The following is a 57,025-nucleotide window of genomic DNA, read 5'->3' on the forward strand; positions in this document are numbered from 1 at the left end:
CCGAGGACAAGCAAATGCGGCCAGCCGGTGCGCAGCGCGCGCAACTCGCCGCGTGCGGCCAGCATCGGTACGAGGAAGCACGAAGCGATGGCGACACGCAACGCGATCAGCGCGACCGGCCCGAACGGCGGCACGGCCACGCGCAAGAGTAGATACGAGCCGCCCCACAGGGCAGCGAGCGTCAGGAGTTCCAAGACATCGGAGCGGCGCATGGGGCGTCTCGTGATCGTCGTTGTCGTCAGGCTTGAGCCGCCTCGCGGGCGGGCATGCGCACGCTATCCCCGATCTCGTAGAAGAGCTTGTGAACGGTCTCGTTGAACGGCGCCTCCTTCAGCCGCGACTGGATCATCGCATGCAGCGCATCGCCGCCCGCATCGTTGCTGACCGCCGCTTTCAGTAACGCGCGCACATAGGCTTCGAGTTCGCTTGCCCGGTTGTACGGGAGCGGGCTGCGTGGATCCTGAAGGAAGGCCACGAGATCGCGAACACCGACGTCGAGTAGCCGGTCCATCTCCCAGCCCGTCTTGTTCTGCTCGCTCAGCACCGAGAACGGATTGCCCTCGTACGGCGCGGAGCGCAGGCCCAGTTCCGCAGCGATCATCGCGGCGACGAGCGGTGCCATCAGCACGCCGTTGCGATACGTGCCGGTCGCAATGTAAAGGTTCGCGACGCGCGTCTTGCCCACGAGCGGCCGTTTGAACGTGGCGATGGGACGAAACCCGACGCGGATCTGCTCGATACGGCTCGTGCGAATTTCGGTGTTGATCTGATGGATCGCCTCGTCGAAAAGGCCATGCAACTCGCCGGGCTGTACCTTCTGTTCCGCGTCCTCATCGATACCGGTGAAATTGGTGGCACCGACGTAAAGCAAGCCGCTCGCGGTTCGAGGTACGACATGGATGCCACAGGCGAACGTGCGGTTCGGCGTGCGGATCGTATGAGCCACTGCGGGGGCACCGCTGACCAGACACGACACGCCCTTGCCGAAGCTGACCGCGGGCAGCGCGGCGTCGTCGATGAGCGATGGGTCGAGACAATCGAGCGAGCGGGACCCGTTCGCGAGGATGACGGCATCGGCCGTGACCGTCCTGCCATCGGCGAGCTTCGCAGCCCACGACTGCCCGTCCGGCTTTACCGCGATGACGGTGGTATCGAGGTGCTGGTAGTTGTCGCGCTTCGCGAGCGCGGCGATCATCGCGTCGAGCAGTTCACCGGAGTCAACGGAGTGCTCGTTCTTCAGATAAAGGCATAGTGACGGCGCGTGGACCGGAGCGGGCTTCAGTCCGGGTACGTCGGAGGGTTCGATCCACTCGGCAGGCTCGCCGCGCAACATGGCTTCTTCATGCATGCGGCGTATTCCGTCTCGATCGCGCGCGCCGGTGTTGTTCGCGATGATGACGGTGCCCTTGACTTGCGACACGCGCGTGCCGGACAGCTCGCGAAGCCGCGCAAGCCATGCCGGGTAGTAGCGCTGCGCGGCAAGACGGAAATCGAACTCCGCCATTTCCTCGGGGCCGTCGTCGGCAGACAGTTCGCCAAATGCGCCGAGCATGGCGCCGGCGGCGCGCGAAGCCGAGAGCGCATCGCCGGCACGCGGAAACGCGTTGATCACCTGTACGCCGCTCTCGCTCAATTCCAGCGCGATCGCCAGACCGACCACTCCACCGCCGATGACTATGATGTTTTTCATTGGCTTCACTCCTGATATGCGGCCGTTTCGGCCTGAGAGGGTTGCTTGCGGTATTCGAAGACGCCGTCAAAACTCTGCACGAGATGGGCACCCATCGTCGTGGGCAGGTAGCGCGCCGGATGCTGAGCCGTCACGAACCGCGGCAGTGGCTCGACCACACAATCGAAGTCGGGATCGAAGAAGAAGTTGAGCGAGTGGCGCGTGCGGCCGGATACGTTCAGGACGCGGTGCGGCGTGGCTCGCCAATGGTCGTTCGTCCACATGCCGGTCACGTTGCCAAGCAGGCACGTGAACGTGCCTGGGATGCGCGGCGCACGAATCCATTGCCCGGACGGATCGCAGACTTCGAGCCCTTCCTCGTCGATCTGCCAGATTACGGTAACAATCCCGTAGTCGGTATGGGCGCCGCAGCCGATCGCCCCGCCCATATCGCCCGGCGGTTGCTGCGGATAGCGCGCGGCCCGCAGTTGCGCGAGCGGTTTGAGCGTGCGCTCGGCAAAGTAAGTATTCGGCAGCCCGAGCCCGAGCGCGAACAACTCGCTGACATTGCCACACATCGTCAGCCATTCGCGGTAGAGCCACGATAGCGTCGGCCGCAACAACGGCAGTGCCGCGGGCCAGGCGTTGGGGCCATGGAAAAACTTGCCGTCGCGGACGTCCGGATCGTCGAGGTCCAGCTCGAGCGCCATGTCGAACGCTTCTTTGATGTCCTTGATCGGACTGCCGTAAGCGGTCTCTTCGCCTGCCGGTACATACCCGCGATGAAAAGGCGAGTTGGCGATGTTGATCGCCATCTTTTCTGCGAGCGGCAGGTCGAAGAATGCGCGCACGGCCGACTCGGCCTGCTCCAGCAGATGCGCGGGAATCCCATGATGCTCTACGTAAAAATAGCCGTGTTCCCGGCAGACCCTGCCGAGCACCTGCGCAAGTTCTTGCTTGCGTTGTTCGTCTCTCGTGAGAAACGCGGCCAAGCTGACGATCGGTATGTGTTTATCGCCGGCATGATATCTGAGATAAATATTTTGATCCGAGGAGTTAGTCATAACGTTCCCATTTCTTGTTTCTTGTTCGCTGCGCACGATCCAGGAGATGCTTGATCAGTAGCAATCAATTGAAAATTCAGATCTCGAAGTTGGATTCGAGTGGCGATGCTGATGCGGGAAAACGCCGCTGCTTCGCGCGGTCAGTTTGATGATCCAGGCGCATCCGGAGCTCGCTTTTTCAAAGCAAGCGGTAACGGCATGGGGCAGCGATAAATCTCGTTCGTGACGTCAAACCTGATGTGGCGGGCCTCCATGGGGTTTAAATGTCAACGAGAGACTACTCCAGTGATTCAGGCTGATCAAGATCGCCCCATTTTAGTGCGTGTAAATCTTTGTAACGACAATTCGCCCAAGAGGCATATTATGTTTTTGTAATGGGAAAATCTCACGCAAGATTAAGGATAATCTTACGCCGGCGTCGGTGGATATTTTATTGAAAAACTGATATTCGAAGCGACGCTGTCGCCGTTATTCGGGCGCCATACTCGTAAAGGTTCTGGCCTGGAAACGTTTTCGGCGTGTTGGCGAGTACTCGCCATTCATTCGGCAAAATGCGCTTTTGTCCGGCGCCTGCAAAAAAAGCGTGCAAGCGACTCAGCGCTGGAGGAGGCGTGCCGCGGCCGACATGTTGCCGGGCCGGCAGCAAGCACGGAAACGGTGAGGTCGTCGAATCGAATCATCCTGCGGTGCATAAAGCGGGCTAGGCGAATAGGTCGCGATAGCCGCCGTAGATCGACATCAACATCAGCGGCGTCAATGCGAACGACGTCAGCAGAAGCGGAATGCGGCCCGCAAGCAGCACCGCATCGGCCGCAGCCACGACGTAGATCAGCGTCGTGCGCCAATTGCGGACGGCGCCGTGCAGGCTGGCCGCCATCGCGTCGAGCGGTCCCACCTCCCGCAGGATGACGAGCGCGGGAGCGAACCAGGCGGCGGCCAGTGCAACGGTGAAGATCGGCAGGGCGACGAGTGTCGCAATCGTCCCATGCAGGCCTGGGCCGCCATACGTGATCGACAGATGATGGACGCCGCTCGTGACGAACGATTTGAGCACGGAGGCATCGACGGCGATCGCGCAGAGTACATATCCGACGGTGATCAGCGCGGCACTGGCCAGCCCGATTGCCAGCAGAGCGTAGTGGTGGTGGGCAACGGTGGCGACGATGTCGCTCAGCCGCGCGGGCCGGGCGATCCGAACGCGCTCTTGCGCAACCATCAACGCGCCGACGAGCAAAGGGGCAATCAGGACGATAAAAGGGCGCAGCAAGGGAACGTGTTTGCAGGCTACGGCGAACGCGGCGCACGCCAGCATGGCACCCAACCACAGCAGCGGTTGCGTGCGCACGGCACGCCAACCCGTTTCGAGCCAATCGAGGATGAACATGGCGTCGAGCTGGAAGCCGTCGAGATGCGCCGGCGTAGGGGCGGGCCGGCGCCCAGCGGAACGGGAAACATCGGCTAGATGCAGGCTCATGGCGATTCCTCTCTTTCGATGCCGCTTGATGGGTGAGAATAAATATAAGGACTACTAACTAATTGATGAGCAGGCGATGAACGGCCACAGTAACGCTAACGGCTAACGGCTAACGGCTAACGGCTAACGGCTAACGGCTAACGGCTAACGGCTAACGGCTAACGGCTAACGGCTAACGGCTAACGGCTAATGCATGAATGTACGAATGCCTGACTGACTGCGTGACTGTGTCAGTACGCGTTACGACGTCTGTCCACGTGCTCCGAGCCGCGCGGAGAGCGCGTCGGCTTGGCGATGGACGTAGCGCGCCAGGGCGAGCCACGTCTTGCGAGTCAGCCAGATGCAGACGATGAGGCCGAGCACCCCGCCGATCAGCATGGCCAGCGCGTAGCGAAACGTCATCGCACCGAACGACCATCCCATCGGGGCGACGATCTTGACGCGATCGTCGGCGCTTTGGATCGTGATACCTTGCTGCGGATCGATGACGACCGAATCGGAGCCGCTCTTGACCGCGAAGTGGTTCATATCGCCCTGTGCGTCTTGCTCGAACCGGACGTGATCGGATCCGTTGTCGTCATGCAGATCCCAGATGAACGTCGTTTTGTCGTTGTGGGCATGGCTGATCGACACCGCTTTGCCTTCGTCGTCCTTGACGACCATCGAGGTGACGTCGTTCGTCGCAATGCGATACGTATGGCCGCCCGCCGGGGTCAGCAGCTTTTCGGCTCCGCTGACGACGGCGGCGATCTTCATCTCGCCATCTTCGTTTTTGAGGACGACCAGACCATCGCGCGTGACGATCGAAGCTTTACTGCCCTCATCGAGGTTCAGGACGAAGTGATCGCCGTCCACCTTGACGTCCCCGAGATCCGGCGCTTGGCCGCTTGCCTCTTTATCGCCGTCGCTGCGGGAAGCCTCGGACGCCGCATGGGCCACATTCGTGCTGATGTGAATCGACGGTTTATCGGCGGGCGGCCAGCCGAATACCTGATGGCTTCCGACATAGACAACGGCAATGAGCCCGCCGAGCGCGAATGCGCCTGAAATCATGTAGCCCGCCGTCAACAGCCCGAGATAAATGATGAACGGCACGAGCAGCACGAGGTTGAGCAGCCCGAGCCCGGCAATCGACACGACAACCCGCGCGAGATTGCCGAACGAGCGGCGCGCTTCCCATTGACGGTAGGTGGCCTGCGCCTTGATTTCCCGCGCCAGCTTGCCGGGATCGCCGAGCGCGGCGAGTACCTCCTCTTCATCGCGGCCGGCGGCAATCGCGTCGCCGATGTACTCGCGGTAATCGGCGACGATTTCCTCGATTTCCTGTTTGGGCAGGCTGGCCAGACTTTGCCGCAACCGCTGAATGAATTCGTCCTGTTTCATTGAGCTTCTCCCTAGTGTCCTGTCCCGTAAGTTCTTTGATAAATGAAATTGTCGATTTGGTGTCGGCCGGTGTTAGCGCTTTAGCGCTTACTCCGGCCCCATGCAAAGCCTGTCAGGCAAGGAGCGAGGAGGCGCCATAGCCGTAGCTATGGCAACGACGAGCGACGCCGCCTGGCGGCCAAATGGGCGATTTCATATCAAAGGAACTTGCGGGACAGGGCACTAGCCTCGTTTCATGCCGGGCCTGCCGAGCACGCTATTCACTTCGTCGACAAAACTTCGCCACTCGTCTTGCATCGCATTCAGGCTCATTCGCCCTTGATCCGTCAGCGTGTAGTACTTGCGCGGCGGGCCGGAGCTCGATTCGACCAGATAGGTCGATACCCACGCCTCGGCTTGCAGCCGGCGCATGAGCGGATAGATCGTGCCTTCGCTGATCTCCATCGTTTCCGATAACGTCGAGACAAGCTCATACGCGTAGCTGTCACCGCGTGCGAGCACGGCCAGAACGCACATGTCGAGCGTGCCTTTTTTCAGTTGGGTCTTCATGCGCGGCTTCGGCTTCCTGACTGCTGAGTGCTATGCATCGCAAGGTACTTGGTTTGGCATGGTGCGAACTGTAGCAGGCAGTATTGTTTTATGCAAGGTACTGGGTGAAGTAGAGGAGCGGGGGCCGACTATCGGCGCCACACGATGAAAATTCGATGGGAGCAAAAGACGCGAAGAGATGCTCCGCGCTAAGGGGAAGTGAGCGTTCGCGGCGGGTTTCCCGTCGTTTTCCCAGACTGCAGGACTGCGTCCCGTGCGCGATCCGTTCGCGCTACCGCCGCGGTGGCGGGTGACCTAACGTTAGCGAGGCACGCGTTCCGGATCGAGTCGATCGTCCGTATCCGGTCTATTACTTTGACTCATTGAATGGGAATGACTATGTCCAGCCTGCCTGAATTTCGTCCAAAGATCATCGATGTGGCCGTCATCGTCGATGCGCCGCGTATTCTTTACCATTACGGGCCGAATAAGGCGCGCGACCACAAAGGCTTTAGCGACTACATCCCGCTCGGAGCGAACAGCGAGGGCGTGGGCTACGTCTATATGCTTTCCACGTGGTGGGATTCGAGGAGCGAGGGCGGCTCGGAGTTGGACATCTTTGGGAAGCGAGGCAACATCATTCGTTGGCGCATCCAGACGCTCTCATTGGGGGGTGTCGCCGACGGCGTACCGGCCGATTCAACCATGGCCCCGGCCTATCTGCAAGGCGAAGCGGATGTCGAGAGCGTGGCGTATCGCGCCTTCATCCGGGGGTTCGTCTTCAATCAGGGCGCCGAGAATCTTACCCCTCCAAAGCAAGTCGTCGAAACCGTGAACAGCTGGGAAATCGATGTGACGACGAAGAACATCGTGCGCAAGGAGATCACGGACGTCTACTGGGAGTCCACGGTGCTGAACGAAGGGGAAGTCGTCTATCACATGCCGTTCAACCTTTTCTGCAACTGCGAGGATTGCAACGACAATAGTGACGGCGGCGATGACGGTGGCGGAGGCGGCGGTGGCGGTGGAGGGGACGGCTGCGGGGGATATCAGCACGACCCGTTCATCAACAAGCCCGCCTGATGCAGGCGACCGTCTGATTCAGTCTCACTTTGGCGGCAGCGATTGCTGCCGTTCGACTTGAGCGGAAACAGCGGATGTTCAATCCCGGCAATGGTTGAAAGTGAATCGGCCAAAGGGAACGCCGTCCATCGCCACGCAATGGCTCAATCAATGGCTCAATCCTTCAAAAACAACTCGTGCGTCGGCGCGAAATGCGCGTAGAGCGGCAAAATCGCACCGCCCATGGCCCGCGCATCGGCGCCGATCGTCCCTTCAATCAACTGCGGCCGGACCATCCCTTCCCACTCGATGCGATCGAGCGCGGCCTGCGTGCGCCGAATGAGTTCGCGGACGAGTTGCCGATCGACCTCGCCATCGATGACGATCGCTTCCAAGTCAAGCAGCGCCGTGGAACCGGCAATCGTCATCGCGATGGCGGGACATGCCTCGTCGAGCCATCGTTCCGTGATGGCCCAGACGTCGGCGCCGAGCGCGCGATGATCATGCGCCGCAGCCGCCGGTACACCTGCCGCCACGAAGCGCTGTTCGAGCACGAAACCCGACGCCGTATGCAGTAATTGTCGCGGCGCCCCCCCGTTGCCGATGGTCAGCGGCATCGAGCCGACCGCGCCGGCATTGCCGTGCGGGCCACCATGCAAGCGCCCATCGATCACGAGCCCGCCGCCGATGAACGTGCCGACGAACAAGTACAGAAACGAACGAATGCCACGCCCTTGTCCCATGACGAGCTCGGCCGCGCACGCCGCCGTCGTATCTTTGGCGAATTCCACCGGCAGTCCCGTCATCGCGGCGATGCGCGCCCGAATATCGATCGCGTTCCACGCTTCGAGCGCGGCCGGCGGCGCACCGAGAAAATCGCGCCACCCGCCAAGCCACAACGGTGCAGCCACGCCGATCCCCACGACCTTGTCGGCCCGGGTGCCGAGCGAATCGGTTACGCGCGCGACTTTGCTCTCCAACGCGGGAAACAGGATGTCGGGATCGGGATACGCGTATTCGAGAACATCGCGCGTGCAAACATGCCCCATGAAATCCATGGCGAGGACATCGAGACTGCGGCGGCCCACTTTGATCCCGATCGTATAGGCCCCTTCGGGCCGCAGCGCAATCGGCACCGACGGCTGGCCGATCCGCCCACGCACGCGGGCTTGTTTGGCGAGCAGGCCGTCATCGATGAGCCGATCGACGATCGTTGACACGCTTTGCATGCTGAGCCGGGTGAGCCGTGCGACGTCGGCTTTCGGCAGCGGCCCATGCAAGCGGATCGTTTGCAAGACGATGCGCTCGTTGAATTGCCGCATGCCGACCTGGTTCGAGCCGACCGTTCTCGTCGCGTGCGGGGGCGTGCGCACATTCATGCTGATGGATCATCATGCGGGGGGATCCGCTTCCGCGCAAACGGATGAGCCGCGGCGCCGGTCGAGCGTGCCCTCATGCGATGGCTCGGACATCCGCCTGCTTGGCGCCCGTCATGATCGCGACCGCGTCGGACATATGAATGTCCTTCGTACGCACAAGCGCCGCGCGCCGTCCCAGCCGCTGGATATGGATCCGATCGGCGATCTCGAACACGTGCGGCATGTTGTGGCTGATGAGGATGACGGGCAGGCCGCGGTCGCGCACGCGCCGAATCAATTCCAGCACCATATTGCCTTCCTTCACGCCGAGCGCGGCGGTGGGTTCGTCGAGGATGACGACGTGCCGGGCGAACGCGGCGCTGCGAGCGACGGCCACGCCCTGGCGCTGCCCGCCCGACAGCGTTTCGACTGCTTGCCGCATGGAACGAATCCCGATCTGCAAGTCCTTCATGGCCGAGGTGGCTTCCTCCAGCATCCGGCGTTTGTCGATCATTTTGAGCAGAGAACCGCGCCAGCCGGGCAAGCGGCGCTCGCGGCCGAGAAACAGGTTCTCGGCGATCGTCATCGCCGGCGCGACGGCCAACTCCTGATAAACGGTTTCGATGCCTTTCTCCCGCGCATCGAGCGGGCTGCGGAATCTCACGGGTGCGCCATCGAGCAGAATCTCCCCTTCATCGGGGACGGTCGCGCCCGAGAGCGCTTTGATCAGCGAGGATTTGCCGGCGCCGTTGTCGCCGATGACGGCCATAATCTCGCCGGGCATGACTTCGAAATCACAGCCGTCCAGCGCGGTCACATGTCCGTAGCGCTTCACGAGGCCACGCGCCTCGAGCACGGGCTGGGTGGAGTGAGAGCTTGAGGTCGACATGGCGTTTCCTTGGCGAATGCGAACGAATACGAATACGAAACGAATATGAAGACGGATATGAGTGCGAATGCGAGGGTGGACGAGCCCGGATCGCCGATCCCTCAGCCGCGCCGGTGCGAGAGCTTGTCCGCCGCCACTGCCAGGATCACGAGAATCCCGGTGATCAGCACTTGATAGACGGACGAGACGCCGATCAACGTCAGCCCGTTGCGGAACACGCCGACGATCAACGCCCCGAGCAGGGTGCCGACGATCGATCCTCGCCCGCCGAAGAGGCTTGTGCCGCCGAGCACCACGGCCGTGATACTGTCCAGGTTGTCCGTTTGCCCCGCCTGCGGATCGCCCACGCCGGTGCGCGAGATCAGCAGCAGGGCCGCGACGCCGTAGATGAACCCCGCGAGCGTGTAGACAGTCAGCAAGATTCGCTGCGACGACAAGCCCATCAGACGCGCCGCTTCGGGGTTGTTGCCGAGGGCATACAAATGCCGGCCCGGCACAGTATTTCGGAGTACAAACCAAGTGGCCAGATACATCAACAGCGCGAGCACGGTGCCGTACGTGACTTCGGCGGGCCCGAGCTTGAACGTGTTGCCGAGAAACATCATCGCATCGGGCAGACTCGACACCGTTTCCGCGTTTGAATAGATCTGGGTCAGCGCAAAGGCGATGTTCAGCGTGCCGAGCGTGACGATGAACGAAGGCAGCTTCACGCGTGTGACGAGTACACCGTTCAGCAGTCCGAACAACGCGCTTGCGCCGATGCCGCACAGGATGGCGAGGATCGGCGGCACCCCTAGATTGACGGCGAATTTCGTCATGATGATGGAGCCGAATGCCATCACCATGCCGCATGAAAGATCGATGCCGGCTGTCAGCACGATCAGCGTTTGGCCGATCGCAATCACGGCGACAACCATCGTTTGCTGAAGAATCAACGAAAGATTCTGAAACGACAGAAACCGATGACTTTGCGACATGAAGAAGGCGCACGCGGCCACGAGAGCGATCAACGGGCCGGCCTCGGCGATGGTCGGCAGGCGATGGCCGCGCGCTTGTGGGGCGGGGGCCGGGGTGAGCGGTCCGGCGGATTGAGTCGTCATGATGCGTCTTCTCCTGCGATCGAAATGGAGCACGGAGCCGGCGCGGCAGATTGGCGCCGTACCGGAGCCGTTACCAACGTACCGTCACTTGCCCCAGCAGTTTTCGAGGCCGAACTTCGTGTCCTTGCTATCGACGCCGGACATCGGCTTATCGGTGATCAGCGTCACGCCGGTATCCGTGTAGCCGCTCACTTTCTTGCCTGTCTTCGCGTAGTTGATTCCGGCATCCACGCCCATCGAGGCCATCTTGAGCGGGTATTGCTGGGCCGTGGCGGCGATCTGCCCGGCCTTGACGTTGCGCACGCCTTCGCAGCCGCCGTCGATCGACACGATCAGCACGTCCTTTTCCTTGCCCGCCGTTTTCAGTGCGCGATAGGCGCCGGCTGCTGCCGGCTCGTTGATCGTGTAGACGACGTTGATGCCGGGCGCCTTCTGCAAGCAGTTTTCCATGGCTGCTTGGCCCTTCGATTGATCGCCGCGCGTGTCCTGGCTGCAAACGATGCTCGGGTCGCCTTGCTTGATGCCGAAGCCCTGGAGGAAGCCGTTATGCCGCAAGATCCCCACCGAGATGCCTGGGGCGAGATCGAGCGTGGCGATCTTGGCGGGCTTGCCACCCAGCGCCTTTTTCGCATATTCGCCGATCAGGACGCCGGCCTTGAAGTTATCGGTGGCGAAGAGCCCGTCGGTTGCATCCTGCGGGTCCGTGGGCGTATCGAGCGCAATCACCATGACGCCCGCCGCGCGCGCCTTCTTGATCGACGGCACGATGGCCTTCGTATCGCTGGGCGTGATCAAGATCGCTTTGGCGCCCGCCGTGGTCATGTTTTCGAGTGCCGTCACCTGCGCGCTGTTGTCGCCGTCGTATCTGCCGGCCGCCGTCAGCAGCTTGGCGCCGTCTTTTTGTGCGGCAGCTTCGGCGCCTTCCTTCATCTTCACGAAGAAGGGGTTCGTGTCGGTCTTGGTAATGAGGCCAATGACAGGCTGATCGGCGAACGCAACACCGGCGCATAGCGCCGAGGCAGCTGCTGCGCCGAACATCAGGTACTTGGCCGCAGCCAGGCAGGGACGGGTCTTCATCGAACGCTCCTCCTCCGGGTGGTGGACAACGAACTGGCAGCGCGTGGCATCGGCTGCTCGATTAAATCAATTTTGTGGATTTACTTCAGCAGCCAGGAGGGGAGGAGTCAAGCGCGGGGAATGAATGCAATGCAATAGGAAAGCATTCCAACGAAGGGCTTAAAAGCAGCGTCAATCGCGACCACGCGGGCATGGCGCAACGCAGCAACAGGGCCTGGGCGCTCAGGGAATATCCCGAGTCCAATTTGCACGAAGCGTTTAATTGGCTGCTTTAGCGAACTTGACCGTGGCGGCGTGGGAAGGGCGGATCGCAAGGTCGATCGCCGTAGAAAAGCCTCGGCAAGACGGACGACGAAACAGCACGCGTGATGAACCGGGAATTCGTCACGCGGCAGGTGGAGCGAAACAAGAAAAGAGGAGGAGGCGGGCGGGGATGTTAGGCCGCGTGCGCGGCGGCTTGGGCCGGTTGCGTGCTTTCCGCGTTGTGCTTCGCGGCGCTGGCGCGCTTGGTCTTGCCCGCGCGCGACGGCGGCTGACATGCGCCGCACACGACGTTGTTCTGGAGATCGTGCCGATGAGCGACGAACTTGCCGCTGCAGCGGCAGCACGGCGTCAGCTGCAAGATGTCCGCATCGAAAAAGCGCACGAGTGTCCAGGCGCGCGTCAGATCGAGTACGGGCTCGGCATCGCTATGCTTGCAGTGCTCCAGATAGAGGCGGTAGCCCTTCGTGAGCGCATCGAGGTGCGAACACCCGGCTTCATGCTTCAGGAAGACGTAGGTGTTATAGAAGAGCGACGCGTGGATGTTCGCGAGCCATGTCATGTACCAATCGGCCGAGAACGGCAGCATGCCTTTCGGCGGCGACACGCCCTTGATCTCGCGGTACAAACGGATCATGCGATCGCGCGAGAGCGTCAGTTCGCTCTCGAGCACCTGCATGCGCGCCCCGAGTTCGATCAGGGCGATGGCACGGAACACTTCCTGGGCGTCTTCCGTCAGGCTCTTCTTCTGGACCATGGCGCGTTTCCCTCCGTTCACGCGAACTGCTCAGCGGGCTGGCTGGCGAGCAGAATCGCAGTGTGCGTGGCGGCCACCTCGGTATTCTTCGCGGTTTGCGTCAAAGCCGAGAGCATCGCGTGATCGTTGAAGCGGAAAAAGCACAAGAGCTGATCGGAAGCAGCCAGCTTCACGCATTGCGCGAGCGACAGCCCGGCCAGCAGATCGGCCAGTTCCGACGACAGGCCAAGGCGGAACATGCCGATGGCCTTATCCTCGCGCAGCATCCGTTGCGCGAGCATGATGTACGACAAATTAATTTCGCGGATAGAGTCCAGCGTTTCGCTGCTGCGGTCCATTTCTCACGTTTCCGAAGCCCCGTTGACCCGGTCCGGTATTTTATACCGTGTAATTTTGTCGCTCGCGGGGGCGACATCGTTTGCGCGTCCCCGGTGCATCGTTTGATACAGCTCGTTACAACTTGTAACACCATGGGGCCATTCTAAGAAGCACTTTTACCGAAAGCAATCCCTTCCTAATAAATTGTAGGAAAAAAACACGTATGCGACTTTCGGCAATTTTTTCACGTTTTTGTAACAAGAAAAATTGACCGCATTCAATCAGGGGTTTGCCCTAGGAAAATGGGTGCTGAAGCGTCTTTTTCATCGAAATGAAGGGTGTTTGTAATTTTTGTGCTGTCAGTTCGTAATGTTTCAGCAGGACCGTGCGGTTGTGCCGCCCGAGCGAGCCGCGCCTTTGGCCGGGCATCGGCACAGGATGCCGCCTCCGCGACGCGCCCAATTCGATATTCACGATAAGCAAGTGCCGATTTGCTGGTAGGCCGCAGCGGCGAGTGCTGGTCCAATTGAGGCTTGGACCCGTTCATGCGACAGGCGAGATTCTATGGACCGCACCGTGGTGCGAACCGACGCAGACGCAGGACGGGCATCGCCATTCGCCCGATCCGGACACTCATGCCGACTACCGAAACACTCGCCGCCGGCGGCCGCTTGCCGCGGCTCCCGAGCCCTTCCCGCGTGCAGCGTATCGCCGATGACGCCGCCGCGCTTGCTGCGGCCCGTACGCTAGCCGCTCAGTTCGCCGGCACGGCGTCTCAACGCGACCGCGAGCGCTTGTTGCCGTGGGACGAACTCGATCAATGGTCTGAAAGCGGGCTCGGTGCCATTACCGTTCCGCGCGAATACGGGGGCGCCGACGTTTCTTTCGCGACGCTCGCTGAAGTTTTCGTGATTCTTTGCGAGGCAGATCCGGCGCTCGGCCAGATTCCGCAGAACCATTTCGGTGTGCTTGGCTTGTTGAAAGAAGCGGGTACGCCTGAACAGAAGGCCCGCTTCTATGCAGAAGTGTTGGCAGGTTGGCGGCTAGGCAACGCGGGACCCGAACGCCGTTCGGCCGATGCGCCGACCATCTTGCACGGCACGACCCGCCTCTCGTCGACGCCGGGCGGCCTGCGCCTGTCCGGCCGGCGCTTCTATTCGACGGGCGCGCTGTTCGCCCATCGGGTGCCGGCCCGTGCGATCGATGACGAAGGGCGTGCTGTGCAGGTCTGGGTGCCGCGCGACGCGCCGGGGCTCACCGTCATCGATGATTGGAATTCGTTCGGACAACGAACGACCGCCAGCGGCACGGTCGTGTTCGACGATGTCCTGGTCCATCCCGAGGATGTCGTCGCCGTGTGGCCCCTCGCCGGCCGCCCCGGTCTTTACGGTCCGACTTCGCAACTGATTCAGGCCGCGATCGATCAGGGCATCGCCCAGGCGGCTGTCGCCGATGCGCTGACTTTCGTGCGCGAACGTGCCCGGCCGTGGCTCGATTCCGGTGTCGAGCGTGCGAGCGATGACCCCTACATCATCGCCGACGTCGGCCGATTGCAAGTCGAATTGCATGCGGCGCACGAGGTGTTGCTCGAAACCGGCCGGACGCTCGATGCGCTCGCCGCGCGGCATGTCGATCACGAGGCCAGCGCGCGTGCATCGGTGGCCGTCGCCGAAGCGAAGGTGCTCACGACGCGCATCGCACTCGAGGCCAGCGAGAAGCTGTTCGAGCTGGCCGGTTCCTCGGCCACCCGTGCCGCGCACAACCTCGATCGTCATTGGCGCAACGCGCGCACTCACACGCTGCACGATCCCGTGCGCTGGAAGCTGCATTTGATCGGCAACTATCACCTCAATCACGTGCTGCCCGCACGGCACTCGTGGAATTGAAGCGCGTGTTGAAGGTGGAATCGAATACTCGAACCGAAACCGGGGTTGAACCATGACGCTCGAATTTCCGGTGGCGCCCGACGAAAGCGCCACGCATGCCGTCTCCGCGCCATCGCCCGCGCAAGGGGATCGGCCTTATACGCCGGCGCGAATCGAAGGCGATGCGCATGCTGTCGAAGTCGCCAAAAAACTGGCTGCCGAGTTCGCTCCCGAAGCCGCACTGCGCGACCGCGAACGCCGCTTGCCATGGGCCGAACTGGACGCGTACGTCGCGAGCGGCCTGTGGACGATCACGGTGCCGCGTGCTTACGGCGGCCCAGGCGTGACGGCGGGAACGCTCGCGGAAGTGGTGGCCACGATCTCCGCAGCCGACGGCTCGCTCGGCCAGATTCCGCAGAACCATTTCTATGCGCTGGAGGTGCTGCGCGTGGGCGGCACGCCTGCCCAGCAGCGCTTCTTTTATGACCGCGTGCTGGCCGGGGAGCGCTTCGGCAATGCATTGGCGGAAATCGGGCAAAAGGATTTCAAGCGTCGTACACGGCTCACGCGGACGTTCGAGCGCTGGCAGATCGACGGCCAAAAATTCTATTGCACCGGTGCGCTGTACGCCGATTGGATCCCGACGCTCGTCGTTGCCGAAGAGGACGGCCGCGATGTGACCTACCTTTCGTTCGTGCCGCGGCACACGCCGGGCGTGACGATCGTCGACGACTGGGACGGCTTCGGGCAACGCGTGACAGGCAGTGGCTCCGTGCGGTTCGAGCAAGTCGCGGTGCAGCCCGAATGGGTCGTGCCGTTCGGCGCGTCGTTCGAGCGTGCCACGACCATCGGCCCGTTCGCGCAGATTCTTCATGCCGCGATCGACCTCGGGCAAGCGCGCGGCGCATTCGCTGCCGCACTCGATTTCGTGCGCGAGCGCGCGCGCCCATGGGTCGACGCAAAGGTTGCGCGTGCCGCGGAGGACCCACTCGCCATCGTCCAGTTCGGCGACCTTGCGGCGCGTCTGCGTGGGGCCGAGGCGCTGCTCAGGCGTGCGGGACGCTTCGTCGACGCCGCGCAGGCCAACCCTGGCGAGCAGTCCGTGGCGGAAGCATCGATTGCCGTTGCGCAAGCGCGCGCGGCAACGACGGCGATCTCGCTCGACGCAGGCTCGCGTCTTTTCGAATTGGCGGGCACGGCAGCCACGCTCGACGATCTCGGGCTCGATCGATTTTGGCGCAATGCGCGCACGCACACGCTGCACGATCCGGTGCGCTGGAAGTATCACGCCATCGGCAACTTCTATCTGAACGGCAAGCTGCCGCCGCGGCATGGAGCACTGTGATGGCGAGTATGGGCAACGGTAAGCGCGTCCTGCTCAACGCGTTTCATATGAACTGCGTCGGCCATATCAATCACGGCCTGTGGGCGCACCCGCGCGACCGCTCGTCGGACTATCGGTTGCTGTCGTACTGGACCGAACTTGCGCGTACGCTCGAGCGCGGGCTGTTCGACGGCTTGTTCCTGGCCGATATCGTCGGTGTCTACGACGTCTATCAGCGCAACGTCGACGTGACGCTGCGCGAGTCGATCCAATTGCCCGTCAACGATCCGGCGCTGCTGGTGCCCGCCATGGCCGCCGCCACCCAGCATCTTGGCTTCGGCGTGACCGTGAACCTGAGTTACGAGGAGCCGTATCTGCTTGCGCGGCGCTTTTCGACGCTTGACCATCTCACGCAGGGGCGCATCGGATGGAACATCGTGACGGGGTATCTCGACAGTGCGGCGCGTGCGATGGGACGCGCCGCGCAACTGCCGCACGACGAACGGTATGACCGCGCCGACGAATACCTCGACGTGCTGTACAAACTGTGGGAAGGCAGCTGGGAGGACGATGCGGTGAGGCGGGACAAACGCGCCCGTGTCTATGCGGACCCGGCGAAAGTGCATCGTGTCGAGCACGGGGGCCGGTACTACCGGGTGGATGGCTATCACCTTTCCGAGCCGTCGCCGCAACGCACGCCGGTGCTGTTCCAAGCAGGCAGTTCGGGACGCGGACAGCGTTTCGCGGCCCGCCATGCCGAGTGCGTGTTCATCTCGCCGCCGAATCGGGAGGTGGGGCGTGAAACCGTGCGTGCGCTGAGAGCGGAACTTGTGAGAGCGGGGCGCCGCCCGAACGACGTCAAGATATTCGTCGGCGTGGCGGTCGTGCCGGGTGCGACGGAGGCCGAAGCGCGCGAGAAGCATGCGGATTATCTGCGCTACGCGAGCCGTGAGGCGGGTCTTGCGCACTTCGCCGCCAGCACGGGCATCGACTACGCGCAGTACGATCTCGATGCGCCGGTCGACTACACGCCCGGCAACGCGATCGAATCGGCGACGCGCACGGCGCAGGCGCACGGCTGGACGCGCCGAAAGCTGTTGCACATGTTCGAGCTCGGTGGGCGCTATCCCGCCATCGTGGGCAGCGCGGGGCAGGTGGCCGACGAGCTCAGCAAGTGGGTGGACGAAGCGGATGTGGATGGCTTCAATTTGAGCCGCACCGTTGTACCGGAGAGCTACGAGGATTTCGTCGATCTCGTGGTGCCGGAGCTGCAGGACCGTGGGCGCTATAAAACGGCGTACGACGCGGGCACATTCAGGCACCGGCTGTTCGGCGAGGGAGACCGGCTGGCTGCGCGCCATGCGGGGGCTTCGTTCCGCTCGCGCGCAACTGCGCCCGCGGCATCGCCCGAGCCGTTTATCTAGTCGCCATGCCGCCTCCCGTTCTGCGCGCCGCCGGCATCGTCAAGTGCTTCGGTCAGAACACCGCGCTCGATCGCGTCGACCTATCGATCGAGGCGGGGGAGGTCGTCGCGTTGATGGGGGCAAACGGCGCGGGCAAGTCCACGCTCGTCAAGATACTGAGCGGCGTGTATCGCGCCGATCGCGGTGCGATGACGCTGGGGGACGAGCCTTATCTGCCCACGTCGCCGCACAACGCGGTTTGGCATGGCGTGGTGACCGTGCATCAGGCCATTGCCGATGCGGTCGTGCCCTCGCTGTCGGTCGCCGACAATCTGCTGCTCGATGTACTGTGCGACGCAAATGCGCCCTGGTTTCACCCAGGTAAGGTGCGGCGCGCCGCTGCCGCTCAGCGCGCGACGCGCGTGGGCCTGCACGTCGATCTCGACGCGCCGCTCGCCAGCCTGCCGCTGGCCGCGCAACAGCGCGTGACGATCGCGCGGGCCCTGGCGGCGCAGCCCAAGCTGCTGATTCTCGATGAGCCGACCGCGAGCCTGTCTGCGCTCGACGCCGAACATCTATTCGATTTGATCGAGCAATTGCGCGCCGAAGGTGTCGCGATCCTGCTTGTATCGCATCGGCAGGGCGACTTACGGCGGATGGCGGATCGTGTTGTCGTCATGAGAGATGGCCGTATCGTCGGGGCGCTGAAACGGCCGATCGATTTCGACGCGGCACTCGAGACGATGCTCGGGCGGCCATTGCAAACCGCTCGAGCCGCTCAGGTCCAATGTGAAGCGCCCGCCGAGGCGGATACGGCCATCGGTACCCGCCGCCGCGGCGCCCCCGCGCTCGCTATTCGAGGGTTGCGTCTGCGCGCCGATAGCGCACCGTTCGATCTCGACGTTCATCGCGGCGAAATCGTCGCCATCACCGGCCCGCTCGGCAGCGGAAAATCGCGCTTCGCACGTACGCTCTTCGGGCTGTCGCGTCCCCTCGAAGGGAGCGTCACGCTCGACGGTGCCCGTTGGCAGCCGCGCTCGCCTTCCGAGGCCATTCGTTCGGGCGTGTTCATGCTCGGCGAGGATCGGCGCCGGACATCGCTGTTTCCCGACAGCGTGCCGTTTGCGACCATCGCGGGCACCATCGGCTTTCCGTTTCTGCGGCGATGGTTCAAGAGCGGCATCGTGCACTCGCGACTCGAGCATCAGGCAGCGCTCGAGGCGATCGAACGCTTCGGCATCCGCTGTCGTGGCCCTGCGGACCGGCCTGGCCGGCTCTCCGGCGGCAATCAGCAGAAAGTCGCACTGGCACGCTGGCATGCGGAGCCCGCGCGCGTCCTTTTGCTCGACGAGCCGTTTCAAGGAGTCGATGCCGGCGCCCGCGCCGATATCGTCGAACTGCTGCGCCGTCACGCGCATTCGCGGGCCACCCTCGTGTTCGTCAGCGATCTCGAAGAAGCACTCGAAGTGGCCGACCGAATCGTGCATTTCGACCGTGGCGCGCCGGACGCTTCGGTCGCGCCGAGCCTATCAGCCGTTTCAGTTTCCGTTTCGCATCCCGTTCCTGCGCCGATATCCCAATGAACACCCGTCCATCCTCGAATCAGCGATCGCCCAGTGAGGCGATCGTGCCGGCGTCCGTGTACCGCAATCCATCCGAGCCACGCTCATGGTTCGGCCTCGCTGCGTTACGCAACGCACTGGAGCGCACGGGCATGCTGCTCGCGCTGGCCGCGCTCGTTATCGTTTTCTCGGTGGCGCAGCCGGCATTTCTCAACGTCGACAATCTCTTCAGCATCCTGCAAGGCGTGTCGATCACGGCGCTACTCGGCATTGGGGTCACACTCACGTTGGCCGTTGGCGGCTTCGACCTGTCGGTAGGCAGCGTGGCCGCCACCGCGCAGATGGCGGCGAGCTATGTCCTCATCGTCTGGCACGGCAGTACGGTCGAAGCCCTCGCGGCCTGTCTAGCGCTCGGCGCGCTCGCGGGGCTCTTCAATGCACTACTGATCACGCGGCTGCGCGTGCCCGACCAACTCTCGACGCTTGGCACGCTGTTTCTGCTCGCCGGCCTGCAGCTTATTCCTACCGGCGGCCGATCGCTGGCGACCGGTACGATTCTGCCGGACGGGACCGAGGCGTCCGGCGTTTTCCCGGACGCTTTTCTAGCGCTAGGCCGCCTGCGAGTGTTCGATATCGTGCCGTTGCCGGTTATCGTGCTGCTGTTGCTGACGGTGCTGGGCGTCATCGTGATGGAGACGACGCGTTGGGGCCGCGTGCTCTATGCAATCGGCGGGAACGAAACGGCTGCGCGTCTTGCGGGGGCCCCGACACGCGGCTACCGCGCGGCGGCGTATGTGGCGGCGGGCGCCATCGCGGCACTCGGCGGCGTGCTGATCGCCGCGCGTGTGGGCCGCGGCGATGTGAGCGCCGGCCATTCGCTTCTCCTCGATGCGGTGGCCGCATCGCTCGTCGGCTATGCAGTCGGGGGCCTCAAACGCCCGAATGTTCTCGGCACTGTGATCGGAGCGGTATTCGTCGGCGTGCTGCTCAACGGGTTGACGATGCTCAACGCGCCGTACTACATGCAGGACTTCATCAAGGGCACCCTGCTCGTGGCCGCGCTGGCGTTGACGTTCAGCGTCGGCAAACGCGATGAGGGGCACGCGTAACGGATAGACATAGCGCGTGAAATGCGATGCGCCGGTCATGACGAATGATCGTGCCCGGCATCGTGGCCGCATTCAAGCGTGACCCATGACGATTTTACTGACCAACCGGCGTCGATTGGAACCATCGATCGACGCGATCGTTATCGCGCAAGGCGAGAACAGCATATCGTCGCGACACTGAAAAGGATCCGAGACTCGAAGGAATAACGATCGTCGAAAGCCTCGTTTGGCGACATCGCGTGTCGCTGATAGCGTGTGTCGATGATCACTGACGCCGGAGCCTTCGATGTCCACCATCGACGAAGCAGTTCCCCTGAACCGAGAACCCGAACAAGAATCCGAACAGGAACCCGCACACGCCGTACGCATCATCTCGAACGATGCGCAGGCCATCGCCGTCGCCCATGAACTGGCGGCTCGTCTGTCCAAGGACGCCGCAGTGCGCGACCGCGAACGGCGCCTGCCGCACGACGAGGTGGAATGGTTCTCTCAGTCGGGCCTGTGGGCGATTACCGTCCCGAAGGAATACGGCGGCGCGGGCGTGTCGTTCGTGACCTTGACCGAAGTGGTGAAAATCGTTGCCGCAGCGGACCCATCGCTCGGGCAGTTGCCACAGAATCACTTCGGCCTCGTCGACGTCATCGCATTGACCGGCACACCCGAGCAGAAGCGCTTCTTCTTCTCGCAGGTGCTGGCGGGCAAGCGTTTCGGCAACGGCTTTTCCGAGAAGGGCACGAAACACGTGCTCGATCTGAAGACGCGCGTCACACGCGACGGCGATGACTATCGCGTCGAAGGCACGAAGTTCTATTCGACGGGCGCACTGTTCGCGCACTACGTTCCCGTGCTCGGTCTCGATGAAGGCGGCAAGGGCTGGCTCGCCTATATCCCTCAGGGCACGCCGGGTCTCACGGTGATCGACGACTGGTCGGGCTTCGGGCAACGGACGACGGCCAGCGGCACGGTGGTGCTCCATCACGTGCGCGTGCCCGCATCGCACGTGTTTCCGGCGCATCGCGTGTCGGATGAACCGACGTTGAACGGCCCGATCTCGCAGATCCTTCAGGCGTCGATCGATGCCGGTATCGCGCATGCGGCGGTGGCCGACACCTTGCGCTTCGTGCGCGAGCGCACGCGGCCGTGGGTCGATAGCCACGTCGAGCGCGCAGCCGACGATCCGCTGACGTTGCGCGAGATCGGTCGTCTGCATATTCAGCTGCACGCGGCCGATGCGCTGCTCGAACGCGCCGCGCGCGTGCTGGACGAGATCGCCGAACAAGCGCAAACCAGCGAGGACGATGTGGCGCGCGCGTCGGTCGCCGTCGGCGAGGCCAAGGTGCTGACGACGGAAACGGCGCTACTCGCCGGTGAAAAACTGTTCGAGCTGGCCGGCACCCAGGCGACGCTCGCCGAGCACAACCTCGACCGTCACTGGCGCAACGCGCGCACCCATACGTTGCACGATCCGGTGCGCTGGAAGTACCACCTCGTCGGCAACTACTACCTCAACGGCGCGAAGCCTGCGCGCCATCCATGGAATTGATGCCGGCTCGCTCGTCATGACTCGACAAATTCGTCTCAATGCCTTCGACATGAACTGCGTCGGGCATCAATCGCCGGGCTTGTGGGCCCATCCCCGCGACAACGCGTCGCGCTATCGACAGCTCGACTACTGGACCGGCCTGGCGAAGCTGCTCGAACGTGGCCGGTTCGATGGCCTGTTCATCGCTGATGTGCTCGGCACTTACGACGTCTATCAGGGCAGCGCCGAAGCTGCGATTCGCGAAGCGGCACAGGTTCCCGTCAACGATCCGATTCTGCTCGTCTCGGCGATGGCGCACGTGACCGAGCATCTCGGCTTCGGCGTGACGTGCTCGCTGTCATACGAGCACCCGTATCCGTTCGCGCGCCGCATGTCGACGCTCGATCACCTGACGAACGGGCGGATCGGCTGGAACGTCGTCACGTCGTACCTGGACAGCGCTGCACGCAACGTGGGGCTGCCCGCCCAGGCGAATCACGACGAACGCTATGCGCTCGCCGACGAATATCTGGAGGTCTGCTACAAGTTGTGGGAGTCGTCGTGGGAAGACGATGCGGTCGTGCGCGATGCCGCGCGGCGCGTGTTTACCGAGCCATCGAAAGTCCATCCGATCGGCCATCACGGCCGCTACTACGACGTGCCGGGCATCCATTTGTGCGAGCCATCGCCGCAGCGCACGCCGGTGCTGTATCAGGCCGGCGCATCGAAACGCGGCAAGGATTTCGCCGCTCAGCACGCGGAGTGCATCTTCATCGCGGCGCCGTCGCGCTCGATCCTGAAGGCGTTCGTCGCGGACATCCGCGAACGCGTCAAGCGCTTCGGGCGCGATCCGCACGACGTGCTGATTTTTAATCTGCACACTGTGATCACAGGTGCCACGCAGGCCGAGGCGCATGCGAAACACGCCGACTATCGGCGCTATGCGAGCGACGAGGGCGCCCTCGTGCTGATGTCGGGCTGGACGGGCATCGACTTGTCGAAATATGACCTGGACGAGCCGTTGCGCCATGTCGAAAGCAATGCCGTGCAATCGGCTGTCGAAGCGCTGTCGAGCGCGGACCCGACGCGCGTGTGGACCGTGCGCGAAATCGCGAAGTGGGGCGGGATAGGCGGCCTGGGGCCGGTGACGGTCGGCGATCCGGCGCAAGTGGCCGACGAGCTGCAGTCGTGGGTCGAGGAGACCGACGTCGATGGCTTCAATCTTGCCTATGCGCTGACGCACGAGACGTTCAGCGATTTCGTCGACTTGGTCGTGCCGGAGCTGCAACGGCGCGGGGCCGACAAGACGGACTACGCCCCCGGCACGCTGCGCGAAAAGCTGCACGGGCGGGGCGCGCGGCTCTCCGATCCGCATCCCGGCGCGGGGTACCGCGCGAGACACACGGAGCCCGCCGTCGGATGACACGGCGATGCCCGGGCAAGAACACGTACACGTACGTACACGACCATAGATACCGAGCGAACGACAAAAGGGGCAGCCGATGATTTTATCGAACACAAAGACGAATACCGCCATCCACCGTATGACAGGCGCCACGCGCAAAGCGCCGTTGCGTGCGGCCCTCAATGCGCTCGTGCTGGCATCGGCCGCGCTGGGCATCGGCTCCGCGGCATCGGCCGCTGGCCTGCAGGGCGCGCCGGCGCCGTTCGACAAAGGGGGCGTGAAGATCGCGCTGATCAACTATCTGTCGACAGGCGACTTCTTCCAAGCCTACGAGGCGGGCGCGCAAAAGCAGGCAAAAGCGCTTGGCGTCGATCTGCGCATCTACGAGGGCCGGCAAGACGCAGCCGAAGAGCGCGAGCAGGTCCAGCAGGCGATCAGCCTCGGTGTGTCCGCGATCATCGTGAATCACGGCTTGCCGGAATCGCTGAAGGATGTCGTTCAGCGCGCGCTCGACAAGGGGATCAAGGTCGTCGCGTTCGACGTCAACCTCGACAATCCGAAAGTCCCCCAGATCGAGCAGAGCGACGAGGATCTTGCCACGTTGCTCCTGCAGCAAGCGGTGAAGGACAACGGCAGCACCTTCTCGGCAGGCTACGTGTACGTGGCCGGTTTCGCACCGCTCGACCGTCGCGATGCCGTTTGGCGTGCGTTCAAATCCTCGCATCCGGGCGTGCAGGAAAAGGCCCGCTGGGGCACGGTCGACAACCCGATCGCGCAGTCTGTCGCGAATCAGGCCGCCGCCGCATATCGCGCACATCCGGATATCCGCGTCGTGTTCGCGCCCTACGACGAGTTTGCGCGCGGTGCGAAGCTGGCGGCCGACGAGGCGAACCTCGGCGCGAAGCTGCGCATTTATAGCGCCGATATTTCGACTGCCGATATCACGGCGATCCGCGCGCCGAACAGCCCATGGGCGGCGACTGCCGCCACCAACCCGGCGGTGGTCGGTGCGGTGTCCGTGCGTGCCGCGGCGCTGCAGGTGGCAGGTCAGTCCCTGGACCACCACATCGTGATCAAGCCGACGCTGATTACGCGCGACGATCTCCTGAAGAACGACATTCGCACGATGGCGGAGCTCGGCGAAAAATTTCCCGCGTTTCTGGCAAGCGGCGCCGCAACGGCCGCATGGATCCCGGCCGACGGGAGCTGAGATTCGACGACCGGTTTTTTAAAGCCCGTGCCGCCCGCGCGGTTTGCGGACCGACGCTCAACCGACGCTTAACCGACGCTTAACCGACGCTTAACCGACGCTTAATCGACATACTCCATGACTTCTTTGAACTCCACCGACGCGCCCGTTCTTTCGCGAGGCGCCGATTATGAGCGCGTCGCTTCTCGCTTCCGCCCGATCTTCGAACGTATTGCCGAAGGGGCGGTGGCACGCGAACGTGCTCGTACGCTTCCACACGAGCCAATCGCCTGGCTCAAGCAGGCGGGCTTCGGCGCAGTGCGCATCCCTGTCGCGTATGGCGGCGACGGTCTGTCGCTGCCGCAACTCGTGCAATTGCTGATCGAGCTGGGCGAAGCGGACTCCGCGTTGCCGCAGGCGCTGCGTGGCCATTTTGCTTTCGTCGAGGATCGCCTGAACGCACCCGACGACGCGAACCGCAAGAAGTGGTTCACGCGCTTCGCCGCGGGCGAATTGTTTGGCAACGCCTGGACGGAAATCAACGACGTCGCGATCGGGGACGTCATCACCCGCGTGTCGCACGACGGCAGCCGCTGGGTCCTCAACGGCAAGAAGTTCTATACGACGGGCAGCATCTTCGCGGATTGGATCGATGTCTACGCGCGGCGCGATCCGGACGGCACCGATGTGATCGCGGCCGTCCGCACGAATCAGCCGGGCGTGACCACGACCGACGATTGGGACGGATTCGGCCAGCGCACGACGGGCAGCGGCACGACGGTATTCGAAGCGGCGCATATCGACGAAGAGAACATCATCGATTTCTCGACGCGATTCCGGTATCAGACGGCGTTCTATCAATTGGTGCTGCTCGCCACGATGACGGGTGCGGGGCGTGCGGCATTGCGCGACATCTCGCGTGAAGTGCGCGAGCGCCGCCGTGTCTACAGCCATGGCAACGCATCGTCGGTCAGCGAGGACGTGCAGGTTCAACAGGTCGTGGGTCAGGTCGCGGCGCGCGTGTTCGCCGCCGAAGCGACGGCTGTGCAAGCGGCGCAAGCCTCGCAACGGGCTTACGAAGCGCGCTTCGGCGGCGACGAGCAGGACGAGCGCGACGCGAACATCGCGGCCGAACTCGATTCCGCGCGAGGGCAAATCGCCGTGGCGGCTTTAGTTCTGCAAGCGACTACCGAACTGTTCAATGCGCTTGGCGCCTCGGGGACGAGCGAGTCGCGATCGCTCGATCGCCATTGGCGCAACGTGCGCACGGTCGCATCGCACAACCCGATCATCTACAAGGAACGCATCGTCGGCGCATGGGAGATCAATCGCGCGGAGCCACCGTATGTCTGGCAGATCGGTAATGGCAAGACATCGTAGGCCCTGACGCGTCGCGCCTCTCTCTCCGACTTCGAAACTTCGATTTTAAATTTCGCATTCTTCAATCAACCGGATACTCCCATGAGCAACGTCACATCGCCGCTTGAGGCCGTCAAATTCGCCTACTGGGTGCCGAACGTCAGCGGCGGCCTGGTGGTCAGCACCATCGAACAACGCACGGACTGGAGCCTCGAATACAACCAGAAACTCGCGCAGACCGCTGAGAAAGCCGGCTTCGACTATGCACTGAGCCAAATCCGTTTCACGGCAGGCTACGGTGCGGAGTATCAACATGAGTCGGTGTCTTTCAGCCAGGCCTTGCTGCATGCCACGACCAAACTGAAGGTGCTCGCGGCGATTCTGCCCGGCCCGTGGAACCCGACCGTCGTGGCCAAGCAAATCGCCACGATCGATCATATTTCGAACGGACGCATCGGGATCAATATCGTCAGCGGCTGGTTCAAAGACGAGTTCACGGCAGTGGGCGAACCGTGGCTCGAGCACGACGAGCGCTATCGCCGCTCGAAGGAGTTCATCGAGGCGCTCAAGGGCATCTGGACCACGGACAATTTTACGTACCGAGGCGACTTTTATCGCTTCACGAATTACACGCTGAGCCCCAAGCCTGTGCAACAGCCGCATCCGGAAATCTTCCAGGGCGGAAGCTCGCGCGCCGCGCGCGACAACGCGGCAAGCGTGTCCGATTGGTACTTCACGAACGGCAATACGCCGGAGAACCTGAAGGCGCAGATCGACGACATTCGGGCCAAGGCCGCGAAGAACAATCATCAGGTTCGTATCGGCGTGAACGCGTTCATCATTGCGCGCGACACCGAGGAGGAAGCGAAGGCCGTACTGCGGGACATCATCGATCATGCCCACGTCGAAGCCGTGCATGCGTTCGGCGATGCAGTGAAGCAGGCTGGCAAGGCGTCGCCGGAAGGGGAAGGCAACTGGGCGAAGTCCACGTTCGAAGATCTCGTGCAGTACAACGACGGATTCCGTACCAACCTCATCGGCACCCCCGAGCAGATCGCGCGGCGGATCGTGGCGCTGAAGTCGATCGGCGTCGATCTCGTCCTCGCAGGGTTCCTGCACTTTATCGAGGAAGTCGAGTATTTCGGCAAAAAGGTGCTGCCGCTCGTGCGCGAAATCGAAGCGCGCCAGAGCGAGCAAGTCGCCGCTTGAACACGATGCCCGGCGCAGCGGGGTTGCTGCAGGCGGCTCCGCGCCGCCGCGGCGTTGGAAGTGATTCCTTGCATATGGATCTCCGATGACGATGCTTACTCCGGCCGGTTCGCGGCCGCTGCTGTCGCTCGATCGCATCTCGTTGTCGTTCAACGGCGTGCCCGCCGTCAGCGACATCAGCTTCGGTATCGAAGCCGGCCGCATCAGCGCGCTGATCGGCCCTAACGGCGCCGGCAAGAGTTCGCTGCTGAACGTGATCGGCGGCCTGTACCGACCGCAACACGGCACGCTGCACTTCGACGGCCGCGAATACCGGCGCATCACACCGTACGTCGCCGCGCACGCGGGCATCGGCCGAACGTTTCAGAACATTGCCCTGTTCGCACGAATGAGCGTGTTCGACAACGTGCTGACCGGACGCAGCCTGCTCCGGCGCAGCGGGTGGCTGGCGCAGACGTTGGGCACGCCTGCCGCACGCCGCGACGATGAACGGCAACGCGAATACGCGGAGACGGTGCTCGAGACGCTTCATCTCGAGCGCTATCGGGACACCGAAGCCGGTGCACTGCCGTACGGCATTCGCAAGCGTGTGGAGCTCGCACGCGCGCTGGCCGGTTTGCCGCGTTTGCTGCTGCTGGACGAACCGATGGCCGGCATGAACGCCGAGGAAAAGCAGGCGATGGCCGGCTACATCCGGGAGGCCAATGCGCGCTTTGGCGTGACGGTCGTTTTGATCGAACACGATATCGGCATCGTGATGAGCTTGTCCGACCACGTCATCGTGCTCGACTACGGCCGCAAGATCGCCGATGGCACACCGGCACAGGTGCGTGCCAATCCGGACGTGCTGGCCGCCTATCTCGGCACGCGGCATTAGGCCCTGGGGACCCGAATCATGTCGTTCTTCACCGAAGTGCTCGTGGGCGGACTGCTTGCCGGCGTCATGTACTCGCTCGTCGCGATCGGCTTCGTGCTGATCTTTAAAGCGTCGGGCGTATTCAACTTTTCGCAGGGCGCGCTGGTGCTGTTCGGCGCTTTGACGTTCGTGAGTCTCGTCGAGCGGCAGATCAATCCGTGGCTGGCGTTCGCGCTCACGCTCGTTGCGCTGTCGTTCGTCGCGCTCGCGATCGGGCAGTGGGTTTTGAAGCCGCTCGTTAACCGGCCGCCCATCGTGCTGTTCATGGCAACGCTCGGTCTCAGCCTGATCCTCGAAGGGGCGGCGCAGTTGCTGTGGGGTTCGCAGGTCCATGGTCTCGATCTCGGCATCGACGATCGGCCGCTGGCCATCGGCGGCGTGATGATCAGCCAGTTCGACCTGTTCGCGGCAGGCACAGCCGCCTTGCTCGTCATCGGGCTATCGGCGTTGATGCGCTTCACGCGGTTCGGGCTTTCACTGAGAGCGATCGCCGACGATCCGGTGGCGGCGCTGGCAGTGGGGATCCGGCTCCCGCATATGTGGGCCGCGGTATGGGCGCTTGCCGGGTTGACGAGTCTCGTCGCGGGCCTCGTGTGGGGCGCCCGGCTCGGCGTGCAGTTTTCGCTCTCGCTCGTGGTGTTGAAGGCACTGCCGGTCCTGATCATCGGCGGTTTCTCGTCGATCGGCGGTGCGATCGTCGCCGGGTTGCTCGTCGGGGCCACGGAGAAACTCGCCGAAGTCTATGCCGGCACGGCGATCGGCGGCGGGATCGAGAATTGGTTTCCGTACGTGCTGGCCATGCTGTTCCTGCTGATGCGGCCGTCGGGCCTGTTCGGCGAAACGCCGATCGAACGTGTGTGAGGCCCAAGTCAAATGTCGTCGATCCATCTCCAACCGGTGTCCGCGCACGGTGAACGCGCGCGCAACATCTGGCCGCGCCGTGCGCTGGCGGCGCTTGCCATTGCCGTGCTCATTGCGCTTGCGCGCTTCGGAAGCGATTACTGGCTCGGCGCGATCCTGGTGCCGTTTCTGATCTTGTCGCTGGCTGCGCTGGGGCTCAACCTCGCGACGGGTTATGCCGGACAACTTTCGCTCGGGTCCGCCGCGTTCATGTCGGTCGGCGCTTATACCGCGTACAACCTGGCGGTGCGCGTGCCGGCTCTACCGTTCGCCATCGATCTGCTGTTCGGCGCGGTGGCCTGCGCGGCGATAGGCACCGTGTTCGGGCTGCCGAGCCTGCGAATCCGCGGTTTCTATCTGATCGTCTCCACGCTGGCCGCACAGTTTTTTGTCGAATGGGTCTTCACGCGCGTGAGCTGGTTTTCGCACGACGACGCCTCCGGCGTATTGAGCGCCCCGGTGGTAACCGTGCTGGGACACCGAATCGACACGCCGGGCACGCGCTATCTGCTCGTCCTCGCCGTCGTGGCCGCGACGTTCGCGATGACGGCCCGGCTCGTACGCAGCGAACTGGGCCGACGTTGGATGGCGATCCGCGACATGGAGACCGCCGCCCGCGTGATGGGTTTTCCGGTGGGCCGCGACAAGCTGCTCGCGTTTGCGCTCAGTTCAGCGGTGCTCGGCATTGCAGGCGCGCTCTGGGCATTCGCCTATCTCGGCACCGTTGAGCCGCACGGCTTCGACCTGAACTTGTCGTTCGAGGTGTTGTTCGTCGTGATCATTGGCGGGATGGGGAGCATCGGCGGCAACTTTTTCGGCGCTGCGTTCATGGTGTTGCTGCCGATTCTGTTATCGAACGCCGCCGGGTGGTTGGCGCACCTGGGCATCGAAGCGGGGCAACTGCAAAACCTGCAAAAAATTCTGTATGGCTTGCTTGTCATCGTGTTCTTGATCAAAGAACCGGATGGGCTCGCCCGACTTGTACACAACGCACGCCGGCGGCTATTCGACCGGCGACCGAGGGCCTGAGACTTTCAACGGCAACGAAATTGGAGCGATGAACTGATGAAACGGACAGGATTGAATCGATATCTGCGAGCGGCGGGGCGGCTGATCGCCGCCGGCGGGATGGCCGTGTCGCTGATCGCGGCCGGACAGGGCACGGCGCGCGCTGCCGGGGAGCAGTATTTTCCGCTGCAGAGCTACCGCGTCGGGCCGTATGCAGCTGGCGGGAGCGGCTTTTTCGGCGGCTTCATCGACTACTTACAGCTCGTCAATGCGCGCGACGGCGGCGTCAACGGCGTCAAGCTGACGTGGAGCGAGTGCGAAACGGAATACGTGGTGGAGAAGGGCGTCGAATGCTACGAGCGGCTCAAGCACGGGCTCAACGGCGCGCCGGCCGCGGCGACCAACCCGCTCTCCGTCGGGATTGCGTATGCGACGATCGATCGCTCGACTGCGGACAAGATCCCGCTGATCACGATCAACCACGGCCGGACCGATTCGACTGACGGCGCGGTTTTCCCCTACGTGTTTCCTTTGCAATTGAATCCGTACAGCGAGGTGTCGGCGATCGTCAATTACATCGCGGGGCAATCGGGCGGCCCTGCCGCGCTCAAGGGCAAGAAGATCGTCGTGCTCTATCACGGTTCGCCCTATGGGCGCGAGACCATTCCGGTGCTCGACATCCTGGCGAAAAAGTATGGCTTCGAGCTGACGCAGCTCGAGGTCCCGCATCCGGGCAACGAGCAAGGCTCGCAGTGGCTGACGATTCACCGGATCCATCCCGACTGGGTGATCTTGCGGGGATGGGGGGTGATGAACCCGGTCGCGATCAAGTCCGCGCAGAAGGTCGGCTTCCCCGCCAACCGGATCATCGGCAACATCTGGAGCAATTCGGAGGAGGACGTGCGGCCGGCAGGCGAAGCGGCGAAGGGTTTCATCTCCATCACGACACACCCGTCGGGCACGGATTTTCCCGTGCTGCAGGCAATCGATCAATACGTCGTCAAGCCGGGTAACGGCAACCTCAAGGATGCTGCGCGCTTCGGCACGGTCTACTACAACCTCGGGGTCGTCAACGGTATTCTCAATGTCGAGGCGGTACGCGTCGCTCAGGCGCACTTCGGCGACAAGCCGCTCACGGGCGAGCAGGTGCGGTGGGGCTTCGAGCACCTCAAACTCGACGATGCGCGACTGAAGCAATTGGGCGCCTATGGGCTCGTGCAGCCGTTGAAGCTCACCTGCGCGGATCATGAAGGCGGCGGCGCGGTGCGCTTCCAGCAGTGGGACGGTGCGCACTGGAAGGTCGTCAGCGGCTGGGTGCAGGCCGATCGTGCACTGTTGCGGCCGATCATCGAAAAGTCGGCCAATGCCTATGCAAAGGAAAAGGGCATCACGCCGCGCGATTGCGGGAAGGAGATCTGAGCATGGAGCGGCCGCCGATCCTGCAGGTCGACGATATCGCGGTGACGTACAACGAGCTGGCATCTGCGCTGGGAGGCGTATCGCTGAGCGTCTCCGACGGCGCGATCGTCGCCCTGCTGGGCGGCAACGGTGCGGGCAAGACAACCACGCTGAAGGCCATCTCCAGCCTGTTGCGCGTGGAACGCGGCGCGCTCGCGCGCGGGCGGATTCTTTATCGGGGCACGGACGTGACCGATATCGACCCCTGGCGTCTTGTCGAACGCGGCCTCGTGCAAGTGCTGGAGGGGCGGCGCTGCTTCTCGCGCTTGAGTGTCGAGGACAATCTGCGCATCGGCGCCTTCGTGCGCCGGCCGTCGGCGCGAGCAATCGCCGACGCGCTCGACCGCGTCTATGCGATTTTTCCGCGGTTGAAAACGCGTCGGAACACGGCGGCCGGATACACATCCGGGGGCGAGCAGCAAATGATCGCGATCGGCCGGGCGCTGATGTCGCGGCCGTCGCTCGTTCTGCTGGATGAGCCGTCGATGGGACTGGCGCCGCAGGTCGTCGAGGAAATCTTCGAGACCATCGGCAGGCTCAACCGCGAGGACAAAGTGAGTTTCTTACTGGCGGAACAGAACGCATCCGTCGCCCTGCGCCATGCACGCGAGGCATACGTGCTCGAAAGCGGGCGCGTCGTCGCGCACGGCACGCCGGAGCACCTGCGGCAGATCGATGCAATGCGCGACGCGTATCTCGGTGCCGCGCCGGCGCCCATCGAGGACTGAACCGCAAGTGGCCGATACTGATGCGATGGGATACGCGCGCTGGCGCGGCCGAATGCCGGCGCGCTACCTCGAAACGGCGAACAGCGTCGCGTTCATGAGCAGCTTGAACGCTTCGCCGACCAGCATCGCGCCGCCGACGCCCACGCACCACAGCAAAACGAACCACGCCCAGCGGGGTAAGGCCCCGCGCCGCTTAATGGTAGTGATGCTCGCCATGGCGCACCTTTCCGCGAAACACCCAGTACCCGAGCATCGTGTACGCCATGATGACCGGCAAGATCACGACGGCGCCCGTCAGCGTGAACGTCAGACTGCGCTCCGGCGCCGCGGCTTGCCAGAGCGTGACCGACGAAGGGATCGCATACGGCCATAGCGTAGCGAGCAACCCGGCATAGCCGAGCACGACGAAGCTCATGGCCAGCACGAACGGGAGCGTGTGATGACGATCGTTCGCCGCGCGGCGCATCAGGTAGGCGCAGATCGCGACGAGGAACGGTGCGGGCAGCATACGGTGAAACCACTGAGCGCTGAACCAGCGCGCGGCAACCTCGGGTTCTTGCAACGGTGTCCAGATGCTGACGGCGACGATGAAGGCGATCAACACGAGCGTAAGCGGCCAGACCAGGCGGTGCAGGCGGCGTTGCAGATCGTCCTCGGTCTTCGCGATGAGCCAGCAACATCCAAGCAGCGCGTAGGTGGCGACGACGCCGAGCCCGGTCAGCAGCGTGAAGGGCGTGAGCCAGCCGAACGCATCGCCGGCGAACTCGCCGTTCGCGAGCGGGATGCCTTGGACGAATGCACCGAGCGAAATGCCCTGAAAGAACGCCGCGCCGGTGGAGCCGCCGATGAACGCGAGATCCCACAGATGTTTCGTGCGCGAGGCTTTACCGCGCAGCTCGAACGATACGCCGCGCAAGATCAGGCACACGAGCATGGCGATGAGCGGGAGATAGAGCGCCGACAGTACCGTCGCATAGACAATCGGGAATGCGCCGAACAACGCGGCGCCGCCGAGCACGAGCCAGGTCTCGTTGCCGTCCCAGACCGGTGCGACGGTGTTCATCATCAGATCGCGTTCGCGCTCGTTGGGAAAGAGGGGAAAGACGATCCCGATGCCGAGATCGAAGCCGTCGAGCACGACGTAAATCAGCAGGCCGAGCGCGATGATCGCAGCCCAGATCAAGGTGACATCCATGGTAATCCTCGAATGACGAAAGGCAGATATCGGTAGACGTTGTTCAAGTTCGATCAGGCTGTCATCGCGAGTGCGCGCCGGCCGCCCGGGCGGGCCTCGTGGGCGTCGTCGTCTTTCGGGGTGACATGGGGGCCCGCATGCATGAGCTTGAGCATGTAGTAGATGCCGGTGCCGAAAACGAGGAAGTACACGACGACGAACGCCATCAGCGAGATGCCGACTTGTTGCGTGGTGAGCGGCGACACGCCCTGCGACGTACGCATGACGCCGTACACCACCCACGGCTGGCGGCCGACTTCCGTCGTCACCCAGCCCGCCAGCAGCGTGACGAAGCCGCTCGGGCCCATCAGGAGCGCGAAGCGATGTAACCAGCGCGCGTCATAGAGCCGGCCGCGGCGATCGACGAGCCAGGCCGCCACGGCCAGCACGATCATCAAGATGCCGAGCCCGACCATGATGCGAAAGCTCCAGAACACGACCGTCGAATTCGGGCGCTCGTCGCGCGGGAAAGACTTCAGGCCGCGGATCTCTCCGTCCCAGGTATGCGTGAGCAGCAGGCTGCCCAAATGCGGCACCGACAGCGCATAGCGCGTCGTCTCGGCTTGCATGTCGGGCACGCCGAACAGATTGAGGGCCGTGCCGTTCGTTTCGGTATCCCAGAGCCCTTCGATGGCCGCGATCTTGGCCGGCTGGTAGCGCAGCGTGTTCAGCCCGTGCTGATCGCCGACGAACGCTTGCAGCGGGGCCAGCGCGAGCAGCATCCACAGGGCCATCGAAAACATCTTCTTGACTGCCGGGTCGCGCCGGCCTTTCAGCAAATGCCACGCACCCACAGCAGCGACGACGAGCGCGGCCACGAGGAACGCGGCCAGCGTCATATGCACGAGGCGGTAGGGGAAGGACGGATTGAAGACGATCTCGAACCAGTCGACCGGAACGGCGCGGCCGTCTTCGATCGCAAAGCCTTGCGGCGTCTGCATCCAACTGTTCGAGGCGAGGATCCAGAAGGCCGACACGAGCGTGCCGATCGCAACCGTGAGTGTGGCGGCGAAGTGCGCGCGCGGCCCTACGCGGTTCCAGCCGAATAGCATGATGCCGAGAAAGCCGGCTTCGAGAAAGAAGGCGGTCATGACCTCATAGGTCAGCAGCGCACCGGTGATCGGCCCGGCGAATTTCGAAAAACCGGCCCAATTCGTCCCGAACTGATAGGCCATGACGACGCCCGAGACCACGCCCATGCCGAATGCGACGGCGAAGATTTTCGACCAGAACAGGCACAAGTCTTTGTAATAGGCTTTGCCGGTTTTGAGCCATCGCCATTCGAGCACGGCGATGAAACTGGCTAACCCGATGCTCAGTGCGGGAAAGACGATATGAAACGAAATGGTGAAGGCGAATTGAATGCGCGCAAGATCGAAGGCGCTGAACGTGGAAGAGTCCATAGCTGATACCAGTACCGGTGACGAGCGACGCGCGCCGGCCGTTGTCGACGCGCACTGCATGAGCAGCCGGTCGACAGCGTAGATCAGCGGGAGAAAAAATGCTGCACCGCGGATATCGGGCCGCATGGAAGCGCGGTGCGGCAATTTACCGTATAGACATGCCTTAACGCGCTGACGGAAAAGCAAAAAATCGATGCGCCGCAGCATGCGGCCGCGGTGACGAGCGCGACGATGTGCGGCAATCGACCACGCTCATGCTTGCGGCTTGATTGATGAGTGTCGGCTGCGAGGGGGCGCCGGGTGCTGGCGCGCACTCGCGGGCGCAATGAGTGATGGTCGGGAATGCAGATCGATCCTATTGACGATGCGCTCGTAGCCCGCGTGGCTATGCCAGACGATGTTCGTCGAGCCATTCCCGCAGCGCATTGTTCATCCGGGTTTGCCATCCCTCGCCGGTCGTTCTGAACCGTTCGATGATGTCGGCGTCGTAGCGGACGGTCAGTGCCACCTTCGGGTGCTCGAGCTTCGGCCTTCCCCCGCGCCGCTTCATTTGCGCGAATTGAGCATCCGAAGGCACGAAGGTATCGGGATCGGCGGCGATGCCCCGTTCGATTGCAGCGTCTTCTTCGGGCGTGGGGATGTGCAGCTTAGGTTTGCTCGACATAGCGTTTGACCTCTCTCGAATTTGCCTTACGCAAGCTGATGACTCGGAATGTGCTGCCGCGCTGCGTGAACACGACGCAGTACAGATACCCGTTGATGTGCGCGTAGCCGATTTCGCGCAACTCGCCATAATCGCGACGGCCGTCAGGCGCGCACCAGACCTCCGGCCAGTCGATCGATTCGGCGAGCCTGAGCGATACACCATGCTTGCTCCAATTGGCTTCGCTTTTGGCTGGATCGAAGGTAGTTCTGGCCGTTCGGGTAATTATTGTAGTTACGAAAAACATAACGTGCAAGCCTTATTTGTAGTGACAAAAAGTGGCGGCTTGCGCGGGGCGCGTTCGGGCTACGATCCGTAGCCGATGGGGGTACTCGTCGATATCAGACAGGAGGGTAGGTACGCAAAACCGCCGCACCGGAGCATAGATATCTCGTTTTGGTCGTGCGACAGTCGCACGCCGACGTTGGCCGTATGGCCGGTTCGCCCGCCGGCCTCATGGCATTGGGGACCCCGGCCAGGCAGCCGATCGTCGTTGTTCGTTTCAGTCCGGTTGGCTCAAAGCAGCGCCATGGCCCCCTGCCGCGGCTCGCACCGGCGCAGCAATGCACCTGTCGCCTTCGCAATGACGACGAGTTGCACGAAGCTGTTTTCAGGCGCGAACGGGGCGAAGAAACGATCCATCAAGTCGATGAAGGCGCTGATGCTGCTGCCCGAAAACGCTTGTTCGTCGATGGCGAGCGTGACCTCGATGCCACGCACGAGCGAAGGGCAGGGCTCCATGACGATCCATTGCATCGCGGAGCGCGATCCAACGAACGTGATGCCTTCGATATGACGCGCGGGCGTGGGCGAAAGCGCGGCGAACTGCCGCAATAGACGCTTGATTTCGTCGAGCCCCGCAGTGCTCAGCGACGCAGCGTGCGGCGTGAACTGCGAAAGCAGACGCCACAGTGCGCCGTGGGTTTGCTGCGCACGGACGCTTTCGGTCGGGCGGCGCAGCAATACGAGCCGGCAGGCCACCGAACCGCCCTCGATCATCAGATCACCGCCAGCCGCGCCATACGGCAGCATCGCCGGAAGATTGCGGTTCGTACAGGTGACGTCGACGGCAACCTGCGCAACGGGGACGGCCGCCGGGTGGCCGTCGAGCCCAACGAACGCGAGCATCGTGCGTTGCGCGTCGCGGTGCTCCGGATCGGCTTCGGTGCGCGTGGCCCAATAGGGCCCGCTCAGTGCGGCGGCACTGCCGTGCATGAGACTGAAAAATGGCTGGAATGCCGTCGGACTGGACGCGGATTGCTTTTCGGGGTAGACCGCATCGACCGAATAGACCTCGAAATCCGAAGCGCTTGCCGATTTCTGCACTTTCGGCGTGACGGGATACGATTTCGCGAGCACATCGACTTTAATCGGCTCGGCTTTCGTCGGAAACAGATTGACGATAGGCGTGCAAAAGAGCTTGAGGTGCTTTTCGCTCAATTGCGCCATGCGTTGCCCGCCCCACGAATCGTCGTGCAACCCTTCGATCGCCACGTACAGCGTCAGCGTTTTGCACGGGCCGGTGGCGGCCAGCATCGAGGCCGCATCGAGATCGAGGAAATCGAATTTATCGGGGAACGCGAAATATTCCGTGAGGAGCCGGAATGGCACGCCGACGGCGCCGTCCGCATCGACAAGCGCGTCGTTCGGGTCGAAGCCCACTGCCCGGATCGGCAGACGATCGAGCGCGATCCACCGCCCCGAACCGTCGGCTTCGACGAACGCCTTGCTTGCCCGCAGCAAGAGCGTATCGGTCAACGTCGTGACGATTTCGCGTTGGCCCTGTGCGTGCAGGCGAATCGTGCGGGGCGCGATGACGTGCAGCCCCGCGGCGGCCGATGCCTGAGCGAGTGTAATGGCGACGAGCCCCGAAGTTTCCGGCGGCAGGGTGGCATTGGCGGGCGCCGAGGCACTGCGCAAATAGCGCGCGGCCTTGATGCGGATCGGCGCGAGCGTCACATCGTAGGCGGTGCGAAAGCGGCACGGCCGGTCTTTCGTCACGAGATCGGTTCCGCGCGCGATCGTCACCGGGCCCGACAGGCCTTCGAACAGCCCCTCGATATCGAATTCGACGATCGAGCACGACGGATAGGCGCGCAGGTACTGCGGATACAGCGCCTGCAGCATGCCTTCGGTGAACTCGGGGTAGTCGTCGTCGAGCCGGGTATCGATGCGGGCGGCGAGCAGCGCGAACGATTGCAGCATGCGCTCGACGTGAGGATCGTCGGAGTGTTCACCCGAAACGGCCAGCCGTGCGGCGATTTTCGGATAGCGCGCCGCAAAATCGTGCAATGAGCGGCGCAGCATGGCGAGTTCTCGTTCGTAATGCGGCAGCAGGTCTTCCATTGAAAATCCGGGTTTGAGAAAACGTGCGAATGGGGCCGCGGTATCGCGGGAATATTCGGCGACTCGAATATTACTACCGATACGCGTTCGAGCCGCCGTGCACGGCCTTGATTCGAACCGTTATTCGCCCGGCGCGTACAAATCGAGCAGTTTCAACGTGACGCCGTTTGTCCAGCCGAAGCCGTCCTGCAGCGGATATTCGCCGCCTCCGCCGCCGCCCGCATTAGGACCTTCCACGACGTATTTCTCGACGAGCTTTTGGTCGGATGCATAGACTTGCTTCACATCCGCCAGAAACCGGGTGCCGACTTCTTTCCCGAATTGACGATCGCCGTAATGGCGTGCGCCTTCGATCGCCAGCCAATGCAAAGGCGCCCATCCGTTCGGCGCGTCCCATTGCTGCCCGGTTTGGATCGTCGTCGTCGCCAGGCCGCGCGGCTCGAGCAGTTGAGCTTGCACCGTGCGCAGGGTATCGATCGCGCGCCTGGGCCAGGCCGCGCGCACGGCAAGCGGATACACGGCGGCGGCCGATACGTTGCCGGTCAGCGTGCCCGTTCGCCAATCGTAATCGCCGTAATACCCTTTAGGGTTCCAAAGATATTGGTTGATGGCGTAGGCGCGCCGCTCGGCCTTTTGCACATAATCGCCGGTGCAGCGGAAATCGCGCGACAGCGCGCACCCCTTGGCGATGGTTGCTTCCAGCGCGAACAAAAGGCTATTCAGATCGACGGGGACGATCGACGTCGTGCGGATCGTCGCGAGCGTTTGGCCGTCGGCGAGCCAGCGCGAACTGAAGTCCCACCCCGATTCGGCGGCCGCGCGCAAATCGCGGTACACCTCCTTCGGATCGCGGCCCGGCGCTTGGCGTGCCGTCGTGACGTCCTCGTAATACGACTCGTCGCGCGGCGTGTCGCGCTCGTCCCAATAGCGGTTCAGCACGGTGCCGTCCTTGAGCACGACGACATTGCGTGCCGCTTGTCCGCGCTGCGTCGTCTCGGCGCCCTTCATCCAGTAGGCGTATTCCTTCTTCAGCTCGGGCAGATACTTCCGATAGACTCGTTCGCCTTCGGCCTTGGCGGCCAATTGGACCATGAGGCCGAAGAAAGGCGGTTGCGAGCGGCTGAGGTAGTAGGTGCGATTGCCGTTCGGAATGTGACCGAATTGATCGATCTCGTAGGCGAAGTCGTCGAGCATATCGTCGACGAGATCTTCATGTCCCGATTCCTGTAGCCCCAGCATCGTGAAATAGGTGTCCCAGTAGTAGCCTTCGCGGAAGCGTCCGCCGGGTACGACGTAGGGCTTGGGCAGCGGAATCAGCGAACTGTATGGCGCGACGTCGGCCGCCGTCGTCGTTCGCGTGAGCTTCGGCCACAGCCAATCGATATGCTCGCGCAGCGTTTGCCCGCTGGGCGGGGTAATGACGGGCTCGCTCGGCAACGTGAAATGCGCGAGTACGAACTGCTTCAAATCGAAATTCGATTGGCCCTTCGACTGTTCGTACTGCTGAACGATCGTCGCCGGATCGCTGGTGGGGACGGCATCGACGAACGTTTTCTGATCGGGAAAGATCTGCTGCATTTGAACGGCGACGAACAAATCGCCGTAGAGCTCCGACGGCGGCGCCGGCAAAGTGGAGGCAGCATCGGCGTGACATAAGGGGGAAGCGGCCAATCCGGCCAACAACATGAGGCGGGCGATGCGGGAGGCGCGCGCGCGCATGGCGCCCTGGCGATGCGGAAGGGACGATTCGAACATGGCTTCTCCATGGAGTGGAATGGTTCGTTTTTGGTCCCCTCGTTTTCAAAGCCGATCCGCAGACGGCCACCCCAGGCAGTGGTTCGGCGATTCTGCATGCGGATAAATTAAAAGAAAAATCGATAGGAAGCCGTGCCATGCCGAAATGCGGTGGATTTCCGATTGGTTGGCGGCCGATGAAATAGACGATGTTGTCTATTCCGGCAGAGATTGAAGCGGTTTCTCGCGCAGCGATTCCAGGGAGTGACCGTAGGCGCGCGGGCATACGAAGCCGCGCGCCCGCTCACCGTGCGGAAACAGACCGGCGCATGAGACGCCTGATTCCCAGGCGCCCCGAACTGGACGAACGATCGGCCGGAGGACGCAACAACGGCGACGGCGACGGCGCCGCACGCCGTCGCACGATCAGATCGGATGAATCAGTGATGGTCCTGCTCGCGCTGGCTGCGCAGATCTTCGCGCACGCGTTTCGTGACGAGCACGGGGAGGTAATCGGTGACGTGGGCGCCGTCGCTGAACGCTTGCCAGGTCCGGGACACCATTGCCGATACGGTTTCGCGCGGGACGCCGGTGTCGCTTGCGATCGATTGCGCCAGTTCGTCCACGTTCGGTTGAGTCATCTTCGATCTCCGCGACTGGGGCGAGGCGGACAGATAGGTGCCGCGCGCCCTCCGGCTTATTTAAGAACATCTTGGCCTTGATGCCAATTGAATTGACCTATCGCACTCGCGGCGCTGTGTCGCCGCGCACGCCGAGCCGAGGTGTCAGCCTCCGAGCGTTTGTCTTGACGATGAAAGCTCAATAGCGGTCCTGCGAGTCAGGTCACGACCCGCTTTAGTCTGATGAATAATGCGGATACGCGGATAATAGCGATTTAAAATAACGTCTCGCAAACGATTGCGGCTGATGTGATTCGGTTGTCAAGATTTCCGGGTAATTGCCGTTAAAGGCATGCATGCGCCGGCCATTGCTGGGTCGAGCGAACGTCACTTTGTCCGAACCAATATGAAAACGAAAAAAACAGCATGCATCATCGGGGCTCTGATCCTGGCAGGTTGCGCCGCCATCCGCGAGTCGGATCAATGTCCGATTCAAACACGATTCGGTCAACGCGTGCCGGTGTGTGCGTCGCAAGCCATTGCTCCTCGGACGACGGTCCCGTCCGCGCCGGTGCTGGCTGCGGTTACATCACCTGCCCCTTCGGTCGCCGCATCGACAACCTCGTCTCCTTCCGCCGTGTCGTCGCACGAACGAGTGATCACGAAGGAGGTGGCCGGAAAGGAGATCACCTGCCATATTCCGGCTCCCGACTATCCGAGCGAAGCGCGGCAGGCCCATCAGACGGGGACGGTCATCGTTCGCATCACCGTGTGGCCACCGAACATCGTCAAGCAATTGACGTTGGCGGAGTCGGGCGGCAATGCGTCGCTCGATGCAGCCGCGATGAGGGCCGCCGAAGGGACGGTTTGCACGGATGCCGAGCAACGCTTCCAGTTGTTCCAGTCGTTTCAGTTCAATGCGTCGAAGGGCGCGAGTGTGCAATCGGGCGAAAACGCGACGACGCTCGTGCGATAGGAGAATGGGATGGCCGGGCTGTCGATGAAGCCGTCGCATGCGAGCGTGCACGCGCGATGCGCTCAGCGTCATCGCGGCCCTCCGCTGCCACGTGCCACGTCCGGTAATGGGGGCAAAGGCAGGACCGCTTGAAAGGGGCAGGACACGCGGCAGCCGGCACGGCTCGTCGATCCGGCTTGCTCGGACATTTCTCAGCGAGAAGACGCCATTCGCTGCTTCAGCGTCTGTTTATGGCTCGCAATATGAAAGTCATCGTCGTAACTTGGCATCGTGGTATCGTCCGCCCCGGCTCCCGTCGCGACATCTTCACGATGCGCGTCGGCCGTGGCCGACATCCGCTGCAGCTTCCGCGTGTCACTTCCGCGTGTGCAACTTCCGCGTGTGCAACTTCCGCGAGGGTGAAACGGTCCGAGGGGCTGGCGTAGGTATCGATAGCGACAACATACGGTAATGAACGGACTGATGAGACTCGAACAGGTGACGGTGGTCGTCGTTGAGGACGATGCCTCCAGCAGAGAGTCGCTTGCAATGGTGCTTGAATCCGAGGGCGCGCGGGTTGTGGCCGCGGCCGACGCGGAGGAAGGGGTGGAGGCGGCGCTGAAGATGGCGCCGGATGCCGTCATCTGCGACATCGACTTGCCCGCCATGGATGGTTTTTACCTGATCCAGCGGCTGCGCGATGACGAAATCCGTAACGATCGCCCACCCGCCGTGGCGTTGGCACTGACGGGGCACACTGACGAAGCCTATCGTCTGCGCAGTATCGGCGAGGGGTTTCATCACTTCATGAGAAAGCCGGCCGAGCCGGAGCGGCTGGTGTCGTTGCTCGCGGACGCCGTTGCGGCGCGCGCCATCGGCTAATGTGCCCAGCAGCCCCAAGGCTGCAGCAGTTTTTGCAAAAGCCATTGTCAAAGTTGCTCTCGCAACGATAGGCGGGCAACGGGCGTTTCGCTTACGTGGGCTAACGCGGCAGTGCACGCGGGACGCGGCGCGCGCGCACGTTCAAGGGCGCTCGCCCGGGCAGGCGCTAGGGCCTCATAGGCATGGGTTGTGCTTTGAAGGTTTCTCAGCGGCAACTCCATGTCGCACTTTCCAAAAATCAAACGCCGCCGTTATGCGTCCGGATAGCTTTGTCAGCGATAGTCAGCCCCCTCCGCCACCGCCCCGACCCGTGGTGACGTCTGAAGAGCGTCTCCGGATTCTGCTCGAGTCCGTCCAGGACTACGCCATTTATCTGCTCGACCCCAATGGTTGTATCGTCAGTTGGAATAGCGGTGCCGAGAAGATCAAGGGATATACCGCGCAAGAGGTTCTGGGGCAGCACTTCTCGATGTTCTATCCGCCTGACGACGTGGCCAACGGCACGCCGGCGGCGGAGCTCGATACTGCGGCCAGGACGGGCCGGGTCGAGGATGAGGGCTGGCGTGTGCGCAAGGACGGCACGATGTTCTGGGCCAACGTTGTCATCACGGCCGTCTATGCCCCGGGCCGGGATGGGCGGCGGCTGCAAGGCTTTGCGAAAGTCACTCGCGACATGACCGAGCGCAAGCGTCTACGCGAGCTCGAGGCCGCGAGCCAGCATATGAACGAGTTTCTGGCGACGCTCGCGCACGAATTGCGCAATCCGCTCGCCCCCGTCAGCAATGCGCTGAGCGTCATGATGCTCGAGCCGCTGGTGAGCCCGACGCTACGGCAGTGCCGCGACATGATCGATCGCCAGATTTCGCATTTGACGCGTCTCGTCGACGATTTGCTCGACGCCGGACGTGTGACCACGGGAAAGGTGGCGCTGCGCCTGGAGCCCGTCGAACTGTCGGATGTCGTCGTGCGCGCGATCGAGATGATTCGTCCGCATGTGGCCTCGCGTCAGCAAGCGGTCGAAGTGCGTGTGCCGCCGACGGGGATCGTCGTCAACGGCGACGGAACGCGGCTTGTGCAAGTTGTACAAGGCTTGCTCAACAACGCATCGAAATTTTCCGAGCATGGGGGGCGAATCGGTGTCGAAGTCGACAAAGTCGGCACGTTCGCGCGCTTGCGCGTATCGGACGAGGGCTGTGGTATCGACGCCGCCGCGCTCGAATCGATCTTCGATTTGTTCGTGCAAGCCGACAACCGCTTCGAGCGCAAGGAAAGCGGGCTCGGAATCGGGCTGACGCTATGCCGCTGGCTCGTAGAGATGCATGGCGGATCGATCCAAGCGACCAGTGACGGCCTGGGGTGCGGTGCCACCTTCACCGTGCGGTTGCCTTTGTTCTCCGTGCAAGATGCGGCCAACGACGAAGGCATGGGCTGCGACGCGCGTGGCCGCGGCGATGCCGGGACGTTGACGGTACTCGTTGTCGACGACAACTGCGATTCCGCGGACAGCATGGCGATGCTGCTGCGCATGAAGGGACACCGCGTGCAGGTGGCGTACAGCGGCGCGCAGGCGCTCGAAGCCGCCAGCCAGGCCGGGAGGATCGACGTCGCGCTCATCGATCTCGCGATGCCGGGCGTCGACGGGTTCGCTGTTTTACGTCAGCTGAAAGGCACGAAGGCGCTCGAGCACGCGTGCTTCGCGGCCATGACGGGATTCGGACAGGAAAGCGACGTCGCGCGCTCGCTCGATCAGGGCTTCGATCTGCACCTGACCAAACCGGTCCAGCTGCCGCTGCTCGACACGTTGCTCGAACGAGCTGGCGAGCGGCGTCAGCAGTCATGAAGCGCCGGTGACGCTTCGGGCCGCCTTTTGCCGCGTCAAGTCAGGGGCAGATCGATGTACTTCTTGAAACCGGCGCGCTGCGTCAGCCGCTGGTACCACCGTTCGAGGCTCGGCATGGGCGGGCGATCGATGCCTTCGACGCCGAACCAGCGCTTGGCGAATGAGCCCAACACGATATCGGCGATCGTGAACCGGTCGCCCTCGGGGTGAAAGCGCCCCTGCAGATGCCCGTCCACGATCTTCCATCGAGCGATCAGCGTTTTCAGGTTCGTGGCCAGCCCTTCCATGTCGCGTTGCTCGGGCGGCGTGCGCACGAGGGTCAGGAAGACAGGCCGCTCCGCGGGCGCCAGCGTCGAGATCGACCAATCGAGCCAGCGATCGATGCTCGCGCGCAACTGCGGATCGGCGGGATAGAGCGAACTCGACGCGCCGTATTGCATCGCGAGATAGCGCAGAATCGAATTCGATTCCCATAGGACGAACGCGCCGTCCACGAGCGTGGGGATTTGTCCGTTAGGATTGAGCTCCCGGTAGTCGGGATCGTTGACGCGGCCGAACTGCAGGCCGGCATCGACGCGCTCGAACGGCAGGCCCAGCTCGTCGCAGCACCATAGCAGCTTTTGCACGTTGACCGAGTTGGCTCGTCCCCAAATCGTCAGCATTTAACTTTCCTCCGGAAGAATGCGGTGTCGTCCCGGCATGGGCGGACGCCGCGCGGTTTGTACAATACGCCGAATTCAAAACGTCAAAGCGAGGATTAGCCCGCCATGGCACGCCTTATTCCCGACGATTGGAAGAATCTCGCCGCAACCGGCGCAGCCGAACGCGAGCGCGAAACGCTCGCGATGCTCGAACAAGCGTTGCCCGACGACTACACCCTTTATCACGGCGTGCATTGGACTCGCCTGAACCGGGCTTTCTCCGTATTCGGCGAGGCCGACTTCGTGATCGTGAGTCCCGCGGGGCGCCTGATGCTCGTTGAGCAAAAGGCGGGCTTCCTGCGCGAGACGCCGAAAGGTCTGGTGAAGGTCTATCTCCAGACGGAGCGCAACGTGTCGATTCAACTGGCGCGGACAGTCGAAACGCTGCACCGGCGCTTCACGGCAGCGTTCGGCGCCGGCACGTACTGTATCGAAGCGCTGCTTTTTTGTCCCGATTACATCGTCAAGCATGCCGCGATTGCCGGCGTACCGCCGGAGCGCATCGTCGATGCCACGCGCAAGGAGCAGCTTGCCGCCGTCATTCTGGAGGCGCTGCCCGCCGACGAGCCGAAGTTGCCTTGCGCCGCCAAGATCCATCATTTTCTGGCGGACGAACTGGCGTTGACGCCGGATACGAGCGCGCTGGTCGGGCAGGCGGGGACGCTCGTCACGCGTCTGTCGGGGGGACTGGCAACCTGGGCGCGCCGGTTGGACTTCTCGCCGTTCCGCTTGCGCGTGATCGGAACGGCCGGTTCCGGCAAGACGCAGTTGGCCGTACAAGTCATGAAAGACGCCGCGGCAAGCGGCAAACGCGCGCTTTACGTCTGCTTTAACCGGCCGCTCGCCGACCACATCGCGCGCGTCGCTCCCGAGGGGGCGCGCGTGGCGAACTACCATCAGTTGTGCGATTGGGTGGCCCGCGATGTCGGCGCCGTGCAGGATTTTCGTGCGCCGGACGTATTCGGCCGGCTGGAGGCTGCGTTTGCCGATGCCCCGATTGGGGAACGATGGACCTTCGACGTGCTGATCGTCGACGAAGGGCAGGATTTCCAGGAAGCCTGGGTGGAGGCGCTCTCGCGGCTCGTCAAGCCGGACGGCGCATGGTGGTGGTTGGAAGACCCCTTGCAAAACCTCTATATGCGCGAACCGGTTGCGCTGCCGGGATGGACGGTGCTGACCGAAACGACGAACTACCGCAGCCCGCGTGACATCCTCGAATTCGTGCGCGAGAAGGTGGGCCAGGCCGTGCCGCGTGCATCGAACCTCGCCGCCGGCAGCCCGTTCGACGGATCGCAAATCGCTATCGCTTCCTATGATGAAACGCGGGACGACGCGGTGATCGAGGCGACCAAGCGTGCGATCACGCAGGCGCTGTCATTGGGCTTTCGCAAGCAAGACATCGCCGTGCTTTCGTTTCGGGGGCGCGAAGGATCGGCGTTGACGGGGCTCGAGCATTTGGGGCCGCATCGCCTGCGCAGCTTCACGGGCAAGTACGACCTGTTCGGCAATCCCGAGTATCGCGACGGCGATGTGCTGCTGGAGTCGATTTATCGATTCAAGGGGCAGTCGGCGCCGTGCGTCGTACTGACCGAAGTCGATTTCGACGCGTTCGACGAACGGGCGGCCCGCAAACTGTTTGTCGGTGCGACGCGCGCCACCATGAAGCTGATCGTCGTCGGATCGCGTCGCGCTTGCGCGGCGCTCGACACGCAAGCGTGACCGCCTGACAGCCCCCTGCGCCTGCTGACGCCTTTGCTCAGACATCGCGATCGTCTTGCCGAGACGATCGCGACGATTCGTCAATAAGTTCGTACGAATAGGGAACGTTTTCATTCCGTCCGCATCATCTATGGTTAATTCATTTGCCGATGAATAAATCGATCGGCTTAATGACGCAGTGCGGAATTGATTTCGATCAAATTGAGGCTTTTGATTTTGCGATAAAGCCGGACTTTTACTCGTCCCGGTCACGACGGGGCATCGGCCTTCTATTGGCCTCCGGGGCCGTGGGACGGGGCGCAGACGGCCTGATGGCGGTGTCGAGGGCCCGCAAAAAGTAGTATTGTTGCAATTTGAAGGTAATCCGTCCCTTAATAAATTGGGAAAGCGATTTTCCGGTATTCCACGAATCGGAATTGCAAATTCGTTCTCCATGTTTTCCCTAAAACGGCTTGTAGAATAAAAATTCTATTGTTAATCTGTGTTTGACCTCAGGCATATCGAAGGACCGGATGAGAGAAGGGTTTCGCGATTTCGTTCGGTTCGTTGCCGCACCAATTGAAACCTTTGGGTTGCCGTTCCCGACAGAACGGTTCGACGCTTAATAACGGAGTACACATGACGACGGCTACTCGTGACCTGGTTGAGCAGTTTTGCGTAGGCGATGTCGTGACACTGAAGGTGGGCGGCTCGCGTATGACGGTAACGGGCCTATGCGGCGATACCGTGCTATGTCAATGGTTCGACGAACACGGCGAGTTGCGTCAAGACACCTTCCTACCGGAATCACTGGGGCGTGAGCCGCGCTCGATCCCGCCGGGCCTCGTCCACGTCCGCCGCTACGCCGCCTCGATGGCCGGCTCGGTTGCAGGTTCGGTGGCGGCCAGCATGCCGCACATGCGAGCGCGCTGAAAGCCCGCCTTTGATCCGTCGATCGATGCGCCTGGCGCTGCCGGCGGCAACCTGAGCCGGCGGGCGGCAGGGCGGCGGAGCCTAGTGCCTGGCGCTGCCTTGCTTTGCCGCGCGCTGATCGACACGCGCCATCAGCGCACTGGAAAAGGCCGCCATCCGCACCAGCCGGCGCTTGGCGGTCACGTCCCGGGCGAGGCCCGCGGGGGGATTCGGGACGTACGCCCACACCAGCGCCAGCAGCCATCCCACCACCGTCCACCCCATACACGCGTTGAACAGCGCGAGCGTGAGGATATCGTGGCGTTTGCGATGGTCTGCGATGATCGCCGGCAAGAAGTAAATCGTCAGCGCAAACACCACCTCGACGATCTGCAGGGCAATTCGATCCAACATGATGCTCCCCTCGAGGTTGGGGTGTGACACATTGTCGCGCGTTCTGCCGTTCTTTGCTGGGCGGCATACCGAGTGCTCGCGCGTGCCCGGTCGTTTGGCCACGGTCGTTTGCCCGGCAATCCGGACAATCATGTGCGCTTTGACTGCCGGAGCGCACCGCCATGACCGTACTGGATGCGAAGCAGCACAATGCCTCGATCGATCGCTCGGCGTTGACCGAGTTCGTCGACCGTAAATGGAATGACGAAATCGTTCCGGCGCTTACTGATTACATTGCGATTCCCGCCAAGAGCCCCGCATTCGACGCCGATTGGGAAAAACACGGATATCTCGAGCGCGTCGTTGCCGACGCAGCGGCTTGGGCCGAGACGCAGCGCGTGCGGGGGCTCAAGCTCGAGATCGTGCGTCTGCCCGGACGCACGCCCGTGATCTTCTTCGAGACGCCGGCGACGCGCTCGGGCAGTACGGGGACGGTGGTGCTCTACGGTCACCTGGATAAGCAGCCGGAGTTTGACGGATGGCGTCGGGACCTCGGCCCATGGACGCCGAAACTCGAAGACGGCAAGCTCTATGGCCGCGGCGGTGCGGACGACGGTTACGCCATCTATGCCAGCCTGACCGCGATCGCCGCACTCGATGCGCAAGGGATCGAACGGCCGCGCTGTGTCGGCCTGATCGAGACCTGCGAAGAATCGGGCAGCTACGACTTGCTGCCGTATGTCGATGCGCTGCGGGAACGGCTCGGCGATGTCGGGCTCGTCGTGTGTCTCGATTCGGGTGCCGGTAACTACGATCAACTCTGGTTGACCACTTCACTACGCGGTCTCGTAGGCGGCTCGCTCGAAGTGCAGGTGCTCGACGAGGGCGTTCACTCGGGCGGGTATGGCGGCATCGTGCCGTCGAGCTTCCGCATCATGCGCCAGCTGTTCGAGCGCCTGGAAGATGCCGCGTCGGGCAATCTGCTGCCGGCAAGTTTTCATTGCGACATTCCGGCGAGCCGCCTGGAGGAAGCGCGCAAGACGGCCGGCATTCTCGGCGACGAAGTATGGAAGGCGTCGCCCTGGGCGTGCGGACAGGACGGCAAGCCCGTATTGCCGGTCACCGCCGATCCGTACGAGGCCCTGCTCAATGCAACGTGGCGGCCTTCGTTATCGGTGACGGGTGCGGAAGGGTTGCCCGCGCTGGCGAGTGCGGGCAACGTGCTGCGTCCGCGCACGGCTTTCAAGCTGTCGCTTCGGTTGCCGGCGCTTGTCGACGCGGCGCGTGCCGTTGCCGATCTCAAAGCACTGCTCGAACTCGATCCGCCATACAACGCCAAGGTCACCTTCAAACCGGAAGCCGCCGCCTACGGCTGGAATGCACCGGAGCTTGCGCCCTGGCTGGCGACGGCAGTCAACGAAGCGTCGCGCGATCATTTTGGCGCCGACTGCGCGTTCATCGGGCAAGGCGGCACGATTCCGCTGATGAACGTGTTGCAGGCGGGTTTCCCGAAGTCGCAGTTCGTCGTCTGCGGCGTGCTCGGTCCGAAATCAAATGCGCACGGTCCCAACGAATTCCTGCATGTGCCCTACGCGAAGAAACTGACCGCCGCCATGGCCGAGGTCATCGCGGCCACGCCTTGACGTGACGGGGCTCAAGACGATCGGAAGCGGGCGCCGTGCGGCGCCCGTGCATGACCTGCGGCACGGAACGATGAAGACAACAACAAAGGAGTTCGACGTGGCGATACTGATTCTCGGCTTGGTCATTTTCATTGGTATTCATTCAATCCGGCTCGTTGCGCCGGCATGGCGGGATGCGCAGGTGGCGCGATTTGGGGAACACGGCTGGAAGGGTATTTACTCGGTCGCGTCGCTGATTGGATTCGTTTTGTTGGTTTGGGGCTACGGCATCGCACGGCGCACGCCGACGGTCTTGTGGATGCCGCCCGCCGGTATCCGGCATTTGACGGCCTTGTTCGTTGCGGTTGCGTTCGTGCTGATCGTGGCCGCTTATATCCCCGGCAATCGAATCAAGCGGACGCTCGGGCATCCGATGATGGCCGGTACGGCGATTTGGGCACTCGGCCATCTGCTGGCGAACGGGACGCTGAATGCGGTCGTATTGTTCGGCGCGTTTCTGGCATGGGGCGCAGCGGGTCTGCTCGTTTGCCGTGGCCGAGACCGGGCCGCCGGCGTGCGATATCCCGCGGGGACGCCGTCGGGCGATGTGAAGGTCGTCGTGATCGGGCTGGTTGCCTGGGCGATCTTCGCTTTCGTGCTCCATCGCTGGTTGATCGGCGTGAGCCCGTTCGCCTGATTTCAGCGCTCCGATTTTCAGCTGTCCGTCCGGCGGCAATGAGGATGCGGGAGGCGTTCGTTACTGGTCACCCGTAGTTGATGCATCTGCCGCAACGCTTTATTTAGACGGGCCTGCGCCGCGATCCGTTGCGCCTCCAATTGCGCGACTTCCTTGCGTGCTTGCTGCTGCTGATTGTTCACGAACTGAGTCTGCTCCGCATGGCGTTCCAGATCGTCGCGCAATTGCTGCGCTTGCGCTTCGGAGGCGGCGGCCATGGCTTCGATATGCTCGTTTTGCGCCTGTAACTGAATATGCTTCAATTCGACGTCCGCGAGCCGTGTTGCAAGATCCTCGAAATGCCGAAAGGCCGCTTCCGCCGTATCGAGTTCCGCGGCGTGCAAAGCGCGCCACAGGTTGCCGTCTTGCGACAGCGTGACGTAATACGACAGCTCGGCGCTGTGAAACAGCAGGTCGACGGAATAGGAAAACGTATTCAGCGTTCTGAGCAGCGTCAGTGCGTGGCTCGCGCTCAATGCTTCGACCGCGGCGATTTCCGCCGGCTGCGCCGCGCGTGCGCTGCCGTGAGGCATCACAGCGTTCATCGGGCGCAGCGGCGATAGGGTGGGCGTATTGAGGAGTCCCGCTTCGTCGTGCGGGACGTTCGTCGGTTCAACTGCAGCCGGCACGTCATCGACGAGCGTGTCCTTGACGGTTTCTGCTGCAGACTTGTTCAGATACAACTTCATGGTTGATCTCCCACGCGCAGGCAGCCCGGTTTCAGGGGAATGCTGACATGGGGAGTAGCATGCGGCGTACCTATTCGTATGGGGATATCAACCGCGCACCGGCCGCGGAAACAGCGGATAAACGGCAAGCGCGACGCATCCCGCTACGAGCCAGACGACCGCCCACGAGCTCACGGCCAGCAGATGAGGCAGCAACAGCGGCACGATGAACAGCCCGACGTAGACGATCGTATTGGTCATGCCGAGGGCCGTACCGGCACGGGCGGGCCCGGCCAGTGTGGCCAATTCGGCGTACGCGACGCCATGCCATGCCGACACGCAAATGCCGGCCAACACGATCAATGCCACCGCCGCCGCCACGGACACGGCATGCCCGAGTGCCACGGCACCGGCGAGCGCAGCGAACGAGGCCGCCGCGACGAGCGTCGAGCCGCGCAGGTAGCCACGGCGATTGCCTCGGCGGTCCGTATGATGGCCACTCCAGACACGCATGACCATCGCGCCGATCTGAACCGCGGCCATCGCTGCGCTGATACCCGCGGTGCCCAGATGGCCGAAATCGTGTAAGAACACGGTCCCGAATGTCAGGACAGCGAGCTGCGGGAGGCAAAGCGCGCCGATACCGAGCGCGACGCGCCAGATTTGAGCGTCGCCAAGCGGGCTGCGTTGGGCGGGTGCACCCGAGCCCGTGCCCGAGCCCGTGCTCGTACTCGTGCTCGTTTTCGTCGTGGCTACCCCTTGCGGCGGCTCATGCAGCCAACGAATCGCGAACGCCGCGGGCACCGCGCAGAGCAGCGCCAGTGCGCTGAAAACCGCACCAAAGCCATGTGCCGACGCGAGCCACGGCAGCAGCGACGCCCCGATACCGCCGCCCAGCGGCACGGCCGTCTGCCGGATGCTCATGGCGATCCCGCGTTCGCCTTCCTTGAACCAGCTCATGATCGCGCGCCCGCTCGAACCATTGACGCTGCCGCCGAGCAACCCGACCACCGCCATGGCGGCGGCGAGTAGCGGCAAGGTGGGGATCGACGACCCCGAAGGCACGACGAACAGTGCCATCGACAACAGCGCGAGTGCCGTCCCGAGCAAGCCGGCGATCAGGACGGGGCGATCGCCGAAGCGATCGGTCGCCACGCCCCAAGGCAACTCGGAGAGCGCAATGCCGAGACCGGTCGCGCCCAACGCGATGCCCAGTTCCGCGTTGCCGAGGTGATAGCCGGTCCGCATCCAGACCGCCGTCGTGGGAATACCGGCCGCTGCCGCCGAGAAACCGGCGTTCGCCGCGACGCCAACGCCGAGTACCTTCCACCGATGCGAGGTGCCGAACACCTTGCCCGGGGCCTTCGCCAGAAAGGGCGTATCCATTCTTTGCTCCGTTCGAGATTTGACGGAGGCCAGTCTCGCACTCTATGATTGTCCTGAAAATTGGATAATTTTGAATTGATCGTTCGAAATTTCGGGATGGTTGGGGTGCGCGATGAGTCAGGCGAACTTCGACGTGGCCGCCTTGCGCAGCTTCGTCATGGGAATGGATCTGGGCAGCTTCGCGAAAGCCGCAGACCGTGTCGGCCGATCGACATCGGCGGTTAGCGCGCAAATCCGGAAGTTGGAAGAGCAGGTGGGCGCGCCGCTATTTCGGAAAGCGGGGCGAGGGCTCGGATTGACCGACGCGGGCGAAGTCATGCTGCGTTATGCGAGGCGTCTGGTCGAATTGAACGACGAGGCTGTCGTCGCGGCGCGCGGCACGGATCTCGAAGGCTGGGTGCGCCTCGGGTTGCAGGAGGATTTCGGCGAGTCGCTGCTGGCGGACGTGTTGGGCCGATTCGCGCGGGCGCATCCGAAGGTGCGCATCGAAGCGCGCGTCGCGCGCAACGCCGATCTGACGGAGCGGCTCGACGCGGGTGAACTCGATCTCGCGCTCGTCTGGGATGACCTCAACCTGTCGACGCGCGCGCGGCGTGCGACGGGGGCCAGCGTCGAAGTGGCGAAGCCCGCGTTGTACTGGATTGGATCGGATGCGCTGCAATGGTCGCCGGAGACGGGCGAGCCGGTGCCGCTCGTTCTGTTCGATGGCGCATGCATGGTGTGTTCGCTGGCGACCGACGCGCTCGATCGCGCGGGCATCGCCTGGCGCGTCGCGCTGACAAGCCCGAGTCTTGCCGGCCTGTGGGCGGCGGCGGCGGCGGGGCTCGGGCTCACGGTTCGCACCTCGTACGGCTTGCCGCATACGGTGCGCACGCTTGATCCCGCGGATTACGGCTTGCCGGCGTTGCCCTCGCTCGGGCTTTCGCTGTTGCGCGCATCGAGCGCGGCCAACGCGCCGGTCGAGCAACTGGCCACGATCGTCGTCGAGGCGGTGCGCGGCTACGGCTACCCGAGTTCGAGTGAGGCGACCCGCATCGCGGCATGAGTCGATACATGAGTCGATACATGAGTCGATACATGAGTCGATGCATGAGCCGCCGTCTGCTTCGGTCAAACGAGCGGGCGAGCGGGCGGCCTAGCCGCGCGTGCCGCGTGCGATTTCGTCGCCTGCGTTGGGCGCCAGCCGGCGCGTGATGGGAATCGACCCGAGCGAGAACAGTCCGACGACGACGAACGACGGCCAGAAATCCGACCACAGGGCATGCGCGTGTCCATGCAGATCTCGCGAGATCTGAAGGACGATCCCCCCGACGGTGACACCGAGCCCAAGCGACATTTGCTGCACGACGCTGCCGAGGCTCGTTGCGCGCCCGACATCCTGGCTGGCGATTTCCGCGTAAATCATCGAGTTCAAGCTCGTGAACTGGAGCGCCGGGAAAAATCCGCCGAACAGCACGACGAGCCAGATCACCCAAACCGGCGTGCCTGGAAAGAAAGCGCCATACGCGGCAATCGCCATGCCTGAAAAGACGGCGTTATAGATCAGTACGGTACGAAATCCGAACTTGCGCAGGACCGACGACGTCATCGAGCGCATGAACATGCTGCCGAACGCCGAAGCGCACGTAATCGCGCCCGATTGAAACGCCGACATGCCGAGCCCTTCCTGCAAGGCGAGCGGCAACAGAAAGGGCACCGCGCCGAGCCCGATGCGAAACATCGAACCACCTAGCACGCTCGCGCGGAACGTCGGCACGCTGAGCAGCCGCAGATCAAGTACGGGCCGTTGCGCGCGCTGCGCATAAACCACATAGATCGCGAGGAGCAGGGCGCCCGAGACGGTCATTTCGAAGGCGGCGCGATCGGAGACGATTGCGCTGCCGATCAGCGACAGCCCGAGCATGACGAGCGAGCCGCCCACGGCCGAGAGCAGGAAACCGAACCAGTCCAGCGGGCCGGGATGCGGCTCATGCGTGTTGACGATATAGCGGTTCGTCAGATAAATGCCAAGGATGCCAACGGGCACGTTGATGAAAAAGATCAACCGCCAGTGCAAGTACGTCGTGATGAAGCCGCCCAGCAGCGGCGCCGCGGCCGGTGCGAACATCGCGGGCAGGCTCAGGTAGTTCATGGCGCGCACGAACTCGGTTTTGGGCACCGCGCGGAAGATGATGATGCGGCCGACGGGCACCATCATCGCGCCACCGATGCCTTGCAGGAAGCGCGCGAGCGTGAAGACGTGGAGCGAACGCGAGAAGCCGCAGAGCACGGAGCCGACGACGAAGATGCCGATTGCCGTGCGAAAGACGGTGCGTGCGCCGAAGCGGTCGGCCAGCCAACCGCAGATTGGGATGAACACGCCCAGCCCGAGAACGTAGCTCGTGATGGCCACTTTCAAGGCAATCGGATCGGTGCCGAAATCGCGCGCCATCGAGGGCAATGCCGTGACGATGATGTTGCCGTCGACGCTCTCCATGAACATGGCACAAGCCACGATCAGCGGGGCGATGAAGGCTTTGATGGCAAGCGGCATGGGCAAGCGGCGCTGCAACGACGTGTCGGGGTCAGGACACAAAGCAGCGATTATGCGCCGACTTTTGCGGGCGCGCCTGCAAAAAGCCCCCTTTGTTGCGCTTTGTTGCGCGCACATCAAAAGCGCGGCCGGTCCGGCCAAAAGGACGAACCGGCCGCGTGCGGGCATCGTCGCCACGCTAGGGCTTGCTCACGCAAACACGCACATGCTCGAACGTTCGAACGTTCGAACCTTCGGCCGCCGCGGTGAGACTTTCCCGGTCATTGCCCGAACGAATGGTTGTTCACGTACGACGCCAGGTTCGACATGACGAAGCTGCCCCAGCCCGTCGGGTAGTCCCAGGCTTTCGCCGCCTTGTAGCCGTAGCCTTGGTAGCCGTTGTTGCCCGACGTGACATCGTGTACGAGCGACGGCGTCGACTGCACGGCGCTGTAGATGCTCGAGGCGGGGAAGCCCAGCGAGTTCGAATGGGCCGATTCGAGCCGCGCCCACAATCCGACGAAGATCGGCGAGGCCAGGCTCGTGCCGCCGATCTGCTGGATCTGGCCGTAGTTGTAGACGAGCGCACCGGAGCCTTGTGCCGCATCGAAGGAAATGTCGGGCACGGCGCGTCCCGTCGGCTTCGGGCTCACCGTCAGCGCGCTTTGCCAGGACGGCACCGGTTCGACCTGGCTGATGCCGCCGGTCGAGGCCCAGAGCTTGCCGTTGCCGTCGAGCCCTTCGTTCCAGACGGTTTCGCTGGCCCAGCCGCCGCTGCTCGTCGTGAAGAGCGTCGTTCCCCCGACGGAGATGACGTTTGGCGACGAGGCGGGCCACGAGATCGAATATGTACTGCCGTCCGGATAGCCGCGGTTATTGCACTCGTAGACGCCTTCATCGCCTGAGGATACCGAGAACGTCTGCCCTTGCGCGACGGCCGCGGCGAAGATTTGATCTTCGGCCGCCACCGTGCCGTCGGCTTGCGCATCGGTTTCGCACCAGCCCAGCGAGACGTTGATGACCTGCGCCGTGTTGTCGCTGACGGCTTGGTTGAACGCCTGCGTCAGCCCCGTGTTGCCCGATGCGTTCGCATCGGCTTCGTAGAAGATCAATTGATTCACGGCTCCGCCTGCCGCGCCGACGATGTCCTGACTATCGAGGTCCCATTCGCCCTGTCCCTCCTGGTCGTCGCTATAGTTGCCGTTCGGGTCGCCCGTTTGCTCCGCGGAGACGTTCACCGTGCCCAGGTTGTTCGCCTGCGTGAACTGATTCAGATCCTGAGTTGCCTGATCCGCGCCGCCGATCGTGACGATACCGACCGTCGTGTTCGCTCCCGTCGGCAGACTTGTGGCGCCATACAGCTTCGGCCATTCCGTCGGGTAGTGGCCCTTCTCCGTGCCGGTCGCCATTGTCTTCGCTTCGGTACGCGGGCCTCTGACGGCCATCGTGTGCGCCCGCGTCACGTTTTGCAATCCGAGCACCGACAACACCGTGTCGCCCAACGCTTCAGGGACTTCGGCGGGCGCGGCGTTCGCGAAGACCGTGCGATTGCCCTTACGGAAATGCACAAGGGGCGTGTTGAACGCCGTCTTCACGGTACCGGCCGTGCCGTCCGCGGAAACCAACAGGCGGTTCTTCGATACCCGGATATTGACGAAACCGCTCTTGCGCAGATGGGCGACGACCTTTTGCACCTGCGCTTCGGTCGGCGCGAAGTCGGCCAGGAACTGTTTCGGCGTCAGGAAGCGATGGTATTGACTGTTGCCGCGCTCGTTGACGGCCTGCCCGAGCGCCTTGAGTTTGGCCATATGACGCACGCGCAGGCTGACGACGACGTGTGCGGCTTCGCCCGCCGTGGCTTGGGCTTCCGGTGTGGCAGCGAAGGTCCTCATCTGTTCCGGCGTCAGAAAGGCCCTCGTTTCGGTGCTGACCCATGCCGCCGGCGCGGCCGCCGCATGAGCGGGCAATGCGGTGGCGACAAGCGGCAACGCAAATGCCGCGGTTTTAAAAATACTCGGTACCGACCCCTTCGATTTAAATGTCGACTTCAATTTGACCTCCTAGGATTGCAACGCCAAGAGACGCCGTATCCGCGGGATAGCGGTGAGTCAACGGATTGGAGATTTGATGCCGTCTCGAGCCATCGTAATGATTGTGGGAATAAAAACGCTCAACGATTTATTGAGCGTGATTAAGCTAACAAGACAAAAATAGGCTTGTGTAGCTGTTAATAGTGGTAGTGGAAATGATGGTCTGTCCGTTCTGAATCGGCGCTGCGGAAGCATAGTGGACCTGAGCCCGTGTGGCGGACGGTCTATGGGCGATGTATATCGCCGTTCTAGAATTAGATATAAAAATGGAGCAAATCGCGAATTCGTAGGTTTGCTCTAATATATGGAAAAATGTCTTGCCATGCAAACTCCAGGATGGAATCGATATGCATCGATTGTTTTGCGTTTAGTTATTGCATGCAGGCAAGCATGCGTGCTTCGTTATGGTCGGATCGAGCTGTCGTAAAACCGGTCCAAATCGTCCTTCAATGTATGCAGCGCAGAATCGTCGAGGTAGATCATGTGCCCCGTGGGGTAGTACATGATCTGCACGTTCTTGCGCAGCGACGGTTCCAGTCCCATGTGGGCGAGGTCGTACTCGGTGGCGAAGAACGGGGTGGCCAGGTCGAAGTAGCCGTTCGCTGATAACACCTTCAGACGCGGATTTTGCCGCATCGCTTCACCCAGATCGGCTGCCGCATAAGGCACGCTGAGCGTTTCGCCCCACCACGC

At 62.8% G+C, this 57,025-nt stretch carries 51 protein-coding genes (1 of these 51 cut by a window edge); 24 read left to right on the forward strand and 27 right to left on the reverse strand.

All coding sequences use genetic code 11. The annotated features are described in order from the left end of the window. From ACTHL0_RS16200 to ACTHL0_RS16225, 6 genes are all read right to left on the reverse strand, one after another. On the reverse strand, positions 1-212 hold a 212-nt coding region (locus tag ACTHL0_RS16200), incomplete at its 3' end, for an EamA family transporter (protein ID WP_440567825.1). A 26-nt stretch (positions 213-238) separates the two neighbouring features. Further along, on the reverse strand, positions 239-1,690 hold the full coding sequence (locus ACTHL0_RS16205; RefSeq protein ID WP_440567826.1) for an FAD-dependent oxidoreductase: 1,452 nt from the start codon (positions 1,688-1,690) through the stop codon (positions 239-241). A gap of 5 nt (positions 1,691-1,695) precedes the next feature. Next, a complete protein-coding gene (locus ACTHL0_RS16210) occupies positions 1,696-2,733 on the reverse strand; it encodes an isopenicillin N synthase family dioxygenase (RefSeq protein WP_440567827.1) in 1,038 nt (345 codons plus the stop codon). Between the two features lie 700 nt (positions 2,734-3,433). Further along, positions 3,434-4,207 carry a BPSS1780 family membrane protein gene (locus tag ACTHL0_RS16215; protein WP_440567828.1) on the reverse strand — a complete coding sequence of 258 codons (774 nt, stop codon included), beginning with the start codon at positions 4,205-4,207 and terminating at the stop codon, positions 3,434-3,436. Between the two features lie 240 nt (positions 4,208-4,447). Next, positions 4,448-5,590, reverse strand: coding sequence for a DUF1700 domain-containing protein (locus ACTHL0_RS16220; RefSeq protein ID WP_440567829.1), 1,143 nt, complete (start codon positions 5,588-5,590; stop codon positions 4,448-4,450). Positions 5,591-5,812: 222 nt separating this feature from the next. After that, a complete protein-coding gene (locus ACTHL0_RS16225; RefSeq protein WP_440567830.1) occupies positions 5,813-6,139 on the reverse strand; it encodes a PadR family transcriptional regulator in 327 nt (108 codons plus the stop codon). Positions 6,140-6,511: 372 nt separating this feature from the next. On the opposite strand from ACTHL0_RS16225, the gene ACTHL0_RS16230 reads away from it, so the two are divergent. Beyond that, complete coding sequence (locus ACTHL0_RS16230; protein WP_440567831.1) at positions 6,512-7,201, forward strand: hypothetical protein; 690 nt, start codon at positions 6,512-6,514, stop codon at positions 7,199-7,201. Between the two features lie 155 nt (positions 7,202-7,356). On the opposite strand, the gene ACTHL0_RS16235 is transcribed toward ACTHL0_RS16230, so the two are convergent. From ACTHL0_RS16235 to flhD, 6 genes are all read right to left on the reverse strand, one after another. Beyond that, positions 7,357-8,559, reverse strand: coding sequence for an ROK family transcriptional regulator (locus ACTHL0_RS16235; protein WP_440567832.1), 1,203 nt, complete (start codon positions 8,557-8,559; stop codon positions 7,357-7,359). 73 nt (positions 8,560-8,632) lie between these two features. Next, a complete protein-coding gene (locus tag ACTHL0_RS16240) occupies positions 8,633-9,427 on the reverse strand; it encodes an ATP-binding cassette domain-containing protein (RefSeq protein WP_440567833.1) in 795 nt (264 codons plus the stop codon). 101 nt (positions 9,428-9,528) lie between these two features. Beyond that, complete coding sequence (locus tag ACTHL0_RS16245; RefSeq protein WP_440567834.1) at positions 9,529-10,527, reverse strand: ABC transporter permease; 999 nt, start codon at positions 10,525-10,527, stop codon at positions 9,529-9,531. Positions 10,528-10,611: 84 nt separating this feature from the next. Continuing rightward, complete coding sequence (locus ACTHL0_RS16250) at positions 10,612-11,565, reverse strand: sugar ABC transporter substrate-binding protein (RefSeq protein WP_440567887.1); 954 nt, start codon at positions 11,563-11,565, stop codon at positions 10,612-10,614. 475 nt (positions 11,566-12,040) lie between these two features. Then, complete coding sequence (gene flhC, locus ACTHL0_RS16255; RefSeq protein ID WP_440567835.1) at positions 12,041-12,622, reverse strand: flagellar transcriptional regulator FlhC; 582 nt, start codon at positions 12,620-12,622, stop codon at positions 12,041-12,043. A 17-nt stretch (positions 12,623-12,639) separates the two neighbouring features. After that, positions 12,640-12,960, reverse strand: coding sequence for a flagellar transcriptional regulator FlhD (gene flhD, locus ACTHL0_RS16260; protein ID WP_440567836.1), 321 nt, complete (start codon positions 12,958-12,960; stop codon positions 12,640-12,642). Positions 12,961-13,575: 615 nt separating this feature from the next. Between flhD and ACTHL0_RS16265 the strand changes: the two genes are divergently transcribed. The 15 genes from ACTHL0_RS16265 (at position 13,576) to ACTHL0_RS16335 (ending at position 31,897) form a co-directional block, all read left to right on the forward strand. Next, on the forward strand, positions 13,576-14,826 hold the full coding sequence (locus ACTHL0_RS16265) for an SfnB family sulfur acquisition oxidoreductase (protein ID WP_440567837.1): 1,251 nt from the start codon (positions 13,576-13,578) through the stop codon (positions 14,824-14,826). A 52-nt stretch (positions 14,827-14,878) separates the two neighbouring features. Beyond that, on the forward strand, positions 14,879-16,150 hold the full coding sequence (locus ACTHL0_RS16270; protein WP_440567838.1) for an SfnB family sulfur acquisition oxidoreductase: 1,272 nt from the start codon (positions 14,879-14,881) through the stop codon (positions 16,148-16,150). Further along, a complete protein-coding gene (locus ACTHL0_RS16275; RefSeq protein ID WP_440567839.1) occupies positions 16,150-17,553 on the forward strand; it encodes an LLM class flavin-dependent oxidoreductase in 1,404 nt (467 codons plus the stop codon). The genes ACTHL0_RS16270 and ACTHL0_RS16275 overlap by 1 nt, the downstream gene beginning before the upstream one ends. 5 nt (positions 17,554-17,558) lie before the next feature. Continuing rightward, on the forward strand, positions 17,559-19,115 hold the full coding sequence (locus tag ACTHL0_RS16280; protein WP_440567840.1) for a sugar ABC transporter ATP-binding protein: 1,557 nt from the start codon (positions 17,559-17,561) through the stop codon (positions 19,113-19,115). Between the two features lie 131 nt (positions 19,116-19,246). After that, positions 19,247-20,203, forward strand: a complete 957-nt coding sequence (locus tag ACTHL0_RS16285; protein ID WP_440567888.1) for an ABC transporter permease — start codon at positions 19,247-19,249, stop codon at positions 20,201-20,203. 286 nt (positions 20,204-20,489) lie between these two features. Further along, on the forward strand, positions 20,490-21,746 hold the full coding sequence (locus ACTHL0_RS16290; protein WP_440567841.1) for an SfnB family sulfur acquisition oxidoreductase: 1,257 nt from the start codon (positions 20,490-20,492) through the stop codon (positions 21,744-21,746). Positions 21,747-21,762: 16 nt separating this feature from the next. Further along, entirely contained in the window at positions 21,763-23,148 is a 1,386-nt protein-coding gene (locus ACTHL0_RS16295) for an LLM class flavin-dependent oxidoreductase (RefSeq protein ID WP_440567842.1), read from the forward strand. Between the two features lie 121 nt (positions 23,149-23,269). Further along, positions 23,270-24,340, forward strand: coding sequence for a substrate-binding domain-containing protein (locus ACTHL0_RS16300; protein ID WP_440567889.1), 1,071 nt, complete (start codon positions 23,270-23,272; stop codon positions 24,338-24,340). Positions 24,341-24,457: 117 nt separating this feature from the next. Then, entirely contained in the window at positions 24,458-25,699 is a 1,242-nt protein-coding gene (locus ACTHL0_RS16305) for an acyl-CoA dehydrogenase family protein (RefSeq protein ID WP_440567843.1), read from the forward strand. A gap of 81 nt (positions 25,700-25,780) precedes the next feature. After that, complete coding sequence (sfnG, locus tag ACTHL0_RS16310) at positions 25,781-26,887, forward strand: dimethylsulfone monooxygenase SfnG (RefSeq protein WP_440567844.1); 1,107 nt, start codon at positions 25,781-25,783, stop codon at positions 26,885-26,887. A gap of 85 nt (positions 26,888-26,972) precedes the next feature. Beyond that, complete coding sequence (locus ACTHL0_RS16315; RefSeq protein ID WP_440567845.1) at positions 26,973-27,764, forward strand: ABC transporter ATP-binding protein; 792 nt, start codon at positions 26,973-26,975, stop codon at positions 27,762-27,764. Between the two features lie 18 nt (positions 27,765-27,782). Then, complete coding sequence (locus tag ACTHL0_RS16320; protein WP_440567846.1) at positions 27,783-28,664, forward strand: branched-chain amino acid ABC transporter permease; 882 nt, start codon at positions 27,783-27,785, stop codon at positions 28,662-28,664. Positions 28,665-28,676: 12 nt separating this feature from the next. Next, positions 28,677-29,732 (forward strand): branched-chain amino acid ABC transporter permease, encoded by a 1,056-nt coding sequence (locus tag ACTHL0_RS16325; protein WP_440567847.1) that lies wholly within the window; start codon positions 28,677-28,679, stop codon positions 29,730-29,732. Positions 29,733-29,831: 99 nt separating this feature from the next. Then, positions 29,832-31,130 carry an ABC transporter substrate-binding protein gene (locus ACTHL0_RS16330; RefSeq protein WP_440567890.1) on the forward strand — a complete coding sequence of 433 codons (1,299 nt, stop codon included), beginning with the start codon at positions 29,832-29,834 and terminating at the stop codon, positions 31,128-31,130. Between the two features lie 2 nt (positions 31,131-31,132). Next, positions 31,133-31,897: an ABC transporter ATP-binding protein gene (locus tag ACTHL0_RS16335; RefSeq protein WP_440567848.1), complete on the forward strand. Its 765-nt coding sequence runs from the start codon at positions 31,133-31,135 to the stop codon at positions 31,895-31,897. Between the two features lie 63 nt (positions 31,898-31,960). Here ACTHL0_RS16335 and ACTHL0_RS16340 read toward each other — a convergent pair whose 3' ends face one another. The 8 genes from ACTHL0_RS16340 to ACTHL0_RS16375 all read right to left on the reverse strand — a co-directional run bounded on the left by ACTHL0_RS16340 (position 31,961) and on the right by ACTHL0_RS16375 (position 39,958). Then, a complete protein-coding gene (locus ACTHL0_RS16340) occupies positions 31,961-32,113 on the reverse strand; it encodes a hypothetical protein (protein WP_440567849.1) in 153 nt (50 codons plus the stop codon). Next, entirely contained in the window at positions 32,091-33,092 is a 1,002-nt protein-coding gene (gene cydB, locus ACTHL0_RS16345; protein ID WP_440567850.1) for a cytochrome d ubiquinol oxidase subunit II, read from the reverse strand. The genes ACTHL0_RS16340 and cydB overlap by 23 nt, the downstream gene beginning before the upstream one ends. A 53-nt stretch (positions 33,093-33,145) precedes the next feature. Continuing rightward, positions 33,146-34,534, reverse strand: a complete 1,389-nt coding sequence (locus tag ACTHL0_RS16350; protein ID WP_440567851.1) for a cytochrome ubiquinol oxidase subunit I — start codon at positions 34,532-34,534, stop codon at positions 33,146-33,148. 385 nt (positions 34,535-34,919) lie between these two features. Then, positions 34,920-35,198, reverse strand: coding sequence for a BrnA antitoxin family protein (locus ACTHL0_RS16355; protein WP_440567852.1), 279 nt, complete (start codon positions 35,196-35,198; stop codon positions 34,920-34,922). Then, positions 35,182-35,484: a BrnT family toxin gene (locus tag ACTHL0_RS16360; RefSeq protein ID WP_440567853.1), complete on the reverse strand. Its 303-nt coding sequence runs from the start codon at positions 35,482-35,484 to the stop codon at positions 35,182-35,184. Before ACTHL0_RS16360 ends, ACTHL0_RS16355 begins: the two co-directional genes overlap by 17 nt. Before the next feature lie 269 nt (positions 35,485-35,753). Then, positions 35,754-37,583: a type VI secretion system baseplate subunit TssF gene (tssF, locus tag ACTHL0_RS16365; RefSeq protein WP_440567854.1), complete on the reverse strand. Its 1,830-nt coding sequence runs from the start codon at positions 37,581-37,583 to the stop codon at positions 35,754-35,756. 120 nt (positions 37,584-37,703) lie between these two features. Then, on the reverse strand, positions 37,704-39,338 hold the full coding sequence (gene treA / locus ACTHL0_RS16370; RefSeq protein WP_440567855.1) for an alpha,alpha-trehalase TreA: 1,635 nt from the start codon (positions 39,336-39,338) through the stop codon (positions 37,704-37,706). Between the two features lie 419 nt (positions 39,339-39,757). Continuing rightward, on the reverse strand, positions 39,758-39,958 hold the full coding sequence (locus ACTHL0_RS16375) for a DUF3562 domain-containing protein (protein WP_440567856.1): 201 nt from the start codon (positions 39,956-39,958) through the stop codon (positions 39,758-39,760). A 634-nt stretch (positions 39,959-40,592) separates the two neighbouring features. On the opposite strand from ACTHL0_RS16375, the gene ACTHL0_RS16380 reads away from it, so the two are divergent. The 3 genes from ACTHL0_RS16380 (at position 40,593) to ACTHL0_RS16390 (ending at position 43,614) form a co-directional block, all read left to right on the forward strand. Further along, positions 40,593-40,913 carry a TonB family protein gene (locus tag ACTHL0_RS16380; RefSeq protein ID WP_440567857.1) on the forward strand — a complete coding sequence of 107 codons (321 nt, stop codon included), beginning with the start codon at positions 40,593-40,595 and terminating at the stop codon, positions 40,911-40,913. Between the two features lie 450 nt (positions 40,914-41,363). Beyond that, on the forward strand, positions 41,364-41,774 hold the full coding sequence (locus ACTHL0_RS16385; RefSeq protein WP_440567858.1) for a response regulator: 411 nt from the start codon (positions 41,364-41,366) through the stop codon (positions 41,772-41,774). 310 nt (positions 41,775-42,084) lie between these two features. After that, positions 42,085-43,614, forward strand: a complete 1,530-nt coding sequence (locus ACTHL0_RS16390; RefSeq protein WP_440567859.1) for a PAS domain-containing hybrid sensor histidine kinase/response regulator — start codon at positions 42,085-42,087, stop codon at positions 43,612-43,614. A 35-nt stretch (positions 43,615-43,649) separates the two neighbouring features. Here ACTHL0_RS16390 and ACTHL0_RS16395 read toward each other — a convergent pair whose 3' ends face one another. Further along, positions 43,650-44,276, reverse strand: a complete 627-nt coding sequence (locus ACTHL0_RS16395) for a glutathione S-transferase family protein (RefSeq protein WP_440567860.1) — start codon at positions 44,274-44,276, stop codon at positions 43,650-43,652. Positions 44,277-44,381: 105 nt separating this feature from the next. On the opposite strand from ACTHL0_RS16395, the gene ACTHL0_RS16400 reads away from it, so the two are divergent. Together ACTHL0_RS16400 and ACTHL0_RS16405 are read left to right on the forward strand one after the other, a co-directional pair. Then, positions 44,382-46,034, forward strand: coding sequence for an ATP-binding domain-containing protein (locus ACTHL0_RS16400; RefSeq protein ID WP_440567861.1), 1,653 nt, complete (start codon positions 44,382-44,384; stop codon positions 46,032-46,034). 618 nt (positions 46,035-46,652) lie between these two features. Next, complete coding sequence (locus ACTHL0_RS16405; RefSeq protein WP_440567862.1) at positions 46,653-46,946, forward strand: YodC family protein; 294 nt, start codon at positions 46,653-46,655, stop codon at positions 46,944-46,946. A gap of 81 nt (positions 46,947-47,027) precedes the next feature. Here ACTHL0_RS16405 and ACTHL0_RS16410 read toward each other — a convergent pair whose 3' ends face one another. After that, on the reverse strand, positions 47,028-47,339 hold the full coding sequence (locus ACTHL0_RS16410) for a superinfection immunity protein (protein WP_440567863.1): 312 nt from the start codon (positions 47,337-47,339) through the stop codon (positions 47,028-47,030). Between the two features lie 161 nt (positions 47,340-47,500). Between ACTHL0_RS16410 and ACTHL0_RS16415 the strand changes: the two genes are divergently transcribed. After that, on the forward strand, positions 47,501-48,961 hold the full coding sequence (locus tag ACTHL0_RS16415; protein ID WP_440567864.1) for a M20 family metallopeptidase: 1,461 nt from the start codon (positions 47,501-47,503) through the stop codon (positions 48,959-48,961). A 97-nt stretch (positions 48,962-49,058) separates the two neighbouring features. Then, a complete protein-coding gene (locus ACTHL0_RS16420) occupies positions 49,059-49,637 on the forward strand; it encodes an NnrU family protein (RefSeq protein WP_440567891.1) in 579 nt (192 codons plus the stop codon). A 17-nt stretch (positions 49,638-49,654) separates the two neighbouring features. Here ACTHL0_RS16420 and ACTHL0_RS16425 read toward each other — a convergent pair whose 3' ends face one another. Beyond that, positions 49,655-50,365: a DUF2968 domain-containing protein gene (locus ACTHL0_RS16425; protein ID WP_440567865.1), complete on the reverse strand. Its 711-nt coding sequence runs from the start codon at positions 50,363-50,365 to the stop codon at positions 49,655-49,657. Positions 50,366-50,452: 87 nt separating this feature from the next. Then, positions 50,453-51,730, reverse strand: a complete 1,278-nt coding sequence (locus tag ACTHL0_RS16430; RefSeq protein ID WP_440567866.1) for an MFS transporter — start codon at positions 51,728-51,730, stop codon at positions 50,453-50,455. A 112-nt stretch (positions 51,731-51,842) separates the two neighbouring features. Between ACTHL0_RS16430 and ACTHL0_RS16435 the strand changes: the two genes are divergently transcribed. Then, a complete protein-coding gene (locus ACTHL0_RS16435; RefSeq protein WP_440567867.1) occupies positions 51,843-52,775 on the forward strand; it encodes a LysR substrate-binding domain-containing protein in 933 nt (310 codons plus the stop codon). 90 nt (positions 52,776-52,865) lie between these two features. Here the strand turns inward: ACTHL0_RS16435 and ACTHL0_RS16440 are convergent, their stop codons facing one another. From ACTHL0_RS16440 to ACTHL0_RS16450, 3 genes are all read right to left on the reverse strand, one after another. Next, positions 52,866-54,263 carry an MFS transporter gene (locus ACTHL0_RS16440; RefSeq protein ID WP_440567868.1) on the reverse strand — a complete coding sequence of 466 codons (1,398 nt, stop codon included), beginning with the start codon at positions 54,261-54,263 and terminating at the stop codon, positions 52,866-52,868. 260 nt (positions 54,264-54,523) lie between these two features. Further along, positions 54,524-56,254, reverse strand: coding sequence for a S53 family peptidase (locus ACTHL0_RS16445; RefSeq protein WP_440567892.1), 1,731 nt, complete (start codon positions 56,252-56,254; stop codon positions 54,524-54,526). A gap of 480 nt (positions 56,255-56,734) precedes the next feature. Then, positions 56,735-57,025: the 3' end of a S10 family peptidase gene (locus ACTHL0_RS16450; protein ID WP_440567869.1), read on the reverse strand. 1,392 nt of this gene lie beyond the right edge of the window; only the last 291 of its 1,683 coding nucleotides appear in the window; its start codon lies beyond the right edge, outside the window; it ends in the stop codon at positions 56,735-56,737.

The organism is Trinickia sp., from assembly GCF_051961175.1.
Taxonomy (GTDB): domain Bacteria; phylum Pseudomonadota; class Gammaproteobacteria; order Burkholderiales; family Burkholderiaceae; genus Trinickia.

What these genes read in the sequence shown, in the direction of transcription:
- ACTHL0_RS16205 (WP_440567826.1), bottom strand. Translation starts at nt 1,690, where the DNA reads ATGAAAAACATCATAGTCATCGGCGGTGGAGTGGTCGGTCTGGCGATC.
- ACTHL0_RS16210 (WP_440567827.1), bottom strand. Translation starts at nt 2,733, where the DNA reads ATGACTAACTCCTCGGATCAAAATATTTATCTCAGATATCATGCCGGC.
- ACTHL0_RS16215 (WP_440567828.1), bottom strand. Translation starts at nt 4,207, where the DNA reads ATGAGCCTGCATCTAGCCGATGTTTCCCGTTCCGCTGGGCGCCGGCCC.
- ACTHL0_RS16220 (WP_440567829.1), bottom strand. Translation starts at nt 5,590, where the DNA reads ATGAAACAGGACGAATTCATTCAGCGGTTGCGGCAAAGTCTGGCCAGC.
- ACTHL0_RS16225 (WP_440567830.1), bottom strand. Translation starts at nt 6,139, where the DNA reads ATGAAGACCCAACTGAAAAAAGGCACGCTCGACATGTGCGTTCTGGCC.
- ACTHL0_RS16230 (WP_440567831.1), top strand. Translation starts at nt 6,512, where the DNA reads ATGACTATGTCCAGCCTGCCTGAATTTCGTCCAAAGATCATCGATGTG.
- ACTHL0_RS16235 (WP_440567832.1), bottom strand. Translation starts at nt 8,559, where the DNA reads ATGAATGTGCGCACGCCCCCGCACGCGACGAGAACGGTCGGCTCGAAC.
- ACTHL0_RS16240 (WP_440567833.1), bottom strand. Translation starts at nt 9,427, where the DNA reads ATGTCGACCTCAAGCTCTCACTCCACCCAGCCCGTGCTCGAGGCGCGT.
- ACTHL0_RS16245 (WP_440567834.1), bottom strand. Translation starts at nt 10,527, where the DNA reads ATGACGACTCAATCCGCCGGACCGCTCACCCCGGCCCCCGCCCCACAA.
- ACTHL0_RS16250 (WP_440567887.1), bottom strand. Translation starts at nt 11,565, where the DNA reads ATGTTCGGCGCAGCAGCTGCCTCGGCGCTATGCGCCGGTGTTGCGTTC.
- flhC (WP_440567835.1), bottom strand. Translation starts at nt 12,622, where the DNA reads ATGGTCCAGAAGAAGAGCCTGACGGAAGACGCCCAGGAAGTGTTCCGT.
- flhD (WP_440567836.1), bottom strand. Translation starts at nt 12,960, where the DNA reads ATGGACCGCAGCAGCGAAACGCTGGACTCTATCCGCGAAATTAATTTG.
- ACTHL0_RS16265 (WP_440567837.1), top strand. Translation starts at nt 13,576, where the DNA reads ATGCCGACTACCGAAACACTCGCCGCCGGCGGCCGCTTGCCGCGGCTC.
- ACTHL0_RS16270 (WP_440567838.1), top strand. Translation starts at nt 14,879, where the DNA reads ATGACGCTCGAATTTCCGGTGGCGCCCGACGAAAGCGCCACGCATGCC.
- ACTHL0_RS16275 (WP_440567839.1), top strand. Translation starts at nt 16,150, where the DNA reads ATGGCGAGTATGGGCAACGGTAAGCGCGTCCTGCTCAACGCGTTTCAT.
- ACTHL0_RS16280 (WP_440567840.1), top strand. Translation starts at nt 17,559, where the DNA reads ATGCCGCCTCCCGTTCTGCGCGCCGCCGGCATCGTCAAGTGCTTCGGT.
- ACTHL0_RS16285 (WP_440567888.1), top strand. Translation starts at nt 19,247, where the DNA reads ATGCTGCTCGCGCTGGCCGCGCTCGTTATCGTTTTCTCGGTGGCGCAG.
- ACTHL0_RS16290 (WP_440567841.1), top strand. Translation starts at nt 20,490, where the DNA reads ATGTCCACCATCGACGAAGCAGTTCCCCTGAACCGAGAACCCGAACAA.
- ACTHL0_RS16295 (WP_440567842.1), top strand. Translation starts at nt 21,763, where the DNA reads ATGACTCGACAAATTCGTCTCAATGCCTTCGACATGAACTGCGTCGGG.
- ACTHL0_RS16300 (WP_440567889.1), top strand. Translation starts at nt 23,270, where the DNA reads ATGACAGGCGCCACGCGCAAAGCGCCGTTGCGTGCGGCCCTCAATGCG.
- ACTHL0_RS16305 (WP_440567843.1), top strand. Translation starts at nt 24,458, where the DNA reads ATGACTTCTTTGAACTCCACCGACGCGCCCGTTCTTTCGCGAGGCGCC.
- sfnG (WP_440567844.1), top strand. Translation starts at nt 25,781, where the DNA reads ATGAGCAACGTCACATCGCCGCTTGAGGCCGTCAAATTCGCCTACTGG.
- ACTHL0_RS16315 (WP_440567845.1), top strand. Translation starts at nt 26,973, where the DNA reads ATGACGATGCTTACTCCGGCCGGTTCGCGGCCGCTGCTGTCGCTCGAT.
- ACTHL0_RS16320 (WP_440567846.1), top strand. Translation starts at nt 27,783, where the DNA reads ATGTCGTTCTTCACCGAAGTGCTCGTGGGCGGACTGCTTGCCGGCGTC.
- ACTHL0_RS16325 (WP_440567847.1), top strand. Translation starts at nt 28,677, where the DNA reads ATGTCGTCGATCCATCTCCAACCGGTGTCCGCGCACGGTGAACGCGCG.
- ACTHL0_RS16330 (WP_440567890.1), top strand. Translation starts at nt 29,832, where the DNA reads ATGGCCGTGTCGCTGATCGCGGCCGGACAGGGCACGGCGCGCGCTGCC.
- ACTHL0_RS16335 (WP_440567848.1), top strand. Translation starts at nt 31,133, where the DNA reads ATGGAGCGGCCGCCGATCCTGCAGGTCGACGATATCGCGGTGACGTAC.
- ACTHL0_RS16340 (WP_440567849.1), bottom strand. Translation starts at nt 32,113, where the DNA reads ATGGCGAGCATCACTACCATTAAGCGGCGCGGGGCCTTACCCCGCTGG.
- cydB (WP_440567850.1), bottom strand. Translation starts at nt 33,092, where the DNA reads ATGGATGTCACCTTGATCTGGGCTGCGATCATCGCGCTCGGCCTGCTG.
- ACTHL0_RS16350 (WP_440567851.1), bottom strand. Translation starts at nt 34,534, where the DNA reads ATGGACTCTTCCACGTTCAGCGCCTTCGATCTTGCGCGCATTCAATTC.
- ACTHL0_RS16355 (WP_440567852.1), bottom strand. Translation starts at nt 35,198, where the DNA reads ATGTCGAGCAAACCTAAGCTGCACATCCCCACGCCCGAAGAAGACGCT.
- ACTHL0_RS16360 (WP_440567853.1), bottom strand. Translation starts at nt 35,484, where the DNA reads ATGTTTTTCGTAACTACAATAATTACCCGAACGGCCAGAACTACCTTC.
- tssF (WP_440567854.1), bottom strand. Translation starts at nt 37,583, where the DNA reads ATGGAAGACCTGCTGCCGCATTACGAACGAGAACTCGCCATGCTGCGC.
- treA (WP_440567855.1), bottom strand. Translation starts at nt 39,338, where the DNA reads ATGTTCGAATCGTCCCTTCCGCATCGCCAGGGCGCCATGCGCGCGCGC.
- ACTHL0_RS16375 (WP_440567856.1), bottom strand. Translation starts at nt 39,958, where the DNA reads ATGACTCAACCGAACGTGGACGAACTGGCGCAATCGATCGCAAGCGAC.
- ACTHL0_RS16385 (WP_440567858.1), top strand. Translation starts at nt 41,364, where the DNA reads ATGAACGGACTGATGAGACTCGAACAGGTGACGGTGGTCGTCGTTGAG.
- ACTHL0_RS16395 (WP_440567860.1), bottom strand. Translation starts at nt 44,276, where the DNA reads ATGCTGACGATTTGGGGACGAGCCAACTCGGTCAACGTGCAAAAGCTG.
- ACTHL0_RS16400 (WP_440567861.1), top strand. Translation starts at nt 44,382, where the DNA reads ATGGCACGCCTTATTCCCGACGATTGGAAGAATCTCGCCGCAACCGGC.
- ACTHL0_RS16405 (WP_440567862.1), top strand. Translation starts at nt 46,653, where the DNA reads ATGACGACGGCTACTCGTGACCTGGTTGAGCAGTTTTGCGTAGGCGAT.
- ACTHL0_RS16410 (WP_440567863.1), bottom strand. Translation starts at nt 47,339, where the DNA reads ATGTTGGATCGAATTGCCCTGCAGATCGTCGAGGTGGTGTTTGCGCTG.
- ACTHL0_RS16415 (WP_440567864.1), top strand. Translation starts at nt 47,501, where the DNA reads ATGACCGTACTGGATGCGAAGCAGCACAATGCCTCGATCGATCGCTCG.
- ACTHL0_RS16425 (WP_440567865.1), bottom strand. Translation starts at nt 50,365, where the DNA reads ATGAAGTTGTATCTGAACAAGTCTGCAGCAGAAACCGTCAAGGACACG.
- ACTHL0_RS16430 (WP_440567866.1), bottom strand. Translation starts at nt 51,730, where the DNA reads ATGGATACGCCCTTTCTGGCGAAGGCCCCGGGCAAGGTGTTCGGCACC.
- ACTHL0_RS16435 (WP_440567867.1), top strand. Translation starts at nt 51,843, where the DNA reads ATGAGTCAGGCGAACTTCGACGTGGCCGCCTTGCGCAGCTTCGTCATG.
- ACTHL0_RS16440 (WP_440567868.1), bottom strand. Translation starts at nt 54,263, where the DNA reads ATGCCGCTTGCCATCAAAGCCTTCATCGCCCCGCTGATCGTGGCTTGT.